41 protein-coding genes, 1 tRNA gene and 1 riboswitch (1 of these 43 running past the window's edge) are annotated in these 57,671 nt (G+C 70.9%); of the genes, 23 read left to right on the top strand and 19 right to left on the bottom strand.

Going from position 1 to position 57,671, the window contains the following annotated elements; all coding sequences use genetic code 11:
- Positions 1-1,251 carry the 3' portion of a S8 family serine peptidase gene (locus C1A38_RS00955; RefSeq protein WP_102656017.1) on the top strand. 426 nt of this gene lie to the left of the window's left edge, so 1,251 of the gene's 1,677 nt are visible here — the last part of the coding sequence; the start codon falls outside the window, past its left edge; it ends in the stop codon at positions 1,249-1,251.
- A 159-nt stretch (positions 1,252-1,410) separates the two neighbouring features.
- On the opposite strand, the gene C1A38_RS00950 is transcribed toward C1A38_RS00955, so the two are convergent.
- Positions 1,411-2,382, bottom strand: coding sequence for a hypothetical protein (locus C1A38_RS00950; RefSeq protein WP_102655932.1), 972 nt, complete (start codon positions 2,380-2,382; stop codon positions 1,411-1,413).
- A gap of 280 nt (positions 2,383-2,662) precedes the next feature.
- Positions 2,663-3,298, bottom strand: coding sequence for an IclR family transcriptional regulator (locus tag C1A38_RS00945; RefSeq protein WP_199180042.1), 636 nt, complete (start codon positions 3,296-3,298; stop codon positions 2,663-2,665).
- Positions 3,299-3,508: 210 nt separating this feature from the next.
- Here C1A38_RS00945 and cysS point away from each other — a divergent pair, with 210 nt between their 5' ends.
- The gene (gene cysS / locus C1A38_RS00940; protein WP_102655930.1) at positions 3,509-4,924 is read left to right on the top strand and encodes a cysteine--tRNA ligase; all 1,416 of its coding nucleotides are present in this window, start codon (positions 3,509-3,511) and stop codon (positions 4,922-4,924) included.
- Positions 4,924-6,045, top strand: a complete 1,122-nt coding sequence (gene rlmB / locus C1A38_RS00935; RefSeq protein WP_102655929.1) for a 23S rRNA (guanosine(2251)-2'-O)-methyltransferase RlmB — start codon at positions 4,924-4,926, stop codon at positions 6,043-6,045. Before cysS ends, rlmB begins: the two co-directional genes overlap by 1 nt.
- Before the next feature lie 72 nt (positions 6,046-6,117).
- Here the strand turns inward: rlmB and C1A38_RS00930 are convergent, their stop codons facing one another.
- Positions 6,118-7,209, bottom strand: a complete 1,092-nt coding sequence (locus C1A38_RS00930) for an ABC transporter ATP-binding protein (protein WP_158244823.1) — start codon at positions 7,207-7,209, stop codon at positions 6,118-6,120.
- A gap of 315 nt (positions 7,210-7,524) precedes the next feature.
- Between C1A38_RS00930 and C1A38_RS00925 the strand changes: the two genes are divergently transcribed.
- Both C1A38_RS00925 and C1A38_RS00920 read left to right on the top strand, forming a co-directional pair.
- A tRNA-Thr gene (locus C1A38_RS00925) sits at positions 7,525-7,601 on the top strand.
- Positions 7,602-7,778: 177 nt separating this feature from the next.
- On the top strand, positions 7,779-8,546 hold the full coding sequence (locus C1A38_RS00920) for an enoyl-CoA hydratase/isomerase family protein (protein ID WP_102655927.1): 768 nt from the start codon (positions 7,779-7,781) through the stop codon (positions 8,544-8,546).
- Between the two features lie 69 nt (positions 8,547-8,615).
- Here C1A38_RS00920 and C1A38_RS00915 read toward each other — a convergent pair whose 3' ends face one another.
- The 3 genes from C1A38_RS00915 to C1A38_RS00905 all read right to left on the bottom strand — a co-directional run bounded on the left by C1A38_RS00915 (position 8,616) and on the right by C1A38_RS00905 (position 11,533).
- Positions 8,616-9,059: an HNH endonuclease gene (locus C1A38_RS00915; protein ID WP_102655926.1), complete on the bottom strand. Its 444-nt coding sequence runs from the start codon at positions 9,057-9,059 to the stop codon at positions 8,616-8,618.
- A gap of 358 nt (positions 9,060-9,417) precedes the next feature.
- Positions 9,418-10,944: a hydroxysqualene dehydroxylase gene (locus C1A38_RS00910; RefSeq protein ID WP_102655925.1), complete on the bottom strand. Its 1,527-nt coding sequence runs from the start codon at positions 10,942-10,944 to the stop codon at positions 9,418-9,420.
- A gap of 109 nt (positions 10,945-11,053) precedes the next feature.
- Complete coding sequence (locus C1A38_RS00905) at positions 11,054-11,533, bottom strand: MSMEG_6728 family protein (protein ID WP_102655924.1); 480 nt, start codon at positions 11,531-11,533, stop codon at positions 11,054-11,056.
- A gap of 100 nt (positions 11,534-11,633) precedes the next feature.
- Here C1A38_RS00905 and C1A38_RS00900 point away from each other — a divergent pair, with 100 nt between their 5' ends.
- The 4 genes from C1A38_RS00900 (at position 11,634) to C1A38_RS30580 (ending at position 25,601) form a co-directional block, all read left to right on the top strand.
- Entirely contained in the window at positions 11,634-13,424 is a 1,791-nt protein-coding gene (locus tag C1A38_RS00900) for a potassium channel family protein (protein WP_102656016.1), read from the top strand.
- Positions 13,425-13,600: 176 nt separating this feature from the next.
- A complete protein-coding gene (locus C1A38_RS00895; RefSeq protein WP_146017403.1) occupies positions 13,601-14,071 on the top strand; it encodes a type 1 periplasmic-binding domain-containing protein in 471 nt (156 codons plus the stop codon).
- A 108-nt stretch (positions 14,072-14,179) separates the two neighbouring features.
- The gene (locus tag C1A38_RS00890; RefSeq protein WP_146017402.1) at positions 14,180-25,009 is read left to right on the top strand and encodes a LamG-like jellyroll fold domain-containing protein; all 10,830 of its coding nucleotides are present in this window, start codon (positions 14,180-14,182) and stop codon (positions 25,007-25,009) included.
- Between the two features lie 58 nt (positions 25,010-25,067).
- The gene (locus C1A38_RS30580; RefSeq protein ID WP_146017401.1) at positions 25,068-25,601 is read left to right on the top strand and encodes a hypothetical protein; all 534 of its coding nucleotides are present in this window, start codon (positions 25,068-25,070) and stop codon (positions 25,599-25,601) included.
- Between the two features lie 504 nt (positions 25,602-26,105).
- On the opposite strand, the gene C1A38_RS00885 is transcribed toward C1A38_RS30580, so the two are convergent.
- Both C1A38_RS00885 and C1A38_RS00880 read right to left on the bottom strand, forming a co-directional pair.
- A complete protein-coding gene (locus C1A38_RS00885; RefSeq protein WP_102655921.1) occupies positions 26,106-27,338 on the bottom strand; it encodes an APC family permease in 1,233 nt (410 codons plus the stop codon).
- Between the two features lie 9 nt (positions 27,339-27,347).
- Positions 27,348-28,115, bottom strand: coding sequence for a phosphatase PAP2 family protein (locus tag C1A38_RS00880; RefSeq protein WP_102655920.1), 768 nt, complete (start codon positions 28,113-28,115; stop codon positions 27,348-27,350).
- 60 nt (positions 28,116-28,175) lie between these two features.
- Here C1A38_RS00880 and C1A38_RS00875 point away from each other — a divergent pair, with 60 nt between their 5' ends.
- Positions 28,176-29,441: a DUF4032 domain-containing protein gene (locus C1A38_RS00875; RefSeq protein ID WP_102655919.1), complete on the top strand. Its 1,266-nt coding sequence runs from the start codon at positions 28,176-28,178 to the stop codon at positions 29,439-29,441.
- A 7-nt stretch (positions 29,442-29,448) separates the two neighbouring features.
- Here the strand turns inward: C1A38_RS00875 and nagA are convergent, their stop codons facing one another.
- The 3 genes from nagA to C1A38_RS00860 are packed head-to-tail and all read right to left on the bottom strand — an operon-like array spanning position 29,449 to position 32,476.
- On the bottom strand, positions 29,449-30,558 hold the full coding sequence (gene nagA, locus C1A38_RS00870; protein ID WP_102655918.1) for an N-acetylglucosamine-6-phosphate deacetylase: 1,110 nt from the start codon (positions 30,556-30,558) through the stop codon (positions 29,449-29,451).
- Entirely contained in the window at positions 30,555-31,496 is a 942-nt protein-coding gene (locus tag C1A38_RS00865) for an ROK family protein (protein ID WP_233196554.1), read from the bottom strand. The genes nagA and C1A38_RS00865 overlap by 4 nt, the downstream gene beginning before the upstream one ends.
- 50 nt (positions 31,497-31,546) lie before the next feature.
- Positions 31,547-32,476 carry an SIS domain-containing protein gene (locus tag C1A38_RS00860; RefSeq protein ID WP_102655916.1) on the bottom strand — a complete coding sequence of 310 codons (930 nt, stop codon included), beginning with the start codon at positions 32,474-32,476 and terminating at the stop codon, positions 31,547-31,549.
- Between the two features lie 188 nt (positions 32,477-32,664).
- On the opposite strand from C1A38_RS00860, the gene C1A38_RS00855 reads away from it, so the two are divergent.
- The 6 genes from C1A38_RS00855 (at position 32,665) to C1A38_RS00830 (ending at position 37,914) form a co-directional block, all read left to right on the top strand.
- Positions 32,665-33,450 (top strand): DeoR/GlpR family DNA-binding transcription regulator, encoded by a 786-nt coding sequence (locus C1A38_RS00855; protein WP_102655915.1) that lies wholly within the window; start codon positions 32,665-32,667, stop codon positions 33,448-33,450.
- A 170-nt stretch (positions 33,451-33,620) separates the two neighbouring features.
- A complete protein-coding gene (locus tag C1A38_RS00850; RefSeq protein ID WP_102655914.1) occupies positions 33,621-34,631 on the top strand; it encodes an ABC transporter ATP-binding protein in 1,011 nt (336 codons plus the stop codon).
- On the top strand, positions 34,628-35,641 hold the full coding sequence (locus tag C1A38_RS00845; RefSeq protein WP_102655913.1) for an ABC transporter permease subunit: 1,014 nt from the start codon (positions 34,628-34,630) through the stop codon (positions 35,639-35,641). The genes C1A38_RS00850 and C1A38_RS00845 overlap by 4 nt, the downstream gene beginning before the upstream one ends.
- Positions 35,642-35,842: 201 nt before the next feature.
- Entirely contained in the window at positions 35,843-36,244 is a 402-nt protein-coding gene (locus tag C1A38_RS00840) for a DUF3263 domain-containing protein (protein ID WP_102655912.1), read from the top strand.
- A gap of 81 nt (positions 36,245-36,325) precedes the next feature.
- Positions 36,326-37,300: a hypothetical protein gene (locus C1A38_RS00835; protein ID WP_233196550.1), complete on the top strand. Its 975-nt coding sequence runs from the start codon at positions 36,326-36,328 to the stop codon at positions 37,298-37,300.
- Positions 37,301-37,404: 104 nt separating this feature from the next.
- Positions 37,405-37,914 carry a GNAT family N-acetyltransferase gene (locus tag C1A38_RS00830; RefSeq protein ID WP_102655911.1) on the top strand — a complete coding sequence of 170 codons (510 nt, stop codon included), beginning with the start codon at positions 37,405-37,407 and terminating at the stop codon, positions 37,912-37,914.
- A gap of 3 nt (positions 37,915-37,917) precedes the next feature.
- Here C1A38_RS00830 and C1A38_RS00825 read toward each other — a convergent pair whose 3' ends face one another.
- Genes C1A38_RS00825 through C1A38_RS00795 form a run of 7 tightly spaced genes read right to left on the bottom strand, consistent with a single transcriptional unit; the run spans position 37,918 to position 46,185 of the window.
- On the bottom strand, positions 37,918-40,263 hold the full coding sequence (locus tag C1A38_RS00825) for an AAA family ATPase (RefSeq protein ID WP_102655910.1): 2,346 nt from the start codon (positions 40,261-40,263) through the stop codon (positions 37,918-37,920).
- Positions 40,264-40,300: 37 nt separating this feature from the next.
- On the bottom strand, positions 40,301-40,780 hold the full coding sequence (locus C1A38_RS00820) for a hypothetical protein (RefSeq protein ID WP_102655909.1): 480 nt from the start codon (positions 40,778-40,780) through the stop codon (positions 40,301-40,303).
- 41 nt (positions 40,781-40,821) lie between these two features.
- A complete protein-coding gene (locus tag C1A38_RS00815) occupies positions 40,822-41,586 on the bottom strand; it encodes a GTP-binding protein (protein WP_199180034.1) in 765 nt (254 codons plus the stop codon).
- Positions 41,564-42,040 carry a DUF742 domain-containing protein gene (locus tag C1A38_RS00810; RefSeq protein WP_102655908.1) on the bottom strand — a complete coding sequence of 159 codons (477 nt, stop codon included), beginning with the start codon at positions 42,038-42,040 and terminating at the stop codon, positions 41,564-41,566. The genes C1A38_RS00815 and C1A38_RS00810 overlap by 23 nt, the downstream gene beginning before the upstream one ends.
- Positions 42,037-42,507 carry a roadblock/LC7 domain-containing protein gene (locus C1A38_RS00805; protein WP_102655907.1) on the bottom strand — a complete coding sequence of 157 codons (471 nt, stop codon included), beginning with the start codon at positions 42,505-42,507 and terminating at the stop codon, positions 42,037-42,039. The genes C1A38_RS00810 and C1A38_RS00805 overlap by 4 nt, the downstream gene beginning before the upstream one ends.
- Positions 42,504-45,026, bottom strand: coding sequence for a sensor histidine kinase (locus C1A38_RS00800; protein ID WP_102655906.1), 2,523 nt, complete (start codon positions 45,024-45,026; stop codon positions 42,504-42,506). Before C1A38_RS00800 ends, C1A38_RS00805 begins: the two co-directional genes overlap by 4 nt.
- Positions 45,013-46,185, bottom strand: a complete 1,173-nt coding sequence (locus C1A38_RS00795) for a hypothetical protein (RefSeq protein ID WP_102655905.1) — start codon at positions 46,183-46,185, stop codon at positions 45,013-45,015. The genes C1A38_RS00800 and C1A38_RS00795 overlap by 14 nt, the downstream gene beginning before the upstream one ends.
- 370 nt (positions 46,186-46,555) lie before the next feature.
- On the opposite strand from C1A38_RS00795, the gene C1A38_RS00790 reads away from it, so the two are divergent.
- Both C1A38_RS00790 and C1A38_RS00785 read left to right on the top strand, forming a co-directional pair.
- Positions 46,556-49,420 carry an alpha/beta fold hydrolase gene (locus tag C1A38_RS00790; RefSeq protein WP_102655904.1) on the top strand — a complete coding sequence of 955 codons (2,865 nt, stop codon included), beginning with the start codon at positions 46,556-46,558 and terminating at the stop codon, positions 49,418-49,420.
- Positions 49,420-50,376 (top strand): ABC transporter permease, encoded by a 957-nt coding sequence (locus C1A38_RS00785; protein ID WP_233196549.1) that lies wholly within the window; start codon positions 49,420-49,422, stop codon positions 50,374-50,376. Before C1A38_RS00790 ends, C1A38_RS00785 begins: the two co-directional genes overlap by 1 nt.
- Positions 50,377-50,446: 70 nt before the next feature.
- Here C1A38_RS00785 and C1A38_RS00780 read toward each other — a convergent pair whose 3' ends face one another.
- Positions 50,447-51,154 carry a DUF4232 domain-containing protein gene (locus tag C1A38_RS00780; RefSeq protein WP_102655903.1) on the bottom strand — a complete coding sequence of 236 codons (708 nt, stop codon included), beginning with the start codon at positions 51,152-51,154 and terminating at the stop codon, positions 50,447-50,449.
- Positions 51,155-51,418: 264 nt separating this feature from the next.
- Between C1A38_RS00780 and C1A38_RS00775 the strand changes: the two genes are divergently transcribed.
- The 5 genes from C1A38_RS00775 (at position 51,419) to paaN (ending at position 57,594) form a co-directional block, all read left to right on the top strand.
- Positions 51,419-51,868: a DoxX family protein gene (locus C1A38_RS00775; protein WP_102655902.1), complete on the top strand. Its 450-nt coding sequence runs from the start codon at positions 51,419-51,421 to the stop codon at positions 51,866-51,868.
- A 182-nt stretch (positions 51,869-52,050) separates the two neighbouring features.
- A riboswitch (SAM riboswitch) is annotated at positions 52,051-52,186 on the top strand.
- Between the two features lie 9 nt (positions 52,187-52,195).
- Entirely contained in the window at positions 52,196-53,482 is a 1,287-nt protein-coding gene (gene thrC, locus C1A38_RS00770; RefSeq protein ID WP_102655901.1) for a threonine synthase, read from the top strand.
- 300 nt (positions 53,483-53,782) lie between these two features.
- Entirely contained in the window at positions 53,783-54,799 is a 1,017-nt protein-coding gene (locus C1A38_RS00765; protein ID WP_102655900.1) for a GNAT family N-acetyltransferase, read from the top strand.
- Between the two features lie 48 nt (positions 54,800-54,847).
- Positions 54,848-55,864 (top strand): GNAT family N-acetyltransferase, encoded by a 1,017-nt coding sequence (locus C1A38_RS00760; RefSeq protein ID WP_102656012.1) that lies wholly within the window; start codon positions 54,848-54,850, stop codon positions 55,862-55,864.
- 53 nt (positions 55,865-55,917) lie between these two features.
- On the top strand, positions 55,918-57,594 hold the full coding sequence (paaN, locus tag C1A38_RS00755; RefSeq protein ID WP_199180033.1) for a phenylacetic acid degradation protein PaaN: 1,677 nt from the start codon (positions 55,918-55,920) through the stop codon (positions 57,592-57,594).
- Positions 57,595-57,671 lie beyond the last annotated feature (77 nt).

Genomic DNA, 57,671 nt, shown 5'->3' with positions numbered 1-57,671 from the left:
ATCCGGGCCGACAAGGCGCGCAAGATCGAACCGGGCGACCGCCGGGTCACCGTCGGCGTCCTGGACACCGGCGTCGACGCCAGCCACCCGGACATCGCGCCGAACTTCAACTGGGCGCTGTCGCGCAACTTCGCGCCCGACATCCCCGAGATCGACGGGCCGTGCGAGGTGCCGAGCTGCCTCGACCCGGCCGGCACCGACGACGGCGGACACGGTACGCACGTCGCCGGCACCATCGGTGCTGCCGCCAACGGCTTCGGCCTTTCCGGCGTCGCCCCGAAGGTCTCGCTGGTCAACCTCAAGGGCGGCCAGGACTCCGGCTACTTCTTCCTGAACCCGGTGGTCAACGCACTGCTGCACGCCGGCAGGTCGGGCCTGGACGTGGTCAACATGTCCTTCTACGTGGACCCGTGGCTCTACAACTGCACGGCCAACCCGGCTGACTCGCCGGAGGCGCAGGCCGCGCAGCGGGCCACCATCCGGGCCATGAAGCGGGCGCTGACCTACGCCCACGACCGGGGCGTCACCCTGGTCGGTGCGCTCGGCAACAACCACGAAGACCTGGGCGACCCGCGTACGGACTTCTCCAGCCCGAACTACGGGGACGTCGCGCCGTACCCCCGCGAGATCGACAACAACAGCTGCTGGGACCTGCCCACCGAGGGGCCGCACGTCATCAGCGTCTCGTCGGTCGGGCCGTCGGGTAAGAAGGCGGACTACTCCAACTACGGCACCGAGCAGACCGCCATCGCCGCGCCGGGCGGTTGGTTCCGGGACGGCTTCGGCACCGACACGTTCCGTACCGACGCCAACATGATCCTGTCCACGTACCCGCTGAAGGTCCTCCAGGAGGAGGGCTCGGTGGACGAGGACGGCAACATCGTGCCGGGCGCGGAGACCTTCGTATTCAAGGAGTGCAAGGCCAACCGGCAGTGCGCCTACTACACGTACCTCCAGGGCACCTCGATGGCCGCTCCGCACGCCTCGGGCGTCGCCGCGCTCATCGTGAGCCGGTACGGCAAGCCGCAGGGCCGGGGTGGCTTCGGCCTGGACCCGGACGTGGTCGAGCGGCACCTGCTCCGCACGGCCGCCGAGCGGGCCTGCCCGGAGCCCAGGTTGCAGACCTACACCAACGAGGGCCGCTCACCCGAGTTCGACGCCTACTGCGCCGGCTCGCGCGACTTCAACGGTTTCTACGGCCACGGCATCATCGACGCCTACGCCGCAGTGACCACCCCGCTGCGCCGCTAGCCTCGCGGGCCCGCGCGTCCGCCGCGCGGGTTCGTGCGGCCTGTCTGCGCGGCCCCGTCCGCAGTTACGCCGAAGTGGCGGTTACCCGAGTACTGGGTGACCGCCACTTCGGCGTAACGGAGTGGATCAGCCCCTCCGCGCGGCGCGGGCGGCGGGTGGTCAGCGGTGCCAGCCGGCGGCGGCGAGGGCGGTACGGACCTCCCGCACGAGTCCCGGGAAGTCGCGGTGCAGGCGTCGACTGGTCACGTGCAGCACTCGCCAGCCGGCCGCCATCAACTGGTTGAGCCGCTGCCGGTCGAGGTGAAGCTGGTCGGGATCGCTGTGCCAGAGCCCGTCGTACTCGACGGCCACCCGGTATTCGGGCCACGACAGGTCAGGGTGCAGGATCTGACCGTTGGCCAGCCGCACCGGATGTTGGGTGACCGGTCGGGGCAGCCCGGCCAGTATCAGCCGGACCCGTAGCTGCGACTCGGGCGGCGACTGCGCACCCCCATCGGCCAGGCCGAACACCCACTCGGCCCGCCGCCCCCCGGGCCGGCCCACGTTTGCCCTGGCCATGGCGTCCAGCCGGGTGTGGTCGACCAACTTCTGCCGGAGCATGGCGTCGATGATGCCGACCGCCTGTACCGGCTCCAGCCACACCGCGCACTCCCAGGCCGAGCAGATGACATCCGATCGGGGCAAGGGCTGCGAGCCCACCGGCCCCGCGATGGCGGCTGGCCGGCAGGTGTGCTCGGCGGACTCGGGCCACTGCTGGGCTTCCGAGGTGGGTTGCGGCGGCTGGCGTGGACCGAGGGTGTGCACTCGGATGCCGCGCTGGGAGCCGAGCCGGAACTGCATCGGTGCCAGGACGTGAACCTCGTCGGTGAAGGTTGCAGCGTGCTCGATGCCGTGCAGGTAGGCCGCTGACGGTCCGGCCATCAGCACGCCGGATGGTAATCGCAGCGAGGCCGCTCGGCAGAGCAACTCGTGATCGCGGTCGAGGCGGGCGTCGGCGTACACGTCGTGCATCAGGCGGACCCAGGACGCACCGCGAAGCTGGTGCCGGGTGATCAGGCGGTCGCGGATCGCCTCGGAACCGCGGAACACCTGCCACGCAAGAGCGGCCGGTCGGTACGGGGAAGGAGGCATGCCTCCACCGTGCGGCCTACCGCGAGCCCTGCGGGACCCCTGTGGACAACGGTCGCTCTCATGATCGACCACCCCTGTGGACAACACCCACGCCACAGCCCGGCCGTGGTATGGGTTCGCGCCACCCCGTCATGGACGTCCGCGCACCACGCTGAGGTAGGGAGGCTTCGCCGTTACGCCGGAATTGCGGTTTCCGGCGCTCCCGGTTACCGCCATTCCGCCGTAACGGTGCCTGCCTGCCAGCCGGGCCGGGGCAGGTGGCGGCGGGGATGAGGTGGTGTCAGCGGAGGGCGGCGGCGATCGCGGTGGCGGCGGCGAGGACCTGGGCGCCGACCGCGTCGGCGTCGAGTGGGGCGAGTGCGACCACGCCGACGCTCGCCTCCAGGCCGGGCACCCCGAGGACCGGGGCTGCCACCCCGTACGCACCGGGTTGCAACTCGCCGACGGTGCTCACCGGGCCGGCGGCGCCGGAGCGCCCGGCGAGGATGGCCTGCCCGGCCGCGCCTCGTTCCAGCGGGTGCCGGGCCCCGGTGCGGTACGCCACGTGGAACGAGGTCCAGCTTGGCTCGACCACCGCCAGCGCGACCCCCTCGCCGCCCTCGACCACGGTCAGGTGCGCGGTCGCGCCGGCCTGCTCGGCGAGGCGTCGCAGGGCCGGCAGCGCGCCCTCGGCGAGCAGTGGTTGCGCGCGCCGGGCCAGGTGCAGCACCCCGGCGCCCAGGCGCAGCCGACCGTCAGCGTCCCGGCGAAGCATGCCGTGCCCGGCCAATGGTGTGACCAGGCGGTAGACCGCTGCCCGGCCGATGCCCAGCCGGTTCGCCGCCTCGGTGACGGTGAGCCCGCCGGGCGCGTCGGCGACGAGGTGCAGCAGCCGTAGCCCCCGGTCCAGCGTCTGCGAGGTCTCCCCGCCCGGCACGCCCACCCCGCTCCCGCCCGGACCGCCGGTAGCGCCCGTGCCGCCGGTAGCGCCTGCGCCGCGGGTAGCGCCCGGACCGCCTGCCGTGCCGCGGTCGGGCGTGGCAGGGGTGGGCGGGTCGGTGCCGGGGGCCGCGGGGGAAGTCACGATCAGCAGCGTACGACCCGGCTCCGGCGGACCGGGAAAACGACGGACGGCTACCCTTGTACGGTGACGCTTCGCCTGTATGACACCGCCACCCGATCGGTGCGGGACTTCGTCCCGCGGGAAGCCGGCAAGGTGGGGGTCTACCTGTGTGGGCTCACCCTTCAGGCACCGCCGCACATCGGCCATCTTCGTTCCGGTGTGAACTATGACGTGCTGCGTCGGTGGCTGCTGGCCGCCGGTTTCGAGGTCACGTTCATCCGGAACGTCACCGACATCGACGACAAGATCCTGGTCAAGGCGCAGGAGCAGGAGCGGCCGTTCTGGTCGATCGCGTACGCCAACGAATTGAAGCTCGCCGAGGCGTACCGGGCGCTGAACGTGTTGCCACCGACCTATGAGCCGCGGGCCACCGGGCACATTCCGGAGATGCACCAGCTGATCGCGCAGTTGATCGAGCGGGGGCACGCCTACCCGGCCACCGACGACTCCGGCGACGTGTACTTCGACGTGCGTTCGTGGCCGGCGTACGGTGCGCTGTCCAACCAGTCGCCGGACGAGATGCAGTCCGCCGCCGACGCCCCCGAGCGTGGCAAGCGCGACCCGCGTGACTTCGCGCTCTGGAAGGGCGTCAAGCCGGGCGAGCCGGCCGATGCCTACTGGCCGTCGCCGTGGGGGCGGGGCCGGCCCGGTTGGCACATCGAGTGCTCGGCGATGTGCTGGCGGTACCTGGGTGCCGAGTTCGATATCCACGGTGGTGGGCTCGACCTGATTTTTCCGCACCATGAGAACGAACTGGCCCAGTCGCAGGCCGCCGACCTGCCCTTCGCCCGCTACTGGGTGCATCACGGTCTGCTCGGCATCGGCGGCACCAAGATGGGCAAGTCCCTGGGCAACGCCCTCGACCTGGCGTACGTCGCCGGGCTCGGGGTACGCCCGGTCGAACTGCGTTACTACTACGTCGCCGCGCACTACCGCTCCCGGATCGACTACTCCGAGGAGGCACTGCGCGAGGCGGCCGTGGCGTACCGGCGGATCGAGGGTTTCGTGCAGCGCTCCGTCGAGCGGGTGGGCGTCGGGCAGCTCGGCGAGGTGCCGGCCGCGTTCGCCGCGGCGATGGACGACGATCTGAACACCTCGGCCGCGTTGGCGGTGCTGCACGACGTACTGCGGGACGGCAACAACGCGTTGGCCGGCGGTGACGATGTGACCGTACGCACGGCGCTCGCCAGTGTCCGCGCGATGCTGGATATCCTCGGCGTCGACCCCCTCGACCCGGCCTGGACCGGCGGTGCCCGGGCGAGTGACCTCCGCGGTGTGGTCGACTCCCTGGTCGCCCTCGCTCTGGAACAGCGTGCGCAGGCCCGTGTCCGCAAGGACTGGGCCGCCGCCGACGCGCTGCGGGACCAGCTCAAGCGGGCCGGAGTGGTGGTCGAGGACACCCCACAGGGCCCGCGTTGGACAATTGGAGAGCATGACTGATGGCCGGCAATTCGCAGCGCCGTGGCCGGCGGGTGGCGTCGAAGGCGAGCGCACCCAAGGGCTCCGGCGGCAAGAACAAGGATTCCCTCGCCGGTCGGGGCCGTACCCTGCCCGCCGACGAGCGGCCGTGGCACAAGGGGTACTCCGGCACGGAGAAGGTGCCCCAGCGCACCGCCTGGAAGCAGGAGAAGGAACGCCGCGCGGCGGCCGAGGAGGGGCGCGCCCCGAAGATCGGCAAGCCGGGCACCAAGGACACCACCTGGGGTCGGGGCGGTGGCCGGGGTACGCCCACCCCGAAGCCCGCTCGCGGCAAGCAGCCCGCCGGACGTGGTGGTCCCCGGGTCGCGCCCGGGCGTAAGTCGAACCCGGCCAAGGACACGCCGGAGCTGCTGGTCGGCCGTAACCCGGTGCTGGAGGCGTTGCGCGCTCAGGTGCCGGCCACGGCGCTATACACCGCCCAGGGCATCGACATGGATGACCGGGTCAACGAGATCATCCGTACCGCCGCCGACCGGGGCATCGCCATCCTCGAGATCAGCCGCGCCGAACTGGACCGGATGACCGGGGGCGTGCTGCACCAGGGCGTCGGCCTTCAGGTGCCGCCGTTCGCGTACGAGCCGTTCGAGGATCTGGTCGCCGCCGCGTTGGAACAGTCGGCACCGCTGCTGGTGGCGTTGGACGGGGTCACCGACCCGCGCAACCTCGGCGCGGTGATCCGGTCGGCTGCCGCGTTCGGCGCGCAGGGTGTCTTCGTACCGGAGCGGCGGGCGGCCGGGATCACCGCGACCGCCTGGCGGACCAGTGCCGGTGCGGCCGCGCGGGTGCCGGTGGCCCAGGTCACCAACCTGACCCGGTCGTTGAAGGCGTGTCGGGACGCCGGCTTCATGGTGGTCGGCCTGGACGCCGACGGCGAGACCGACCTGTACGACCTGGAGGCCGCGGTCGGCCCACTGGTCGTGGTGGTCGGCTCGGAGGGACGCGGGCTGTCCCGGCTGGTCGGGCAGACCTGTGACCTGACCGTCAGCATCCCGATGGTCTCCGAGGTGGAGTCGCTGAACGCGAGCGTGGCCGCCGCGGTCACCCTCGCCGAGGTGGCGCGTCGCCGGGCCGTCGAGAGCTGACACCGGGCTGCCGCAGGGAGACGAACGACGAAAGGGGCGGCCCGACGGGCCGCCCCTTTGTCAGTTGCTACTTCAGATGCGCTTGCCGGTGGTGGCGTGGAAGGCGTGGTTCTGGCCGGCACGCGGCTTGACGAAGATCGTCTCGCCCATGTTCGGCATGGTCCGCCGGTCGGTCCGCACCACGAACCGCTCGGAGGCGCCGTCCAGCGCGGCGTGACCGTAGACGTTGGCGTCCGAGCCGAGGTCCTCGACCAGCTCGACCACGACCGGCATGCCGCCCTCGGTCGGGCTGACGATGTCGCAGTCCTCCGGCCGGAAACCGACGGTGACCTTGCCGGCGCCGCCCTCGGCGTTGGCGGCCTCGACCTGCTCGCGGGTCAGCGGGATGAACATCTCGGCGAAGGCGGCACCCTGCTCGGTAAGCGGGACCGTCTTGATGTTCATCGCCGGCGAGCCGATGAAGCCGGCGACGAAGACGTTGGCCGGGGTGTCGTAGAGCGCACGCGGCGTGTCGACCTGCTGGAGCACACCGTCGAGCATGACCGCCACCCGGTGACCCATGGTCATGGCCTCGACCTGGTCGTGGGTCACGTAGACGGTGGTGATGCCGAGCTTGGCCTGCAGCGACGCGATCTGCGTACGGGTCTGCACCCGCAGCTTGGCGTCGAGGTTCGACAGCGGCTCGTCCATGAGGAAGACCTGGGGCTCCCGGACGATGGCCCGGCCCATCGCGACCCGCTGACGCTGACCGCCGGAGAGCGCCTTGGGCTTGCGGTTGAGGTACTCCTCCAGCTGGAGCAGCGCCGCCGCCTCCTTGACCCGCCGGTCGATCTCCGGCTTCGAGGTCTTGCGCAGCTTGAGGGCGAACGCCATGTTCTCGTACACCGTCATGTGCGGGTAGAGCGCGTAGTTCTGGAAGACCATCGCGATGTCGCGGGCCTTCGGCGGCAGGTGGGTGACGTCCCGGTCGTCGATGTAGATCGCGCCGTCGTCGACGTCCTCCAGGCCGGCCAGCATCCGCAGGCTGGTGGACTTGCCGCAGCCCGAGGGGCCGACCAGAACGAGGAACTCCCCGTCGCCGATCTGGAGGTCGAGCTGGTTGACCGCGGGGCGTTCGGTGCCCGGGTAGACCCGGGACGCCTTCGCGTAGGTGACCGTAGCCATGAGGGGGTGCATCCTTTCACCGGCAGGAACGTGCCGGACGATCCGAGTGAAGGAGCGACCGGTGCTTGGCGCACCGGCGCCACGGCCGTCAGGGGACGAGCCCATGTCGGCCGTGTCACTGCACGGTAAACGGCTTTTGCCACGCTGCCAAGATGCGGAACAGTGGATGGGACGGACGGCATACGCATACCGGTCACTCGGGCACGGTCGGACACGAATCGACGTTCGCAGGTCGGGATGTCGACGTTTCCCGTGCTGGGGACCCCTGCCGGGCGGGAAAAGCGGACGCCGGTCGCTATGCTGGCCTCGGACACTGCCCCTGTAGCTCAGCTGGCCAGAGCACCCGCCTTGTAAGCGGGATGTCGCCGGTTCGATCCCGGCCGGGGGCTCCATCCGCACCACGTACGCGGCCCACCGAGCTGACACCTCGGTGGCCCGGCCGCGAACGCTCCCCGCCCGGCCGCGACGCTCCCTGCCCGGCGGGGCGGTCGGGCGGCACCGCTATCGTCGCCGTACCCGGGCAGACGCCCTTTTGGCAGGACCGAGCCCGGCCAGAGGGGCGGTGGACAGTGGCGGACGCAGAGCTGACCGTGGCGGTGTCGGGTCAGGTGGCCACGGTGGTCATCCGTAATCCGGGCAGGCGCAACGCCATGACCCTGGCCATGTGGCGGCAACTGCCCGTACTGCTGGATCACCTGGAGGCGGAACCGGCGGTACGCGCGCTGGTGCTCACCGGGGCGGACGGCACGTTCTGCGCCGGTGCCGACCTCGGTGACCTGGATGAGCAGTTGTCCACCGGCGACGCCGGCATAGCCGTGGCCGCCGAGGAACGCCTGGCCGCCTTCGCCAAGCCCACCGTGGCGGCCGTCCAGGGTGCCTGCGTCGGTGGTGGCTGTCAGCTCGCGGTCGCCTGTGACCTGCGCATCGCCGCCGACGACGCCAGATTCGGGGTGCCCCCGGCCCGACTCGGCCTGGTCTACCCGCCACCCACCACCCGCCGGCTGGCCCGGTTGGTGGGTCCGGCGGCGGCCAAGCACCTGCTGTTCACAAGCGAACTGATCGACGCCGAGCGGGCGCAGCGGATCGGCCTGGTCGACGAGGTGCTGCCCGGCGACCGCCTGGCCGCCCGCATCGACCAGCTCACCGCCACGATCGTGGAACGCTCGCAGCTCAGCGTGGTGGCCGCGAAGGAGATCATCGACGGGCGGGCCGACGACGCCCGGGTGGACTGGTGGTACGGGCAGGTGCGGGCCAGCGGTGAGGCCCGCGAGGGCATCACCGCCTTCCACGAACGCCGCCCGCCCCGGTTCACCTGGAGCCCCCCGCCCGCAGGCTGACCGGACCGGGGGCCGGCGGGTGCCGCGCCGGATTCCGACGCCGCCCCCCGTTCCCGCCGGCCCGGCCCGTCACCGCCCGGCCAGCGCCGCCCAGCTCGGCGCGACCGGTACGCGCCGCAGCGGCATGCCCGCCTCGGCCGGCGTACGGTCGCCCTTGCGCTGGTTGCAGGCGTAGCAGGCGGCTGTCGTGTTCTTCCAGGTGTTCCGGCCACCGCGCGAGCGGGGCAGGATGTGGTCCATGGTGCTCGCCGGGCCGTCGCAGTACGCGCAGCACCGCCCGTCGCGGGCCAGCACTCCGGCGCGGGACCAGGCCGGGCCGGACGTGAAGCGCCAGCGGGTCACCACGTACCGGACGAGCCGGACCACCCGGGGCACCGGGAAGACCCCGATGACCTGGTCGGGTACGGCCTCGTGGATCTCGGCGACCCGACGGCAGAGCATCCGGATCGCGTGTTGGACGGTGACCCGGTGCAGCGGGCCGAGGTCGGCGTTGACAACGAGGACGGCGTACACCGGTGTCTCCCTCCAGGACGGTGACGGGCGTAGCGGGCCGGACAGCGACGAGCCGCCCGGTCCCAGGGCGGGTGGGCGGCTCGACGGGTACGGGTACGCGCGTCAGCCGGGCCGGCCACCTCGGGGGTGTTCCGTCAGACAACCGCCGCCGAGCAGCCACGACGGCACAGCCGAGTAGTGCTGCTTCGACATGGCTTGCTCCCGGAACGGCGGTTGACCTTGCGCGATCACGGTAGGTGTCGCCCGAGTGCGGCGGCAACGCATTTCGATGCGCCCAGCCGGGGTCGTGGTCAGTGCGCCCAGCCCGGGTTGCGGTCAGCGCACTGCCGGGTGTGGTCAGCGTCGGCTGTCTCGTGGGTCAGCGTCGGGCGAGCAGGCCACGGGGGCGGACCGACCAGAGCGGTTCGGTGGCCGCACCCGCCGAGCGCAGGATGTGGTTGGCCGCGAGGATGCCGGTCGCCGAGGCCCGTTCCATCAGGGCGCTGGGGAAGTCGGTGTGGATGCCGTCGCCGGCCAGGTAGAGCCCGTCGGCGTCGGTGCGTACCCCGGGCCTGCGGGCATGGCTGCCCGGCGCGAAGGCGGGCGCCTTCGCCTCCACCCGGGCGTGCAGCTCGCGCACCCGCAGCCGGCCCACCTCCGGCCACAGCGTGGTCAGCTCGGCCCACATCCGCGCCGCCAGCTCCGTCGCGGGCACGTCCGGTTCGCAGGCGTACGCGTGCAGTTCGAGCACGCAACCGCCGGTCTGCTCGGCCCACCGTCGACTGCCGTGCTCCAGCCGGTGGTACAACGTCACCGAGTCCAGGGTGGACTGCCGGGTCACTCCGCTGAAGACCGCTCGCTGCGCGGCGACGTCCCCGTCGCACCAGTACCGTGCCACCGCGTACGGCGGACCGGGCCTGCCGTACGCGGGCATCGCCGCCACCAGTTCCGGCGCGGCGTCGGCCAGGCCGGGGGAGGCCGTGACCAGCGCGGCGAGCGCGGGCGGGTCGAGGGCGAGCACGACGTGCCCGGCCCGGCACGCCCCGTCGGCGGTCGTCACCCGCCAGCCGGCCTCCTCCCGGCGCAGCCCGGTCGCCGCGACGCCGGTCACCACCCGGCCGCCGTGCCGCTGCACGTGTCGGGTCAGCGGCCCCCAGATGGTGGTGGCGTAGTCGTCCTCCGGGCAGTCGAAGGCCAGCCCTTCCGGGTTGCCGAGCAGGTAGAAGTGGAACTGGGCGATCATTTCGGCGGCCGACATCTGCGCCTCGTGGTTGAAGAACGAGTGCGAGAAGACCTCGAACAGCATCGCGCGGGCCCGGTCCGGCAGCCGCAGCGAGGTGAGCAGGTCGTCGGCGGTGCGCTCGTCGAACTCGGCGTAGGTGCGGACCGGGTCGTAGGTCAGCAGCGGCAGGGCGGCGTCCCGGTCCATCCCGCGCAGGTCCCGCAGCCGCACGCTGGGACTGCGGGCCAACAGGGTGAGCAGGTTCGCCGGTGGGGCGGGTGGCAGCCGGCCGAACTCCTCGGTCGGCCATTCGGCGCTGAGCACCGGATAGCTCGGCACGGGCCGCAGGAACCGCAGCTTCGGGTCGATCCGGCGCAGGATGTTGCGCCAGTTGTAGTACTGCCGGAAGAACGCGTGGAAGCCGTGTTCGTTGACCTGCCGGCTGCCGTCGTCGAGCGGCTGCGGCCAGGCGCCCAGTCGGCCGCCCAGGGTGGGCGCGGCCTCCAGCACGGTCACCTCGACGCCCCGCTCGGCGAGCACCACCGCGGCGGACATGCCGGCGATCCCGCCACCGACGACCAGCGCACTCACCGGCTGCGGTACGCGGGACAGGCCACCGCCGCCCGACGCCACCTCGTGCCGGCGTACGCCGAGGAGCCGACCCACCATCTGCGACAGCGCCACCCGCCACCCCCTGACCCCCTCAGTCTGCCCGAGATGCCGGGAACAGTCGCGTGTTAACAAGGGGCCCTTTCACCTCGCCAGGCGTTAACAGGGTGCCCTTCCTTGCACCTCAAAGGCAGCGGCGGGGGCGGTCGGAGGGTGGCCAGACGTATTCGAGGTCGGGGGGAACGTCGTCGCCGAAGATCGGGCGGTAGTGGGCGGGGTCCTTGCGGATCAGCGACGAGCGGTGGCTCAGGTGCAGATCGGTGCGGCCCAGCCAGGGTGGCAGTTCCCCGGCCACCGCCAACTCCTGCTGGGATCGGATCTGCTCGATGCCGCAGGCGGTGGCCAGGTCGGCGGCGAGCGTGCCGGCGCAGGTGTCGGCCCGGCCGGCGGCACACCAGACCTCGCAGACGTCCAGCCCGTAGCGGGTCAGGGCCTCCTCGTACCCGGCCCACATCTTCACCGCCGGGTGGTTGCGCCAGCCGTAGTCGGGCCGGGTCAGCCCGCGCAGCACCTGGATCGCCTCGACCCGCTGCTTGCCCAGCCGGCGTTGGTCCAGGGCCCGGGCGCTGGCCAGGAAGTCCGGATACGGCAGGAACGTCTGCATTCGGATGGCCTACCCGCCACGGGCCGAGCCATGCCGACGCCGGCAATCATGATCATTGCGGGGCTGCGCGGGTTACGACCGGCTGACTACCATGCCGGACATGGCGGAGCCGCTGCTCGATCGGGCCCTGCGGGCCAGCCGCCGGTTGCGGGTCAACGGGGAGCCCCGGGCCCACTATGTGATCTGCGGTCAGGATCCCCTCGCCTACTGGGTGGTGCGCGCGTTGCGGGGCAGCGAACCGCAGGCCGGTCGGCTGCGCATCACCCTGATCGTGCCGGGGCGGCAGCGTTCCCCCGCACCGGACGGCCGGGACCTGCCCGGCGTCGAGGTGATCCGGGCCGACCGGCTCGACGAGCACACCTTCCGCCGGGCCAACCTGGCCGGGGCGGCCGGGCTGGCCCTGCTGCACCAGGACGACGTGGGCAACATGCACGCCGCGCTCTGCGCCCAGGAGGTCGAGCCCGGGTTGCGTCTGGTGGTGCGGATGTTCAACACCGGCCTGGCCAACGGGGTACGGCAGATCTTCCCCGACTCGGCGGTGCTGTCGGACGCCTCGATCGCCGCCCCGGCCTTCGTGGCCGCCGCGCTCGGCGAGGTCGCGCCGACCCACTTCCGGCACGGCGGTCGCACCCTCTACCTGGCCCGCCGGGAGGACGTACGCCCCAACGAGGTCGTCTGCGGGGTGGCCGACACCCGTGATCCGCAGCAGGACCTGGTGTTGCCGACCGACGACCGGGCCGCCGACGTGGTGCTCGCCGAGGCCGCCGGCCGGCCCGTCGGCACCGAGTTGGCCGCCCGCCGGCTGGCGCGGGCGCGGCGACGACGCCGACCGGTGGCCATGGTGCTCCGGGCGATCCGCAGCTTCGCCACCCGCAAGATCGGCATCACGGTCATCCTGCTGCTCGCGGTGGTGGGGCTGCTCGGCGGGTTGTACGCCAACGCGGCACACGTCAGCCTGGCCGACGCGTTCTACCTGACCCTGGTCACCACCCTCACCGGGCAGGACCCGGACACCGCCAAAGGCGCTGCCGAGCAGGTCGTGCAGGTGATCCTCAACCTCGCCGGACTGGCCCTGATCCCGTTGATCACGGCGGTGGTCGTCGACGGCGTGGTCAACGCCCGGCTGGCCCTGCACACCGGGCGGATCCTGCCCGAGCGGTCCGGGCACGTCGTGGTGGTGGGCCTGGGCAACATCGGCACCCGGGTGATGGCCCAGCTCAACGACTTCGGCGTCGAGGTGGTGGCGATCGACAAGAACCGGGACGCGCGCGGCGCCGGGCTGGCCCGCCGGCTCGGCGTACCGCTGGTGGTGGGGGACGCCGCCGAGGAGGAGACACTGCGGGCCGCCTCGGTGGCCACCTGCCAGGCGCTGGTGGTGGTCTCCACCGACGACGGGGCCAACCTGCGGGCCGCCCTCAACGGCCGGGCCATCAACGACGAGCTTCGCGTGGTGCTGCGGCTGTTCGACGGCCACTTCGCCGAGCGGGTCCAGCGCGCCTTCGGCATCGGCACCTCCCGCAGCGTCTCCTACCTGGCCGCCCCGTCGTTCGCCGCCGCCCTGCTCGACCGGGCGGTGATCGCCACCATCCCGGTCGGCCGGCACGCCCTGCTGGTCACCGAGGTCGCGGTGGCGGCCGGTTCGGCCCTCGACGGCCGCCCACTCGCCGCGGTCGGCAGGACCGGCAGCGTACGGCTGCTCGCGCACGCCCGCCCCGGCCAGCGCTACGACTGGTCACCCGATCACCGCATGGTGATCGTGGCCGGGGACCGGCTGACCGTGGTGGCCCGGCGCGCCGGCCTGAACGCACTGCTCCGCGAGGCCGCCCCGCCCGAGGAGGAGATCACGCCCCCGGTCGGGACACCGCCGCTGCCGCGAGAGACCGAGGAGTGAGGTCCCACCTGTCCCGGCGGGCGCGTGAGCCGGTGCGCTCGCCGCTGCCGGGCGCGGAGTAAGGTGCGGCCGTGCTTGGTGGTGGGGTCGGACGGCGAGCCCGGGTGCGGCAGGTGCCCCGCCGGGGCGGGCCGCCATGGGGGGGCGTGCCGCGTCCGGTGTTGCGGTGGGCCCTGGTGGCGGCCGGTCTCGTGGTGGTGCTGACGGCCGGTTGGCTGCTCTGGCCGGACGACGAACCGCCGCCGCGTCAGCGGGAGTACCGAGCTGAGACCGCCTGCCTGCTCACCGGCGCTCAGGGAGTTGCCTCCCCGGAGGCCGGTCCGGTGTGGAGCGGGATGCAGGAGGCGTCCCTCGCCACGCAGGTGAAGGTGCAGTATCTGGAAGTGGATGGTCCGCAGACCGGGGCGCAGGCGGAGACCTTTCTGGCCGGTCTGGTGCAGAACCGCTGCGATGTGATCTTCGCGGTCGGCGCGGCCCCGGTCGCCGGAGTGCCGAAGATCGCTGCCCGCTATCCCCAGGCGCGTTTTGTTGCGTTCGGTGCCATCGAGCCGGGTCGGAATGTGTCGGTTGTGGACGATAGCGACCCGGAAGTGGTGCGGCAGCAAGCACATGACCTGGTTGTGGCGCTGACCCGAACGCCCTCCTGAGCTCTCAGGTTTTTTTCAGGATCTGTTCGTTCGGACAGCTTGTCGCGTGATCAGCTAGCCACAAAAATCCCCCGAGGATCATCAATATTCACGGGGGAGTGAGCGGCCATGGGCCGATCCTTGGGCAAGGCCGGTCGCCGCTCGGCGCTGGTCGTCGCTGTGGTCTTCGGGCTGACCGTCGCGGTGCCGCCTGATGTGGTGCGGCCCGGTGGGGAGTTTCCGCTCACCTGGCTGAGTTGGTTCAGGCAGTATCCGGCATGGTCCGCCTCCGCGGCCTTCCTCGGGCTGCCGGTGCAGCAGGCGGGTCGGCCGGTGCAGGTGGATCCCCAGGCGCCGGCTGCGGCGACCGATGCGCGACGTGGCGCCGGGCGAGCACCGAAGCCGGCCGCCGGCACGCTCGACTCGTACCAGCCGCATCAGATCGAGTCCACCCCGGACGAGACCGGAGTCGCCGAGCCCGGGTTCGACGCCCGCACCAGCAAGCGGGACGCGCGTCGGTCCAGCGCCCGCTCCGACGTCTACGTCAACGCGGACGGGTCGCTCACCAAGCGCACCCACAACCGTCCGGTCAACTATCAGGCCGCCGACGGCACCTGGCAGAAGATCGACTCCGACCTGACCCGCCGCTCCGACGGACGCCTGCACGTCAAGGCGAACCGGCTGAAGCTCTCCGTGGCCGGGGAGCCATCCGTTGATGCCAACCGCAGCGCCGCCTCCGGCACCGGGAGCGGTGCTACCGCTCAGGAAGCGGAACTGGCCCGGCTCACCCTGCCGACCGGTGAGTCCGTCGCCTACCGGCTGGAGGGCAGCGCCATCGGTGCTCCCGAGGTGACCGGAGCCACCGCCTTCTACCGCGACGTCCTGCCGCACACCGACCTGGAGCTGACGACCTTCGACGCCGGGATCAAGGAAACCCTGATCCTGCGGTCGCCGGAGGCGGCCTCGACCTGGGTGTTCCCCCTGGAATTGGACGGGCTGACGCCACGCCCGACGTCTGAGGGATCGGTGGAGCTGCTCAACGGCGAAGGCAAGGCCGTCGCCTGGTTCCCGCACGGATCCATGCAGGACTCCAAGGTCGACCCGCAGTCCGGGGCACCGGCGGAGTCCTCGGCCGTCAGCTTCGAACTGGTGACCGTCGACGGCCAGCTGGCTCTGAAGGTCGTCGCCGACCCGGCCTGGCTCAACGACCCGGCGCGGGAGTACCCGGTCCGGGTGGACCCGACCACCACCACCGGTACGACCGGCGATGTCTACGTCGACAACGACTCCAGCACGACCAACCACAACGGTGACAACCTGCCGGTCGGCACCTACAACGGCGGCACTGTCAAGGCTCGCTCATTCATCCACTTCGACGAGTTCGACGACGACGGCTTGATGGGCAAGCGGATCACCGCCGCGAAGCTGAAGCTCTTCCACACCTGGTCGTACGACTGCACGTCACACAAGCCGTTCAACGTCCACCGGGTCAACGAGGCGTGGACGGTGGCGAACCTGACCACGGGAAGCTACCCCGGTCCGGCGATCTCATCGTCGATCGGTTCGCTGACGATCGCCGACAACTACCCGGCCTGCACGAACACCAACGCGGTCCGCAGCACCGGCAAGTGGGTCACCGTGCCGCTCGCCGTCGACACCTTCAACGACTGGTCGACGGGCGGGATGAACGAGGGCCTGGCGTTGACCGCGTCGGTGAGCGACTCGACCGCCTGGAAGCGCTTCACCGCCGCCAACTACTCGGCCGGAGCGTACAAGCCGTACCTGGAGTTGACGTACTCCAACAACGTCGCGCCCCAGATCAACCTGCGCTACCCGGGCAACAACGCGGTGGTCAACACGCTCACGCCGCAACTGCTGTCGCGGGCGGTCGACTCGGACAACTGGCCCAACAAGGGCTTCACCTACAACTACGTGATCACTGACGCCGCGACCAACGCCGCCGTGGTGAACTCCGGCTGGGTGAGCTCTCCCACCTGGACCGTTCCGGCTGGCAAGCTGGCCTGGAACAAGACCTACCTGTACACCGTCCGGGTGTACGACAAGGTCAGCTACAGCGCGGTCTATCCCGCGTACGCGTTCACCACCTCCGTACCGCAGCCGTTGCTCACCACGAACCTCGCGCAGAACGCCGGTAAGGGCTTCGACCCGAGCGTCGGCAACTACACGACCTCGGCAACCGACGCGAGCGTCAGCACCGTCGGGCCCTCGCTGTCGGTGACCCGCAGCTACAACAGCCTGGACACCCGCCGCGACAACGCCTTTGGCGCCGGCTGGTCGAGCCTGGTCGACGTGCGGGCGACCCAGGTCAAGGACGTCGCCGGCAGCGTGCAGTCGGTGCTTGTCACCTATCCCACCGGCCAGGACGTCGCCTTCGGTCGCAACGCCAACGGCACCTTCAGTCCGCCGTCCGGCCGGTTCGCCACCTTCATCGAGACCAAGGATTCCGGCGGCACGGTCACCGGCTACACGCTTACCGACAAGGACGCCACGGTCTACACCTTCGGTCGGGCGACCGGCACCGGGGTATTCAAGGTCACCCGGATCGCCGACGCCAACGGCCGGGCGATGACCTTCTCGTACGACACGTCCGCGAAGCTGACGACAGCGACGTCGGCCTCCGGCCGCTCGTTGCACTTCACCTGGTCCACCCCGGCCGGGTCGACCAAGCCGCACGTCGCCACGGTCTACACCGATCCGGCCGTGCCCGGCGCCCCGAACACGGTCGCCACCTGGACGTACAGCTACGGCGCCAACGATCAGCTGACCAAGGTGTGCCCGCCGACCGATCACACCAAGTGCACCACTTATCAGCAGGACACCACCTCGCAGTACGCCAACGCGGTGCTCAACGCCGGCCCGTACTCGTACTGGCGACTGGACGAGGGTGCCGGGGCGACCACCGCGGTCAGCGAGGTGCTGAGCAACGCGGGGGTCGACAACGCCCGGTACAACAACGTGACCCTCGGGCAGCCGGCCGCGCTGCCCGGCTCGACCGCGACCACGGCGACCTTCAACGGCACCAGCTCACACGTCCAGTTGCCGGGGAAGCTGGTCGCCGACGGCCAGTACCAGTCGATCAGCATGTGGTTCAAGACGAGCACCCCGAACGGTGTGCTCTTCAGCTACCAGGCCGACGCGATCAGCAAGGGCACCACCGCCGGCAACTACACCCCGTCGCTCTACATCGGCAGTGACGGCAAGCTGCGCGGCGGATTCTGGACCGGCAGCGTCGCGACGATCACCACGGACGTCGCGGTCACCGACGGCGCCTGGCATCACGTGGTGCTGGCCGGTGCCGGTAACGTGCAGCGGCTCTATCTCGACGGCGTGCTCAAGGGCACCCTGAACGGGACGATCGCCCAGATCGCCGGCGGGTCGGCGAACGTGCTTGTCGGCGCGGGCTTCGTCGGCGGCTCGTGGCCGACGCACGTCAACTCCGGTGCCAACCCGGCCAAGGCGACCTACTTCAACGGCTCCATCGCCGAGGTCGCGTTCTTCAACCAGGCCCTGACCGCCACCACCGCCGCCGAGCTCAACAGCGTCGGTCGGACCAGTCATCCGGTCCTCAAGAAGGTGGTCCGCCCGTCGGGCGGGGTCACGGCCGAGATCGGCTACGACAAGGTCAGCGGCCGGGTCGCCACGGTCACCGACGAGAACGGCGGGGTGTGGCAGCTGGGCAGCCCGACCGTCTCCGGCAGCAGCGACGTCTACGCGGCCTCGGTGCTCGGCGCCAAGCCGGCGGACTACTGGCGCCTCGGCGAGATCGAGGTGACCGACGCCGTCAACGAGGTGCAGGGCGGTACGGCCACCTACAACCAGGTCACCCTCGGGGTGGCCGGTCCGTTCAGCGACAGCAAGGCCGGATCGTTCAACGGCACCTCCTCGCATCTGGTCCTGCCGCCCGAGGACATGCCCACCACCGGGCCCAACTCGGTCGAGATGTGGTTCAAGATGCCGTCCGGCAACAACAAGGGCGGCGTCCTCTACAGCTACCAGGCCAGCCCGATCAACGACCCCGCAGTGACCGGCAACTGGACCCCCGCGCTCTATGTCGGTACCGACGGGAAGCTGCGAGGTAGTTTCTGGACCGGCAGTTCCACCCGGGTGATCACCAGCCCGATAGCCGTCAACGACAACAAGTGGCACCACGTGGTGCTCTCCGCCGCCAGTAACACCCAGTCGCTCTACCTGGACGGCATCTCCGTCGGCAAGCTCGACCACGCGCTCGTCACCACCGACGCCGTCAACGCGTACGTCGGGGCGGGCAAGTGGGCCGGCAACTGGCCCATGCACGGCACCGGAGACGTCGGCTACTTCCCCGGCTCGATCGCCGAGGTGGCGTTCTACCGTTCGCAGCTCTCCGCCGAGCAGGTGGCCACGCACTTCCTGGCGTCGAAGCAGACCGCCCCGGTCGCGGTGACCATGATCTCCGGCGTCGCCACCGCCTTCCCGATGCCGGTCTCCACCATCACCGTGACCGGGCCGACCGGTGAGACCACGTCCTACACGTACGACCTGGTCAACGGAAACCGGCTGGTGGCGCAGACCGACGGGTTGGGCAACACCACGAAGTTCGGCTACGACGTCGGCGGGTACGGAAACCTCACCTACGACCCGCGCGGTGTCTGGACCCAGGAACTCCAGGATGCCCGGGGCAACACCAAACAGGTCATCACCTGCCAGGACCAGTCCGCCGGCAGATGCTCGTCGGTCTACTACACCTATTTCCCGGACGCGACGACCACCACCCTCACACCGGACGCCCGCAACGACCTGATGTTGACCCTGCGCGACGGTCGGTCGGCGTCGGAGACCGACAACACCTACCTGACCAGCTACGGCTACGACACCAAGGGCAACCAGACCACCATCACCGATCCGCTCGGCCGGGTCACCCGCATGACGTACACCGACGGCACCACGGTCGCGGCCAAGGACGGCGGGTTCGCGCCGCCCGGCCTGCCGGACACGGTGACCACGCCGGGTGGGCAGATCCAGCGGATCATCTACTACGCCAGCGGTGACATCGCCGAGGTCGTCGAGCCGGGCGGCAAGATCACCCGCTACGCGTACGACGGGCTCGGTCGGCTGCTCACCGAGACCGAGGTGACCGACACTCACCCCACCGGGCTCGTCACCAGCCGTACCTACGACCTGCTCGGGCGGGAGATCACCGAAACCGAGCCGGCCGTGACCAACCGGGTCACCGGCGCGGTGCACACCGCCCACACCAGCACCACCTACGACGTGGACGGCAACATCACCGAGGTCACGGTCAGCGACCTGACCGGCGGCGACGCGCCGCGTACGACCCGGCACACCTTCAACGCGTACGGGCAGGAGGTGTCGGTCACCAACGCGGCGAACCAGACCACCCAGTTCGCGTACGACCTGTACGGCCGGATCGTCACCGAGACCGAACCCGACGGCGGGGTCACCACCAGCACCTACGACGTCGAGGGCAACCTGCTCACCTCGACGGTGGTCGGCTTCACCGGCGACCCGAACAATCCGTCCGCGCCCCGCGATCTGGTCACCACCCAGCGGTCGTACGACCCGGCGGGCCGACTGGCCCGCGAGGTCGACTCGATGAACTGGGAGACCCGCTACACCTACACCGACAACGGTCTTGAAGCGCGGGTGGTACGCGCCGACAACGCGGGCAACGAGTTCCTGATCGAGGAGAACTTCTACGACGCGGCCGGCAACGTGGTGCGGGAGGTGACGAACAACGGTCACACCACCACCACGACCACCTACGACGCGGCCGGCCGGACGATCTCCACGACGGTGGACCCGGACGGGCTGAAGCGAACCACCACCCTGACCTACGACGCCGACGACAACGTGGTCTCCACCGTCTCCTCGGGCGCGGACGGCACGCCCACCAGCATCTCCGAGGCGATGTACGACAACGCCGGACGGGCGATCGCCGAAACCGAGTACACCTCCACGGCGCTGACGCCGGTGGCCCGGTGGAAGCTCGCCGAGACCGGGGGTACGAAGGCGGCCGACTCCGTCGGCAACAGCCCCGCTACCGCGCTCGGTGGCGTCACCTGGTCCACCGAGCGTGGTGGCTCCGCCGTGCTCGACGGCACCACCGGGTACCTCAAGTCGGGCCCGGTCGTGGACACCACCCGGGCGTACTCGGTCTCCGCCTGGGTGAAGCTCGCCACGAAGAACGCCGCCCTGGGGGACGAACAACTCGTCTTCTCCGCGCCGGGTGCGATCGGCAACTCCGCACTCAAGGTCTTCTACTCGCCGGTCAGTGACCGGTGGTATGCCGCCATGTCGGTTCGCAAGGCCGACGGCACCATCACCTGGTTCGGCGGCGGCGGTCCACACGGATCCGCGGTGACGGGTACCTGGACGCACCTGACCCTCGCGGTGGATTCCGTCGGCAAGACGATGCGGCTCTACGCCGACGGTGTGCTGCAAACCACGGTGAACGTCACCGAGAGCCTCAACAACGTGTCGACCGGCTTCACCATCGGTGGCGCCGACGGCTTCGGTTGGTTCCCCGGCTCGATCAGCGATGTGCAGGCGTACCAGAAGGCGCTCTCCGCCGCCGAGATCGGGCAGGTCAGGACCGGTGCCGTGCCCGCGGCGGACGCGCAGGTCATCCGGACCTCGCAGACCCTGGACTTCGACGGCCTGCCCACCTCCGTCACCGACCCGAACGGCAACACCACCTACTACGGGTACGACGAGGAAGGCCGGGCGGTGAAGACCACCTCCCCGGCGGCCCTGGTCGAGCAGGCCGGGCAGGTCTCGGCGATGGCCAACGCGGTCAGCTGGGTCGGCTACAACACTTTCGACGAGCCGACCGACACCCGCGACGCCAACGGCAACTGGTCGGTGGTGGAGTACGACGCGGTCGGCCGGGTCGTGGCCGAGCAGGCCCCGGCGTACACGCCGCCGGGCTCGTCGACCCCGATCGTCCCGCGCAGCACCCAGGCGTACGACACGGCCGGGCAGCTCGTCTCCGTGACGGACCCGGCGGGCCGGGTGACCCGCTACGAGTACGACCAACTTGGCCGGGTCTCCAAGACGATCGCGCCGAACGACGGTGCGAGCACCTACACCTACGACGACCTGGGCAACATGCTGTCGTCCACCGACCCGACCGGAGCGGTCACCACCGCGACGTACGACTACCTGGGTCGGACGGTCACCACGACGGAGGTCGTGCGGCAGCAGGGCACGAACCACACCACCCTGTACGCCTACAACGCGCAGGGCTGGCCCTCGGTGGTCACCAGCGCGACCGGCGTGACCAGCAGCACCGAGTACAACGTGCTCGGTGAGCCGACCTCGGTGCTCGACGGCGCCAACAACCGGACCCGCTACGAATACGACGCGGAGGGCCGGACGACCAGGAGCATCCGGCCGGACGGCTCGTACTCCACAGTCGAGTACGACCTGGCCGGGCGGGCGATCCGCACGACCGAGCGCGCCCCGGGCGGTGCCCTGCTCTCCGAGCAGGTGGCCCGCTACGACCGGGCCGGCAACATGGTGTCCAGCACGGATGCGCGCGGTACCACCACCACCTTCGAGTACGACGCGACGGGCGTGCTGACGAAGCAGATCCAGCCGATCTCCGCATCGGATTCGATCGTCACCACGTTCGGCTACGACCTGGAAGGCAACCGCACCCGGTTCACCGACGGGCGGGGCAACGCCTTCTACACGACGTACAACTCGTGGGGGCTGCCCGAGTCGCAGATCGAACCGGCCACCAGCGCCCACCCGAACCCGGCCGACCGCACCTTCACCATCGAGTACGACGACAGCGGTCTGCCGGTGCGGCAGATCCTGCCCGGCGGGGTCACGGTGACCAACTCGTACGACGAGTCGGGCCAGCTGATCCGGCAGGCAGGTGCCGGTGCCGAGGTGCAGACCGAGGAGCGGGAGTTCGGCTACGACCTGGCCGGTCGGATGACCTCGCTGTCCGGTCCCGGTGGCACCAACACGATCAGCTACGACGACCGTGATCTACCGGTGTCGGTGACCGGCCCCTCCGGGAACTCGGCGTTCGGTTACGACGCCGACGGGCGCCTCGCCTCCCGGCAGGACGCGGCCGGCACCACCTCCTACGGGTACGACGTGGCGGGACGGCTGTCGACGCTGGCCAACCCGACGGCCGGCGTGCAGATGGCCTACACCTACAACACGCTGTCCCAGGTCACGAAGATCACGTACGGCTCGAACGGCAACACCCGCAACTTCACCTTCGACCCGCTGCGCCGGCTCAACGGCGACGAACTCAAGTCGCCGTCCGGGGCCTCGCTGGCGAAGATCTCGTACGACTGGGATCTCAACGGCAACATCATCGCCAAGACCACGACCGGCTTCGCCGGTTCGGCGGCGAACACCTACACCTACGACCTCGCTGACCGGCTGACCTCGTGGAACAACGGCAGCACGATCACCGCGTACGCGTACGACAAGTCCGGTAACCGGGTGCAGAACGGCAGCAAGCTGTTCAACTACGACCAGCGCAACCGGCTGATCAACGCCGACGGCGTCGGGTACACCTACACCGCACGCGGCACCCTGGCCCAGGCCGGCGCCAACATCACCCGCACCGATGCGTTCGGGCAGGTGATCGAGCAGCAGTCCACCAACGGCACGCAGACCTACACGTACGACGGTCTCGGTCGGGCGATGCGGCCCGGGCACTCGTACACCGGGCTCGGCAACGACCTGGCCGCCGACGCCTCCGCGAGTTACGTGCGTGGGCCGTCCGGTGAGGTGGTCGGTGCCGCCTCCGGCGGTGACAAGCGGTTGGTCTGGACCGACCTGCACAGCGACGTGGTCGGCCAGTTCAGCCCGACCGGTACGGCGCTGACCGGCTCGGTCACCTACGACCCGCTCGGCAAGGTGCTGAACACGGTCGGCCTGCTGGGGCAGCTCGGCTACCAGTCGGAGTGGACGGACGCGCTGACCAACCGGGTGAACATGCACGCCCGCTGGTACAACACCGACACCGGGCAGTTCGACACCCGGGACACGGCCAACAACAGTCCCGTCCCGGATTCGATCAACGCCAACCGCTACCAGTACGGTGACGCGAACCCGCTGATCGTCACCGACCCCACCGGGCACTGGGGCTGGGGCAGCGTCAAGAAGTCCTTCTCTCGGGCGGTCAGTTCGGTCTCCTCGACGGTCCGCTCGGCGTACTCGTACACCTCGTCGTACGCCTCCAGCGCCTACTCGTACGCCTCGTCCTACGCCTCGTCGGCGTACCGGTCGGCCAAGTCGACGGTGACCAAGACGGTGACGAAGGCCAAGACCACCGTCAAGAAGAAGGTCCAACAGGCGAAACGCAAATACACCCAGGTCAAACAGCAGGTCAAGAAGAAGTACAACCAGGTCAAACGCACCGTCAAGAAGAAGTACGAGGCGGCCAAGAAACACGTCACCAAGAAGGTCGCCCAGGTCAAGAAGAAGGCCAAGCAAGCGGTCGCCAAGGCGAAACAGGCCGGCAAGAAGGTCGCGGCCAAGGCGCAGCGGACCGTCAAGAAGGCCATCAGTCAGGTACGTGATGCCACGAACGCGGCCAAGAAATGGGTCAAGGACCACAAGGACGTCCTGTTGGAGGTCGCCGCGATCAGTGGCGCGATCCTCGCCGGCATCGCCTGCACCGCGGTGACCGCCGGAGCCGGCGCGGTGGCCTGCATGGTCGGTGCCGGGGCGTTGATCAACCTGGCCAAGGACGCGGCGCAGGGCGACATCCACAGCATCGGTGACGCGTTGGGTTCGTTGGGCACGGGCGCGGTCACCGGCCTGGTCGGTGGTGCTGGTGGTGCGATCGCGGCCAGGGTCGGTGCGGCGGTGGCGAAGAAGGCCGGTACGGGCCTGTTGGGCCGGTTGGCGACCGAGTCGGCCGAGGCCGGTGCCGAGGACGCGATGTCGCAGCTGGCGATGACGGGCAGCTACAACCCGCGTACGGCGGCGGAGAACATGGTGCCGGGCCTGGGCGCGTTGAACCGCAAGAGCGGTGGTGGCGCGCGCAGTGGTGGTGCAGTCGCCGGCGGCTCCGGCGGTGGCGGGTTCGGTATTTCGGTCGGTGGGGCTGGTGCGTCGTGTTCGACGGCGGGGCGTCGGCACAGTTTCGATCCGAAGACGCCGGTGTTGATGGCTGATGGCAGTAGTCGGCCGATCGAGGATGTCAACGTCGGTGACCGGGTCATGGCCACCGATCCGGTGGCGGGTGGGTCGGTGCCCAAGCAGGTCACCCAGTTGCACCGCAACCTCGACGAGGACCTGACCGACCTGACCGTGAAGGACCAGGACGGCAAGGTGACGAAGGTCGAGACGACCTGGCATCACCCGTTCTGGAACGCCTCGGAGCGCAAGTGGACCGACGCGAAGGACCTGAAGCCGGGTACGAAGCTGCTGGTCAAGGGCCAGGGCGCGGTCACGGTCGTGGCGGTGCTCAACCGGCTCGGCCTCGAAGAGATGCGCGACCTCACCGTCGCCGACATCCATACGTACTACATCGTCATCGACGACGAACCAGTCCTCGTCCACAACTGCGGGGGCTTTCCGCATGACGGCGGGATCCACGGCCAGTTGACGCCGTCGGGGGCCGGTCACCAGGTGAATCACATGCCGCAGAAGGCGGCGACAAAGGGATATATTACCGAGTACAGTGGCCCGGCCATCAGAATGCGCACTGAGCATCATCGGGAGGTGAACTCCACTGGAAGCAGCAGGGCTGCCCAGAGGTGGCTTGCGCAGCAGCGTGCACTTGTTACATCGGGTCGCATTGACCGCGCTATGCAGAACGACATCAATGACGTCGTTTCGCGATTCCCCGGCGAGTATAACAATGCTATTGGAGAAATGATTGGGGGACTCCCCGGAAATGCTCAATATCAGAGTGCTCGTGGAGTCCAAGGCTCCGTGCATGTGCAGCTAACTCTCTGGTGACGGCGGTCGTGCCACTTAGTGGTTCGGCGTGTCGGCTTGAAGCTTCAGGATGGCGTGAATGGATATTGCCCTAGATCCCCCCAGGGGAGCCGCTGGAGTAGCCTTAGGTATGCCCATCAGGGAGGCAGAGAGGATACTGTCCGGTCTGTACGGGTGCGAAGCGCCTGGTTATTCGAGAGGAAGTCGTGGTGTCGCGCACTTTTCGAACGGTATGACAATCCAGGCCCACGCCGATGGGGTCGGGATGGTGGAGGCGGTCGAGATATATCGACCCAATGATCCGACGGTAAGGGTATTGTACGGGGACATATCGGTCTTTGGTGATCGGTGTGATGTCGTAGAGGAACGACTGAGGAGCCGAGTTCGAATAGAAATAATCAACGACGGAGCAACCGTCGTTGCGCCGGATCTCTTCCTGGCGCTTGGCAGAGATGAGTCGGTTAGCGGAGAGGGCGCCGCTGGAGAATTCTTCGAATCCGTGGTGGTCGCTGCCCCTGGTTATTACGATGACCTCGATGATCCGTCGGTAACCGGCCCTGCACCCAATTCTCCCGAAGGGGAGCAGGCGGGTGGGCAGGAAAGTCTGTTCTGACGCTTTCTGGGGCGACGTGCCCGCGGATTTCTTTAGTTGGCTCTGGCTGGGCGGCTGATTGCGTACCTGGCTCCATCTAAACGCGTGTCCAGTCCTATCTCGACGGGCCGGTGTCGGTGGAGGTGCTGTCTCTTGCTCGATTGCGAGTTTCGGGCGATGCCTCCCACTTGCCTTCCTCTCTTCGGCTCCAAGTTTGGTACTGAGCTGATCCCTCTGAGCCAACACATCCGCGCGGTGCTGGTGCAGATTGATTGCGTCGGCCACATTTTTGCTTGTCGCACACCTGGAGAGTCGGCTCACTCAGTTCCACCGCAACCTCGACGAGGACCTGCAGCCTCGTGGTACCACTGGGTCCATAATCGGCTTGACGACGCTTGCGTTCAGCGAGTTCCTGCATCGCCCCGCGGCCGCAGTCGAGCGGCTTGGCAGGCACCGGGCAAAGTGCGGTCTGGCTCACGTATGTCGGCACCGGTCATCCGCGTGAGACGGAGTGACCGGGCTGGTTCAGCGGCGTGCTGCGCGTAGGGCGTACCAGGCTGAGCCGAGGGCGAGCACGCCGAAGCCGGCGAGCACGCTGCCCAGCGGCAGGTTGACCGCGAGCAGGATGCAGCCGACCAGCCCGGCCCCGGCGAGGGTCTGCACCGGCAGGCGTCGGTCGGAGTCCCGGCCGAGGGCCAGCGCCGCCGCGTTGGTGATCGCGTAGTAGACCAGCACGGTGACGCTGGAGAAGCCGATCGCGCCGCGTACGTCGGCCAGCATGACCACCAGGATCACCACGGCTGCCACGGCCAGCTCGGCGCGGTGCGGCACCCGGTGTACGGGGTGCACGGCGGCCAGGGTGGCGGGCAGGGCACGGCGGCGGGCCATCGCCAGGGTGGTGCGGCCGACCCCGGCCACCAGGGAGAGCAGCACGCCGGTCACCGCGACGGTGGCTCCGGCACGGACCACCCAGGCCAGGCCGGGCAGCCCGGCGGCGGTCACCACGTCGGCAAGTGGTGCGGCCGAGGCGGCGAGCCGTTCCGGGCCGAGCACCCCGAGGGCGATCACGGCCAGTACCAGGTAGATGACCAGCACCAGGCCGAGGGCGAGCGGCACCGCGCGGGGGATGGTGCGTTCGGGATCGCGTACCTCCTCGCCGAGGGTGGCGATGCGGGCGTACCCGGCGAAGGCGAAGAAGAGCAGGCCGGCGGCGGTGAGGATGCCCCGGGCGGAGCCGCCGGGCGCGTCGATCCGGGCGATCGAGACGTCGGTCGCGCCGGCCACCGCGACCAGGGCCAGCACCGCCAGCACGACCAGCACCAGGATGCGGGTGGCGGTGGCGGTCTTGGCGATGCCGCGCAGGTTCACGGCGGTCACCGCGACGACGGCGGCGACGGCGACGAGCCGAGCCTGCCCCGGCCAGAGGTACGCCCCGATGGTCAGCGCCATCGCTGCGCAACTGGCCGTCTTGCCGACCACGAACCCCCAGCCGGCGACGAAACCGGCGAACGGGCCGAGCCGCTCCCGGCCGTACACGTAGGTGCCGCCCGATTCGGGGTAGCGGGCCGCCAGTCGCGCCGAACTTGTCGCGTTGCAGTAGGCGATGAAGCCGGCCAGCGCCAACGCCACCAGCAGGCCGATGCCGCCGGCCGCCGCCGCGGCCGGGGCGAAGACCACGAAGACGCCCGCACCCAGCATCGACCCCAGACCGATGACCACGGCATCGGGTACGCCCAACCGGCGTGCCAGCTGATCCACGGCGGCAGCCTAGACAGGCTTGGTGAACGGCCGGTCCCAACTTCGTAACCGGGCGGGCAGCGGCAGTTCGTCCCAGGGCACCCGGTGCAGGATCCGGTCGAGCAGCAGTCCCAGCAGCAGCCCGGCCACCGAGTCGCTGAGCCAGTGCCAGCCCAGGTAGGTGGTGGTGCACAGCACGACGGCCGGCGGGACGATCCGGATCGCCAGCACCACCCGGCGCGGCAGCCTCCGGCCGAGGGTCGCCAGCAGGGGTGCGAGCAGCAGCGCGATGACGCCGTACCAGACGATGGCGTTGGCCACGTGCCCGGACGGGTACGACTGGGCGAAGCGGACCGGCAGGTCCTCCTGGAACAGCGGAAGGGTCTGCTCGGGCGGCAGGAACGGTTCCTTGATGCTGGCGCTCGGTGCCGGCCGGGCCGTCCACACCTTCAGCGGGCCGATGGTGAACAGCGTGAGTACGAAGGCGGCGACCGGGACGAACAGCGGGCGCACCGAGCGCAGCCGGATCGCCAACAGCACCGACAGGCCGGCGGCGATCAGGGTCAACGGGGTGCCCTGACCGAGGTAGTTGAGGATGATCGCGACCCACCGGGCGGCGGTGGGCCGGTGCGCGTCGGCCCAGTCGGCGACCGACCGGTCGATGCCGAAGAACCAGCCGGCGGCGAGTGCCACGGTCAGTCCGACGAGGGCGGCCAGCAGCAGTGCGTCGAACCACCAGCCGGCCGGTCGGACCGGTGCCAGGCGTACGCGTCCGCGTACCGTCGTGGTTTCTCGCACCCGATCACGCTACCGGCCGCGCGCGGGCGGCCGGGTTCGGGCGGTGATCGTGGTGACTGTGTGCCCAGCCACGCGGGGAGGCGTTCCGGCGGGGAAAGCGTCAGACTTGACTGCGTGCGGATCACTTCGGCCCTCGTGGACCCGGCGCTGCTCGACCTGCCCTGGTCGACACCGCTGGAGCAGTGGCCGGCCGAGCATCTGGTCGCCCTGCCGCAGGGCATCTCCCGGCACGTGGTGCGCTTCGTGCGCCTCGGTGGGTACGTCTACGCGGTCAAGGAGACCGGGGAGCGGGTCGCCGAGCGGGAGTACGACCTGCTGCGCGCCCTGGAGCGGATCGACTTCCCGTCGGTGCAGGCGGTGGCGATCGTCGCCGACCGGGAGTCCGACTCGGGTGAGCCGCTCGACCCGGTGCTGATCACCCGGCACCTCCAGTTCTCCCTGCCGTACCGGGCGTTGTTCTCGCACACGCTGCGACCGGAGACCATGGGCCGGCTGCTGGACGCGCTGGCCGCGCTGCTGGTCCGGATGCACCTCACCGGCTTCTTCTGGGGCGACTGCTCGCTGTCGAACACGCTGTTCCGGCGTGACGCGGGTGCCTTCGCCGCCTACCTGGTCGATGCGGAGACCGGGGCGCTGCGCAACGGTCTCTCCAACGGTCAACGTGGTGAAGACCTGGAGATCGCCCGGGTCAACATCTTCGGCGAGGCACTCGACCTGCAGGCCGCCGGTCTGCTGCACGACTCGATCGACCCGGAGGTGGTCTGCGAGGAGGTCGTGCAGCGCTACGAGCGGCTGTGGCACGAGATCACCTACGAGCAGCAGGTCGAACGGGACGCCCGACACGACATCGAGGGCCGCATCCGCCGGCTCAACGAGATGGGCTTCGACGTGGCCGAGGTGGCCATGTCGACAATCGGCAACGGGCGTTACCTGATCCGACCGAAGGTGGTCGACGCCGGCTACCACCACCGGCGACTGCTCCGGCTGACCGGTCTGGACGCCGAGGAGAACCAGGCCCGCAAGCTGCTCAACGACCTCGACGCGTACCGGGCGGAGAGCGACCTGACCGACGAGCAGCAGGCCGCCCACCGCTGGCTGACCGAGGTGTTCGAGCCGGTGGTCCGGGCCGTCCCCGCGCACCTGCGCCGCAAGTTGGAGCCGCAGGAGTTGTTCGCCCAGATCATCGAGCACAAGTGGCTGCTCTCCGAGCGGGCCGCCCGGGACGTCGGGATGCGTCACGCCGTGCAGTCGTTCCTCACCGAGGAGCTGGTGCACCGCCCCGACGAGCAGGCGGTGCTCGGCGTGGAGATCCCCTCACCCCGCTGATGCGGGGTCACTCCACCCAGGTGCCGCCGCGCATCACCCGGACGACGTTCAGGTCGTTGTCGAGCACCACCAGGTCGGCGCGCAGACCAGGCTGGAGGGCGCCGACCTGGTCGCCGAGGCCGATGGCGAGCGCCGGGGTGGTGGAGACCATGCGTACCGCGTCGGGCACCGGGATGCCGGCGGCCACCGCGTGCCGCAGGGCCGCGTCCATGGTGAGGGTGCTGCCGGCGATCGCACCGTCGCCGGCCAGTCGGGCCACCCCGTCGGCGACGGTCACGGCCTGGCCGCCGAGTTCGTACTCGCCGTCGGGCATGCCGGCAGCGGCCATCGCGTCGGTGATCAGCGCGCAGCGTTCCGGCCCGGCGGTGGAGGTGGCGAAGGTGAGCGTCCCGTCGTGCAGGTGCACCCCGTCGGCGACCAGTTCGCAGATCACGTTCGGGGTGCTCAGCAGCGCCACGACCGGCCCCGGCTCGCGGTGGTGCACCGGACGCATGCCGTTGAACACGTGCGTGCCGACGCTCGCGCCCGCCGCGATGGCGGCGCGGGTCTGCTCGTACGTGGCGTCGGTGTGACCGACCGCGGCCACCACGCCGTGGCCGGTGAGCAGTTCGATGGCGGCCAGTGCCCCGGCCCGCTCCGGCGCGAGGGTGACCATCCGCACCGCCCCGTCACCCAGCTTGATCAACTCGGTCAGCTCGTCGGTGGACGGGTCGCGGAGGAACTGCGGGTTCTGCGCGCCGCAGCGGGCGGCGGACAGGTACGGCCCTTCGAAGTGGAGGCCGGCCAGCACCCCCTCGCGGACCAGCGGCGCGAAGGCAGACGTGGCCGAGCGCATCAGCTCGAAGGGAGCGCTGACCAGGCTGGCCAGCAGGCTGGTCGTACCGTGGCCCAGGTGGAACGCGGCGGCGGCCCGGGCGGAGTCGGCGTCGCCGGTGGTGAAGGTGTGTCCACCGCCGCCGTGGGTGTGGATGTCCACGAAGCCCGGCACGACCCAGTGCCCGTCGCGCACCGACGGGTACTCGGCGACCGCGGTGATCCGGTCGCCTCTGACCTCGACGCAGCCCTGCCGGACGACCCCGGTCGGGGTCACCACCTTGCCGTTCACCCGTACGGTCATGAGTCCTCCAACTGGTCGAGGGCGAGCAGGGCGGCGCCGAGGCAACCGGCCTCGTCACCGAGGGCGGCCGGGACGAGTCGTGGCTCCCGGTGAAAGGTCAGGCGCTCGCGCAGGGCGGTGCGCAGCGGGTCGAACAACCCGGGACCGGCCTGGGCGAGGCCGCCGCCCAGCACGATCGTCTGCACGTCGTACAACGCCTGTCCGGTCGCGAGGCCGTCGGCCAGCGCCTCGACGGCCTCCCGCCAGACCCGGGTGGCCAGTTCCTCACCGGCTGCCGCCCGGTCGGCGACCTCGGCGGCGGTGACCACTGTCGGTCCCGGCGTCGACCCGGCAGCGGACCCGCCGTCCGACGTGGTGTCGGCGCTGTCGGTCGTGCCGGCGGCGAGTGCGGTGTAGCGGCGGGCCACGGCCGAGGCGGAGGCGATCGCCTCCAGGCAGCCGGAGCGTCCGCAGCCACAGCGCGGACCGCCCGGGCGGACCAGGATGTGGCCGAGTTCTCCGGCGGCACCGTGTGCGCCGGTGGCCGCCGCTCCGGCGACCACGTGCGCGGCGGCGATGCCGGTACCGATCGCCACGAACAGCACGTGCCCGGCGTCGCGGCCGGCACCGAGGCGCGCCTCGGCGAGGCCGCCGGCGCGTACGTCGTGGCCGAGCGCCGTGGGCAGGCCGAGCCGGTCGGTGGCCAGGTCCCGCAGCGGTACGTTCCGGAAGCCGATGTTCGCCGACCAGACGGCGACGCCACGGGTCTGGTCCACGATGCCCGGCACCACGATGCCGAGCGCGGTCGGGGTGAGCCCTGCCGTCCGCGCCGTGCCGACCAGCCCGTCAGCCACTGCGAGGATCGTGTCGACCACGGCCTCGGCCCCACGGTCGGCACCGGTGCGGTGCCGTTCGGCGTGCACCACGGCACCGTCCGGACGGATCAGCGCGCACTTCATCCCGGTGCCGCCCACGTCCAGCGCGACGACGACCCTGCCGTCGCGCTCGCTCACGCGAGCACCACGGACCGGCTCAGGTGCCGGGGCGCGTCGGGGTCGAGCCCGCGACTTGTCGCCAGTGCGACGGCGAAGCGCTGCGCCAGGATCAGGTCCGCCATCGGGTCGACCGGGGTGCGTCCGGCGGCCCAACGACCCAGCACGGTACGGACCCCGTGGGTGCGGCTGTGCACGAAGGCCGCGCCGGTGGCGGCGACATCCTCGGGCAGCCCGTCGGGCAACTCGCCGAAGGCCCAGACCAGCCGCCCGGGGGCGGCCACCGAGATGGGGCCGTGCCGGTAGTCCATCGCCGGGTACGCCTCGGCCCAGAAGGTGGCCGCCTCCCGGCACTTGAGTGCCGCCTCCAGAGCCAGGCCGATCGTCCAACCGCGGCCCAGGAAGGTGACCTGCTCGATCAGAGTCGGGTCGATCGGCAGCGGGGCGCGGACGGCGACCTCCGCGTCGGCGACCAGCGCGCCGATGTTGTCGCCGAGTTGCGCGCGCAGCAGCGCCAGCGCGGTGGTGGCGAAGCGGGTCTGCACCACCGACCGTTCGTCGGCGAACGGCAGGGGCACCGCGGCGTCGGCGAGGCTCACCGCCGGGGAGGTGGGGTCACCGACCAGCACCGTGGTCGGGACTCGTCCGTGCAGCGCGGCGAGCAGGTCGAGCACCTCGGTGGTGGTGCCGGAGCGGGTGATCACCAGCAACCGGTCGTAGCGGCGGCCGATCGGGAACTCGCTGGCCTGGAAGGCGTCCGTCTCGCCGTGGCCGGTGGCCTCGCGGCGGGCCGCGTACGCCATCGCCATGAACCACGACGTGCCGCAGCCGACGACGGCGACCCGTTCACCGTCGCGTGGTAGCCGGTCGAGGACCGTCGGAGCGAGGTCTGCTGCCTGGTGCCAACAGTCCGGCTGACTAGCGATCTCCGCGTGGACGTGCGCCATGAGAACTCCTCGCAGCGGCTGCGCAATACGGCTCGTTTGACCCGTCTTTCGCGCGTTATTCTGCGCGAAACTCGATGGAAATAGCAACCGCCTGGTTGATCGAGCAGCATCAGGTTTTGCTGTTTCCTAGTTTTGAGCACTAGTGTGCACGCAACCAATCACATTCGTGCAGACACGGAGGTCCCGGGGTGGACCGTTACGCGAGATGGAACGCCCTGCTCGAGATGCTGACCGAGTCCGGTCGGGTCACCGTCGAGGAGGCCGCCGGCCGGCTGGACGTTTCCCAGGCCACCATCCGCCGGGACTTCGACCAGCTCGCCCAGCAGCAGATGATCACCCGTACCCGGGGTGGCGCGGTCGCGAACGGGGTCTCCTACGACCTGCCCCTGCGCTACAAGACGGCCAAGAACTCCGCGGAGAAGCAGCGCATCGGCGCCGCCGCCGCAGCGCTTGTCACGCCGGGCACGGTGGTCGGCCTCAACGGCGGCACCACAAGCACCGAGGTGGCCCGGGCGCTGGCCGTCCGGCCGGATCTCAACACCAACGCCGAGGGCGCCCAGCTGACCGTGGTCACCAACGCCCTCAACATCGCCAACGAGCTGCTGGTCCGCTCCCGGATGAAGGTCGTGGTCGCCGGCGGGGTGGTGCGACCCAAGTCGTTCGAGCTGGTGGGGCCCCTGGGTGGGGCGCTGCTGCGCGAGGTGACCCTGGACGTCGCGCTGCTCGGCGTGGACGCCATCGACCCGCAGCTCGGTGCCGCCGCCCACCACGAGGGCGAGGCCGCGATGAACAACCTCATGGTGGCTCGGGCCAAGCGAGTGGTGATAATCGCTGATTCGTCCAAGCTGGGCGGTCACGCCTTCGCCCGGATCTGCCCGGTCGACCGGGTCGAGACGCTTGTCACCGACTCGGGCGCCACGCCCGACGTGGTCGATGCCTTCCGCGCCGCCGGCGTGCACGTCATCTGCGCCTGAGGTGTAAGGAAGGGCCCCCTCTTAACGTCTCCGGTAGAGCAGGGGGCCCCTTTTAACAGGGTCTCGGCGTGGCGCTGCATACCGGGTATTGCCTTCGGGTGCATACCAAGTATGGTGTCGTGGTCGCCCCCGCAACGGAGGCGCCCCACACCCAACGGGGGAGGTGCAGCTTGCCAGCTGTCCTGGAAATCGAAGGTCTACGAAAGACGTACCGCAGTCGACGACGCGGCACCCGCAATGCCCTGGACGGCTTCGACATGCGGGTCGAGGCGGGGGAGGTGCACGGCTTCCTCGGCCCCAACGGGTCGGGCAAGACCACCACTCTGCGTACGCTGCTCGGGCTCATCCGCTCCGACGGCGGCCGAATGTCCATTCTCGGCCAGGAAGTGCCGGCGGCGTTGCCCCAGATTGCCCGTCAGGTCGGCGCGATCGTGGAGAGCCCGCAGTTCTTCCCGCACTTCAGCGCCCGCGACACGCTCTCCCTGCTGGCCGGCGCCGGTGAGGTGCCTCAGCAGCGGGTCGACGAGGTGCTGGAACTGGTCGGCCTGCGCGACCGGGCCGGCGAGCGGGTCAAGACGTACTCGCTGGGCATGAAGCAGCGGCTCGCTGTCGCCTCGGCTCTGCTCAAGAACCCCAAGCTGCTGATCCTGGACGAGCCGGCCAACGGCCTCGACCCGGGCGGCATCCGGGAGATGCGTACGTTGGTGCGCAACCTCGCCGAGTCGGGGATGACTGTGGTGCTCTCCAGCCACATCCTCGGCGAGATCCAGCTGATCTGTGACTCGGTCACCATCATCTCGCTGGGGCGTCGGGTCGCCTACGGCCCGGTCGACGAGGTGCTGGCGCAGCACTCCGGCGGCGGGGTACGGGTCCGGCTGGAAGCCGTCATGGACCTGCCGCTCGCCGCGAACGCGCTGCACGGCAACGGTTACCGGGTGACCGCGAACCAGGACCACCTGATGGTCGCCGGGGTGGACAAGCCGGCCACGATCACCCGGCTCCTGGCCGAACAGGGCCTCTACGTCAGCGAACTCGCCCCGGTCACGGTCGACCTGGAGAGCGTCTTCCTCGAGTTGACCAACACCGCGCCGGTTCCCGGCCAGCACCGGCAGGTCGACCAGTCCGTACGAGTCGATGGGGCGGCACCGTCCGCGCCCACCGGGGGAGGTTGGGGCGCGTGAGTCTCTTCCGTACCGAACTGCGCCGGCTGGCCAAGCGGCGCTTCACCCGCTGGATGACCGCCGGTGGCCTGCTGATCCTGGCCCTCGTCGTGGTGGGCCTGTTCGCCACCAACGAGAAGATCGGCCCCGAACAGTGGGCCGAGGCCACGCGGGCCGCCGACCGAAGCCATGCCGAGCAGGTGCGGTGGGCCGAGCAGGAGCGTGCCAGCTGCGAGCGCGCGAAGGCGGCAGGCGAGGACGTCGAGTACTACCCGGCCGACTGTGCGGAGATCGCCCCACCGGCACGGGAGGACATCCAGGCGGAGTGGTACCTCCCGTCGACCTTCATCTTCAAGGCCAACGCCCCGGACATGCTCGTCACACTCGCGGGCATCCTGGCCATGGTCGGCTTCGTGGTGGGTGCCTCCTTCATCGGTGCCGAGTGGAACACCGGCGGGATGATGAACCTGCTGTTGTGGCGACCGAAGCGGCTGAACGTCCTGCTGACGAAGCTGGGAGCGTTGCTCACCGGGATGCTCGCCCTGGCGCTGTCCGCCTCCGTGGCGTGGTTCGGCATTCTCTGGCTGATCGGCAGCTGGCGCGGGACCACCGAGGGGATGACCTCCGGTGTCTGGCAGTCGTTCCTGCTCACCGGGCTGCGCGGGGTCGTGTTGGTGCTGGTCGCGGCGACCGTGGGCTTCGCCCTGGCTTCGCTCGGCCGGCACACCGCGATGGCACTGGGCGGGGCGATTGCGGTCATGGTGGTCGGCCAGGCCGGGCTCGCCATCCTGCTGGACCTGGCCCAGGTCCGGTTCGGCGAGGCATGGCTGCTGCCCACGTACGTGTACGCCTGGATGACCAAGACGCTGACGCTTGAGGACTGGCGGTCCTGCAACGCCTCCTACACCGGTGAGTGCAACCCGGCCACCCTGGACATCACCTGGCAGCACTCGTCGATCCTGTTCACGGTCGCGGTGGTGATCTTCCTCGGCGGGGCGCTCTGGACGCTCCGTCGGCGGGACATCGCCTGACGGGCATCACCTGAAGGGGCCCGTGGGCGCGATCTCTCCCCGGATCGCGCCCACGGGCGGTGTCGCCTCCGGCACCGCCGGCGCGGCGGCGCAGGGCTGGCCGAGGGGCACGGCGCTCCTGGTGCGTCGGGTGTGACCTGTGGTTAGGCTGGGAAACCCCGGTTGGCGTCGCCCGTGCCGGCCGCCCCCGTGAGGAGCCCCATGCCGCCCGCCGACGCCACCCCGACAGCGCAGAGCCCTGAGGCCCGGATGCCGACCAGCGCCGGCCCGGAGCCCGTGGCGGTGCCGCCGCCGCGATCAGCGCCCGAGGACGAGTCCACGCCGACCGCTCCCGACGCCGTGGCCGCTCCCGACGCCGTGGCCGCGCCGGCCGGTGCCCTCGGCGAGCGGGAGCAGGAGATCCTCGCCTTCGAACGGCAGTGGTGGCGGCATGCCGGCGCCAAGGAGCAGGCCATCCGGGATCGCTTCGGGCTCTCCGCCACCCGCTACTACCAGTTGCTCAACGCGCTGCTGGACAATCCGGCGGCGCTGGCCGCCGACCCGGTGCTGGTAGGCCGGCTACGGCGACTCCGCGCTTCCCGAGCCCGTAACCGCCGCCGCTGAACTCACCGCCCGCAGAGCCGGAGCGACATCGGGGGCATGTCGGGACGCCGGGCGGGTAGCCGGGGCGCGGAGGTGGCGGCGATGACCCGAGGTGACCCCGCCGGATCGAGGCGGACCGGGGTGCAGGTGACGCACCCGGGCAGCGGCACCGGGCCGCCCGAGGCGACGGCCGACGAGCGTCGGCGGGGCATGGCCGTCGGATCCGCGCCAACCATGCGGGTACGCTCCGCGTCCGCTCCGCCACCCGGCAGCACGGTCAACGAGGACGTGGTGTTCCAGTTCGGCCCCCTGGTCGGGGTGTTGGACGGGGCGACCGTGCCGGAGGGCTTCGACACCGGGTGTGTACACGGGCCGCAGTGGTACGTCCGGCATCTGGCCGCCCGGCTCGGGCTGGCCGAGGCGGCTCGGCCGGCGGCGACGCTGGTGAGCAACCTGGCGGCGGCGATCCTGGCGGTTCGCGCCGACCACGGCGACCAGTGCGATCTTGACCATCCGGGGACCCCGGCCAGCACCGTCTGCCTGCTGCGCGACGGCGGTGATCAGGTGGACTACCTGGTGCTCTGCGACAGCCCACTGGTGCTCGACACCGGCGACCGGGTCGACGTGATCGTCGACGACCGGCTGGCCTCTGCGGCGGCCGGCCTGCGGGGCACCGCAGCCGCGCTGCCCGACTCGATCGACCGGGCCACCCGGTTGCGGCACGCCGTGTCGGTGCAACGGGAGCGGATGAACCGTACGCACGGTTACTGGGTCGCGGCCGCCGACCCGGACGCGGCGTACCACGCGGTGGTCGGCAGCCTGCCGTTGCGCGGCCCGTCGGCGCTGCGCCGCGCGGTGCTGCTCAGCGACGGAGCGTCCGTCGCCGTGGAGGAGTTCGGGCTGTTCGACTGGGGTGGCCTGCTCGACGTGGTGGCAGCCGAAGGGCCGGGTGGGCTGATCGCCCGGGTGCGGGCTGCCGAGCGGGACCATTCCGACCGGTTGCGCCGGCACAAACGGGCCGACGACGCCTCCGCCGTCTACTGCGAATTCGATCGGCCGGACGACACCGGAATGTGAGGCGGTAACCGATTTCGGCCGACCGGCCGATCCGATTGCACCAGAGGTGCACCTCCTCGCCAACCCGGTGGACTTCCGCTGCCGGGCGCGGAAGACTCCGGCACGTGACGGGTGCGGTCCGGTTGGAGCCGGTGGACGAGCAGAACCTCGAACCGTTGCTCTCCGTAGCGGTCGCCGAGGCGGAACCGGCCGACGTGATGCCGCCGGTGGCGGCACCGGCCGGCTGGTCGCACGCGCGGCGGGAGGCGTTCCGGGAGTTCCACCGGGCCAGCTTCGGCGGGCTCGACGCAGCCACCCGCACCGCCATGTACGCGATCATGGCCGGCGGCGAGGTGGTCGGGATGATCCGGATGGCCCGACGCGACGAGCCCGACGTCGCCGAGGTGGGCATGTGGCTCGGCCGCTCCGCCCGGGGCCAGGGCATCGGCGCGGCGGCGTTGCGCGAGTTGTTGAACCTGGCCGCCGCGGCCGGCATGCGGGTCGTGGTCGCCGACACCACACCGGAGAATCGCGGGGCCATGTCGGTGCTGGAGAAGTGCGGCGCGAAGCTGCGCGAGGACGGCGACCGGGTGCACGCCGAGATCCACCTCGACGCGACGCCACCGGCACTCTAGGGCTCAGCCACGCTGCTCGGCGTACGCGGCCAGCCACGCCACCTGGGCCGGGTCCAGGGACGGACGTACCCGCGCCCGGGCGGTCTCCACGTGTGCGGCGGTGACCGTGGCGGCGGTCAGCGACTCGCGCATCGCGGCCAGTGCCGCCTCCCGGACCAGCGCCGCGCAGTCGGCGGCCGAGAAGCCGTCCAACTCGGTGCCGAGCGCACCGAGGTCGACGTCTTCGGCGAGCGGCACGTTACGCGCGGCGGCGCGCAGGATCGCCGCGCGTGCCTCGGCGTCCGGTGGCGGCACGTAGACCAGCCGTTCCAGCCGCCCCGGGCGCAGCAGCGCCGGGTCGATCAGGTCGGGCCGGTTGGTCGCGCCGACCACGACGACGTTGCGCAGCGCCTCCACCCCGTCCAACTCGGTGAGCAGGGCGGCGACCACCCGGTCGGTGGTGCCGCCGTCGGTGGCCTGGCCGCGTACCGGGGCGAGGGCGTCCAGCTCGTCGAGGAAGACAAGCGTCGGTGCGGCCTCCCGGGCCCGGCGGAACAGTTCGCGTACCGCCCGTTCGCTCTCGCCGACCCACTTCGACAGCAGCTCCGCGCCCTTGACCGAGAGCACGTTCGCCCGGCCTGACCCGGCCAGCGCGGTCACCAGGTAGGTCTTGCCGCAGCCGGGCGGCCCGTAGAGCAGCACCCCGCGCGGCGGCTGCACGCCGAGCCGGGCGAAGGTGTCCGGGTAGGTCAGCGGCCAGAGCACCGACTCGGTCAACTGCTGCTTGACCTCGACCAGGTCACCGACGTCGTCGAGGGTGACCCGGGCCAGTTCCAGGGTGGAGGCGGCCATGCTTGTCGGCCGGACCACCTCCAGGGCGGCGGTGAAGTCGGCCATCCGGACCGTCGGGTTCTCGTCGGACTTCTGGCGCAGCGCCGCGCGGATGCCGGCCTCGCGGACCAGCGCGGCCAGGTCGGCGGCGACGAAACCGGGCGTACGCCCCGCCACCTCGTCCAGCCGTACGTCGTCGGCGAGCGGGACCGGGCGGGTCAGCACTGTCAACTGTTCCCGGCGCAGGGCGGCATCGGGCAGGGGTACGTCGATCCGCAACGAGAGCAGGTCCGGGGCGCGCATCGCCGGGTCGAGTGCCTCCGGTCGGCTGGTGGTGCAGACCACCGCCGCACCGGCGTGCACGACCTGGGCGAGGCACTGACGGAACACGGTCGCCACCGGCCCCGGGGTGTCCGCTGGGGCGAGCGCCTCCACGTCGGTGACCAGCAGCACGGCCGGCCCGTCGGCGATTACCTCGGCGGTGGTCTCGCGCAGCCGGGCGGCGGCCGAGGAGTTGCTCAGGGCGGCGATCTCGGGTGCCCAGAGGGCATGCACCCGGGCACCGACCTGGGCGGCGACCGCCCGGACCAACGCCGACTTGCCGGAACCGGCCGGACCGCTGACCAGCACCCCGAGCGCCACCGTGGTGCCCAGCCGCCCCAGCACCTCGCGGTGGTGAAAGCCCAGGTCGAGCAGTTGGGTCAGCTCCTCGGCCTGGGAACGCAGGCCGGGCAGCTCGTCCACCGACGCCACGTGCTCGGTCGCTTCGGCGGTCGACCCGCTGCCCGACCAGCCCGCCGATGCCGCGCCGGCATCCATGTCACCGGCCCGGCCGGCATCGAGCCCGCCGAACCGACCGGCGGTGTCGAAGCGGGAGGTGTCGGTGGGCGACGCCGTGCCCGTGCCACCGGCACCGGCCAGGGACGCGGCGCGACCGGCCAGCGAGCCGGCGACGCCGTGGGTGCGGGCCCCGTGCTCCCAGCCGACTGTGGTGTCCATGGTGACCAGGGCACCGACCTCGGGTTCGGCGGCGACGACCCGCAGCAGCGTGCTGGTCCAGGCATAACCGACCCGGGTCGACAGGCTGCGCCGGGCCACCTCGACCAGGCTGCGCGTCGCGGCGTCGGGCAGCACGTCCTGAGGCAGCAGCGACACGTCGTCCCCGGTGGTGACCACCTTGCCCAGCAGCGCCAACCGGAGCATCTCCGGGGAGACCACCGCGACGACCTCCGCCGGCCCGGCGAGCAGCACCCGGGCCGCCGCGACGGTGGGAGCGGCGCTCACCCGTACCTGGCCGCCGTCGCGTACGCCGAGGTTGCCCAACATCAGGTCGTCGGCGTGCAGCAGGGCGCTGCTCGCGGTCGGCTCGGCCGGGGCGACGATCCCGGCGGTCACCCGCCGGCCGGTCAACCGGACCGGATCGCCCGGCCGCAGGCCCAGCGCGGTGAGCACCTCGGGGTGCAGCCGGACGATGCCGCGCCGGGCGTCCAGTGCGGCCGCCCGCAGGCTCGCGGTCAAGGTCAACTCGGGTTCGCCCATCGCCCGACCCTAAACGGCCCGATCATCCCGGGTGCGGTCAGCCCGGCGGACCCTCGCTGGTCAGCAGGGACGGGTCGCGGCGGATCAGCTCGGCCAGCCGAGCCGCCGGGTCACCGGTCAGCGTCTCCTGACGGGCGGGCCAGCCGGCGACGGTGTTCGCCGACAACGGCCAGGACGGCGGTGCCGCCACCGGTTGCCCGGTCACCGTCACCTCCTGGCCGGTCCAGGCCACCCGCAGGTCGTACGCCTGCCCGTCGTGGTCGATCCGGGCGGTGACCGCCGTGCCGGGATGGACCGCGACGGCGGCCCGCAGCGCCTCGGCGACATCATCGAGCACGTGCCCGCCCGCCTCCCGGTGCGGGGCCCAGCCGGTGCCGTCGTTGCGACCGTCGGCACTGGACGGGGGTGCCCCGTCCGCCGACCCGGATTCGCCGTCGGCCGGTTCGGTGGACCGGCGGCGCAGTGCCTCCTCGCGCCGCCGCATCCGGGCCAGGGTCTCGTCAAGCCCGCCTCGCATCCGCCTCACCCCTTCCCACGAGGGGCTCCGAGCCGTTCGGCTCAGGCCCGCTTGTCCCGGGTGGCCCGGGCCAGCGCCCGGTCCAGGACGACCAGCAGGGCGTCCCGTACCGAGAGTCGATCCCGGGCGTCGAACTGCACCAGAGGTACATGGTCGCCGATCGCCAGGGCCCAACGAATGGCGCCGAGGTCGTGCGCCAGCCGCCCGTCGAAGGCGTTCACCCCGACCACGAAGGGCAGCCCGGCGCGTTCGAAGAAGTCGATCGCCGGGTAGCAGTCGTCCAGCCGGGCACTGTCGACCACCACCAACGCGCCGAGCGCGCCGCGCGCCAGGTCGTCCCACATGAAGCCGAAGCGGGCCTGACCGGGCGTGCCGAACAGGTACAGCTTGAGACTGCGGTCGATGGTGACGCAGCCGAAGTCCATCGCCACGGTGGTGGTGGTCTTGTCGAAGCGCTGTCCCGGATCGTCGACCCCGATCCCGGCGATGGTCATCTCCGCCTCGGTGGTCAACGGATCGATCTCCGAGATCGACGCCACGGTTGTCGTCTTGCCGACCCCGAACCCACCCGCGATCAGGATCTTGACCGGGATCGGTGGCGCGGGGCGCGGTGGGGTGCCGGTCGCGGCCGGCGCGGCGACCGGCGGATGGTACGGCTGGGCTGCCGGCTGGGGCGGCGGCAGACTGGCTCGCCCCACCACCGGCGGCGGAGTCGGTGTCGGGCCGCCGTAACGGGCGGTGGCGCTGTTGGCGGAGAGCGCGCCCTGCGGGGCGACCGGCCAGTCAGGAGATTGCACGGAGTCCATCAATCACTCGCAGGATGACGTCGGGGTCGAGGGCGTCGTCGGTGTCGGTGACGTGCACGTCGAGATGGCCGGCGGCGCGCAGATCCCCCACCAGCACCCGGGTCACGCCGAAGTGCAGCCGGGTCTTCGCGGAGATCTCGGCGACCGAGATCGGCTCACGGCAGAGCGCCACGATCGCCTGAAGTTCAGGAGTGAGCCGGGCGGCTGCCAGGTGCCACGCCTCGGCGTCCGCCCGGGCTGTCACCTGGGTCTCCAGGCCGATCGTCGGGTCCGCTCCGGCCACCCGGCCGGCGGTGAGCACGAACGGGCGCAGGCCGATCGGCTCGGCCGTCTCCGGCTCCGCCCCGAACGCCGCCGGTGCCCCCTCGGCGTCACCAACCGGGGAGGACGCGCGCAGGTAGGGCCGGATCCGGGGCTCCGGCCCTGTCTGCTCACCGGCGGCGTCGTGAGTCACTGCTGGACGGAATTCTTGAGTTCGGCGATCAGGCGCGGGGTGAGTGCACTACCGGCTCGACCGGCGAAGAGCGTCATCTCGTAGGCCACGGTGCCGAGGTTGGCGGACCGGTCGGCCACCACGCCGAGCACCGAGCCGCTGCTGATCGCGCTGATCAGCAGATACCCCTCGGCCATGTCCACCACGACCCGGTTCAGCCCGCCGAGGGCGTACCAACTGGCGGCACCGCCGGCCAGACTGGTCATGCCGGAGACCACGGCGGCGAGCCGTTCCGCGTTGGAGCGGTCCTTGATCGCGGACATGGCCATCAGCAGCCCGTCCGACGAGACGGCGATCGCCTCCAGCACGCCTGCCGTGCTGGACGTGAAGGTGTCCAGCAGCCAGTTGAAGGTGCGGGCCTCGGGGCTGAGGTCACCGACCGGGTGGCCCGAGTGGTCGAGGTTCTCGTGTACGTGCGGACTGGTCAATGTGGCGTTCCTTCGTCGTTGGTGCGGTCTGGACGGACATCGCGCAGAGCCCGGGCGACGCCGTGCTCGAACGCGTTGATGAGATCGCGCACCTCGGCCGGGTCGCCGGGGTGGTCGGTGAGCTGCTGCCGGTTGGGCGTCGTGACCAGATTCGCGCCGGGAACCCGCCGGGTCAGGTGGGCCGGAGCGCCGGACGGTGCGGGAGCCACCGGCTCGGGCTGCGCGTGCTCCCGCTGCTGTTCGGCTCGGCGTACCCCGGACTCGAACTGTTCGACAAGGGTGCGTGCGGCGACCGGGTCGGCGGTGGTGGCGTCCGCCGGGCCGACCTGGGGGGTGATTCTCGGCAGGCTGGCTCCGGGAACCCGCTGCCGGATCCCGGGCGGCGGGGCGGTGGCACCGGGCGGTGCCGGCGGAACCGGTGTCTGCTGCGTCGCAGCCGGGTCGGCTTCGGCGCGGGCAGCGGTGGCGAAGGCGTCCCACGACTCGGCCAACTCGATGCTCGCGGTGGCCCGGGTCAGCAGCCGCTGGTCGAACCCGCCCGGCCCGCCGGTACCGGCCACCGCCAGCCCGTCCCCGGGCCGGGCAGGGCTGGCGGGTACCGGTTGCGATGGCGTCGGCAGGGCGGGCCGGGCGGTGATCGGGGCGGTCCGGAGATCCGGCTCGGGCGTGCCGAGCACCAGGTCCGGCCGAGCGATCGACAGGGTGGCGGAAACCCCGCCGCCCGGAGTGGCGGAGAGTACGACCAGCCAGCCGTGTCGACGGGCCAGCCGACCCACCACGAAGAGCCCGAGCACCTCGGTCGGGACCAGGTCCAGCCGCTCGCGCCGGGTGAGCCGGGCGTTCTCGTCGGCCAGCCGCGCCTCGGTCATGCCGATGCCGTGGTCGACCACGGTCAGCCGGGCACCGTCCTCGGTCAGCTCGCCGTTGACCACCACCCGGGTGTGCGGCGGGGAGAAGACGGTGGCGTTCTCCATCAACTCGGCAAGCGCCAGCACCAGGTCACCGACGATCGCCGGTGCTGCCGAGACCTCGCCGGGAACCTGCACGTCCACCCGGGTGTAGTCCTCGATCTCGCCGAGGGCCAGGCGGACCACGTCGGCGAGCGGGACCGGCGCGGCGTGTACCACGTCGCCGGCCGCGCCCGAGAGCACCACCAGGTTGCCCGCGTTGCGCCGCAGCCGGCTGGAGATGTGGTCGAGCCGGTACAGGTTCTCCAGCCGCCCCGGCTCGGTCTCCTGCTGCTCCAACCGGTCGATCAGGGCGATCTGGCGGCCGACGAGGTTCTGGGTACGCCGACCGACGTGACCGAACATCTGGGCAACGTTGCGTCGGCTCGCCACCTGTCGTTCCACCAACTGGGCGGCCGTGGTCTGGACCCGTTCGAAGGCCCGGGCCAGATCGCCGATCTCGTCGCGGCCCCGGATCTCGACCCGGTCGAGACGGATCGACTGAGCCTGGTCCGCCTCGTCGTCGGCGACCCGCAGCAGCTCGGATTCGGCGACCCGGGCGACCCGGTCGGCGGAGCGGGTGAGTCGGGTCAGCGGCCGTGCGACCGCCCGGCCGATCACCAGGGCGAGCAGTACGACGACGACCAGGATCACCAGGACCAGGGCGGTCACCCAGTACGCGGCGAACAGCGCGGCCTGCCGCTCGGCGCGCACCTCGGCGGTGACGTCGGTGACCAGCTTCTTCTCCACGAACTGACCCAGGGTGATCAGCGAGGAGGTGGTCGGGTAGAGCGCCTCGATGGGAATCCGGGACGCCGCGGTGACCGGGTCCAGGGCGCTCTGTTCGAGGAAGTCCTCACCGGCACGGGCGTCCACCGCGGCCTGCTCGATGTCCATCAGCACCAGCTGTTCGGGGGTGAGCAGGCCGAGCATCTGGTTGCTGTCCGCCCGGAGGGTGGCCATGTTTGCCACGTAGGCGGTGGCGAGCCCCGGATTGGGGTCGGCGGCGATCAGCACGATCAGGGCGGCGCCCGCGCTGATCCCCTCGCTCTTGCGCAGGATGCGGTCCAGGGCCAGCACCTGCCGGCCGACCGAGGTGCGGGTGTCCACGTCGTACGGCAGCCGCAGCGAGTCGATCAGGGCGAGGTGCACCGGCGCGTACGTGCCCAGGATCTGCTCGACTGTGGCGCGGTCGGCGAGCAGGGCCGTGCGTACGGGTGCCAGTTGCCGGACCCCGTCGAGCGCGGCGCTCACCGCGGGGGTCAGGCCGTCGCCCAGTTCCGCCCGCAGGTCGGCGACCAGGTCGTCCACCTCCGCGATCTCCTGGATCAGGTCGCTGCGGTCGGCCTGCCGCAGCAGCAGACCGACGGCGAGCATCCGCTCCCGTTGCAGGTGTTGCAGGAGGGTGCCGACCCGGTTGGCGACCTGCACGGTGCCGGCGATGTCGTCGGCACGCTGTGCCACCCCGACCCGCTCCCAGACCACCGGCATGGTCAGCCCGAGCATGCAGAGCACCGGGATGAGCACCAACAGGGCGAGTTTGCCCCGGATCCGAAGCCTATCGAGCAGCATCGAAGGGCCTCCAGCGATCCGGGTCGTGTCCCTGTCCCACCGGCACCGGGGGTCGTTGCGCCGCCATCTGCTCCCAGTGACTGCCGGACGGCCGGTCCGAACCGGCACGCTCCGGCTCGTTGCCGGGCGCGTCGACAATGCCTGGGTTGTCCCTCGGGTGAGACATCCAGATGGTCACCGCGAGCGCGATCAGCAGCAGCCCGGCGAGCCCACCCGCGCCGAGGACCAGCAGGTTGTCCCGGTTGAGTTCGTCGAGCCGCTCGGCAAGCAGTCGGTCGATCTCGTCGAGCAGGACCGGCTGGAGCTGCTTGGCGGCTTCCTGCGCCTCCAGCCGGGCACCGGTGAGCCGGACCACGTCGAGCTTGCCGGTCTGGTCGGGTTGGGAGGTCAGCGCCATCGCCTCGACCCCCCGCTGGTAGGCGTCGAACGAACTGAGCACGTTCGCGCCCAGGTCGGCGCTCTCCGAGCTGTCCATCACCGCCCGAAGGTTGTTGACCAGGTCGTTGGCGGGCTGGAGGGCGGCGACCCGGTGGGCGGCCAGTTCACCGAAGGAGCGCAGCTGTTCGGTGGCGGCTCGCCGTTCGATGAGCATGGCCAGGTCGGTGAGCCGCCCGGCGGCGACCAGGGCCTCCGGCATCTCCTCCCCGACGCCGTCCTGGAGGAAGTGCGAGTCGGCGCCGGCGTCCCGGATCAGACCGCTGCTCTCCCGCACCTTCGTGTGCAGGGCCAGCAGCAGGTCGGTGACCTCGCGGTAGGCGGCGAAGGCGGCCTCCGGGTCGGTCAGCGAGCGTTCCGGCAGCGCCTCCAGCTTCGCCCGGACGCCGGCCCACCGTTCCCCGGTGCGCAACTCGCCGCCGATCCGGGCGTCGACCGCCGCGACCTGCTCGATCGCCTGTTCCAGGACCTGTCGGGGCAGCGGCCGGCGGGCGACGGCGGCGCTCTGCGCGTTCACCAGCGCCTCGGTGACCGGCGCGAGGGCCCGCAGGTACTCCACGCCCAGCCGTTCCCGCTCGACGACCTCGCGGTCGGCGTCGACGAGCCGGTGGGCCTGCACGGTGAGCAGCGCCACCGGGAGCAGCAGCGCGATGCTGAGCAGCAGCGGCAACAGCCGACCCCGGGTCCGGGGTCGGCGACGGACCCGCGGAGCGGGAACGGTCATGATGATCTCCTTGAGCGGTCGGCGCAGGTGCGGCAGCGGCGTCGACGAGCCGGTCCCGTGCGCCGGACCGGAAACTAATCGAACACGGTTGGCCCGGTACCGGCCTCACGGGTCGGCTTTGCGTCACTTCGCGCGAGGTGACGCAGGCTCATCGAATCGATCACCGTGGGTGCTGTTTTTGGGAGGGATAAGACGTACTTCCATATGGATTCCGATGGAAGGTAGGAATTTCCACAATGGGAAGTCGTCCCAAAGGTTGGCCCGATGGACGTTGTGCGGTTGACCCCTCCCGGGTGACGTTCGGCCGAACAGAACGGACGTACGGCGGAACTCAGCTAGTACACAGGTTTCGCGCCGTACCGTGTGGCGAATGAAATCGCCGATCTCGGCCGCGCGGCTGCGCCGTGCCCTGCCCACCGGTCGCCGGGCCGTCGCGGTGTCGGTGGCCGTCGTCCTGCTGGCCGCCGTCGTGGTCTGGGCCGCGTGGCCGGATCGCCCGGGTTTCCGCACCGAGTCCGCGATGCTCACCGTCGCATCCGGACCGACCGGCAACGAGCCGGTCGACCTGGACACCACGTTGTACCTGCCGAACGACGCCGCCGCGGACCGGAAGGTGCCGGCGGTTCTGCTCGCCCATGGCTTCGGCGGCACCAAGAACTCGGTCCGCACCGACGCCGAGGAGTTGGCCGACCGGGGCTACGCGGTGCTGACCTGGACCGCGCGCGGGTTCGGCCGCAGCGGGGGCCAGATCCATCTGGACAACCCCGACTACGAGGTACGCGACGCTCAGCGCCTGCTGGACTGGCTGGCCGCGCGACCGGAGATCCGTACCGACGGCGACGGTGACCCGCGGGTGGGTGTCGTCGGCGGTTCCTACGGCGGCGGCCTGGCGCTGCTGCTGGCCGCCCAGGACCAGCGGGTCGACGCGATCGTCCCGATGATCACCTGGAACGACCTTTCCCGCGCCTTCCTGCCGGAGAGCACCGGCGGGGAACCGACCCGGGGGGTGTTCAAGTCCGGCTGGGCCGGCATCTTCTTCGGCGGCGGGGGGAATGTGGGCTCCGGTCCGGCGGGAATCTCCGGCAACACCGCGGAGCCCCCCGAGGGGGCACCGTCGCCCGGTCCGCCCAGCCCGGCACCCGGGCAGGGGCCGGGCACCGCGCCGGGCGCACCGACCACCGGCACCATCCCCGACCCGGCCTGTGGCCGCTTCGCCCCCGACGTGTGTGCCGCGTACCTGAGCATCGCCGTCACCGGGCAGGCCGACCAGTCCGCCGTGGACCTGCTGCGGCGGTCCAGTCCGGCCGGGGTGCTGGACCGGATCAAGGCACCCACCCTGCTGGTGCAGGGGGCGGCGGACACCCTCTTCCCGCTCGGCGAGGCGGACGCCAACGCCCGGGGCATCGCCGCCAACGGCACCCCGGTCCGGGTCGCCTGGTTCACCGGCGGCCACGACGGCGGGGCGGGTCCGCGTACCGACTCCGACCGGGTGAAGTTCCTGACCGCCCAGTGGCTCGACCATTACGTCGCGGGAACGGCCGCCACGCCGGCGGACAGCTTCACCTTCTCCCGGATCGCCGGCTTCGACGCGCTGGACCGGGGACTGGTGGCGACCGGCTACCGCACCGCCGACTATCCGGGCCTGAACGGGCAGTCCCGGCAGGAGGTGGCCCTGGCCGGGCCGCCCCAACCGGTCGCCAACCCGCCCGCCGGAAACCCGGCGGCGATCTCCTCGGTGCCCTTCGCCGGCTCGTTGAGTTCGTTGCTCAGCGGGGTGGCCGCCGACATACCGGGCCAGCACGCCCGGTTCGACTCCGAGCCGTTGACCGAGGCCGTCGACGTGGTCGGGTCGCCCACCGTGCAGATCCGCGCCGCGTCACCCACCGGCGAGGCGGTCCTCTTCGCCAAGCTCTACGACGTCAACCCGGAAGGGGCGGCCACCCTGCCCAGCGGGCTGATCGCCCCGATCCGGTTGACCGGCCTGCCGACCCAGGTCGCCGAGGCCGCCCAGGTGACGGTCACGCTGCCGGCGATCGTCCACCGGGTCGAGGCCGGGCATCGCCTCCGCCTGGTCCTGGCCACCTCGGACCAGGCGTACACCACCCCGGTCGAGCCGACGGTCTACCAGGTCGCGGCCACCGGCCCGGTGAGCCTGCCCACCGTCGACGCCGAACCGATCCCCACCGAGGCGGTGCTCTGGCGCTGGATCCTGGTCGGGCTGCTCGCCGCGATCGTGCTCGGGCTCGTCGTGCTCGTGCTCCTGCTGCGCCTGCGACACCGCCGCCAGGACACCTCCGTGCACCCGGAGTACGCGGACACGCCGCTGGCCGTGCGCCATCTGCGCAAGGAGTACGCCGACGGCTTCGTCGCCGTCTCCGAGGTGGACTTCGAGGTGCACCCCGGTCAGGTGGTCGGTCTGCTCGGGCCCAACGGTGCCGGCAAGACCACCACCCTGCGGGTGCTGATGGGGCTGACCCAGCCGACCGCTGGAGAGATCTACGTCTTCGGTCACCGGCTGGTCCCCGGCTCGCCGGTGCTGTCACGGATCGGCGCGCTGGTGGAGGGGCCGGGCTTCCTGCCGCACCTGTCCGGGCTGGAGAACCTGAAGGCGTACTGGCGGGCGACCGGGCGGCCGGAGGCCGACGCGCACTTCGACCAGGCGCTGGAGATCGCCGGGCTCGGTTCGTCGGTGCACCGCAAGGTACGCAAGTACAGCCACGGCATGCGCCAGCGGCTGGCCATCGCCCAGGCCATGCTGGGCCTGCCCGAGTTGCTGGTGCTCGACGAGCCCACCGACGGGTTGGACCCGCCCCAGATCGCCGAGATGCGTCGGGTGCTCCAGCGCTACGCCACCGACGGTCGGGCAGTGCTGGTCTCCAGCCACCTGCTCGCCGAGGTGGAGCAGACCTGCACCCACGCTGTGGTGGTCAACAAGGGCCGGATCGTCGCCTCCGGACCGGTCGAGGAGATCGTCGGTGACTCGCCGAGCGTGCTGTTCGAGGTGAGTGACCCGGCGGCGGCCCGGGAGGTGCTTGCCGATCTCGGCGGGGTACGGGTGCTCGACGACACCGACGGGCAGCTGGTGGTCGACACGAACGGCACCACCCGCAGCGAGGTGGTGGCCGAGTTGGTCCGGGCCGGGATCGGAGTGGACCGGGTGGTGCCTCGGCGCCGCCTGGAGGACGCCTTCCTCGCCCTGGTGGGGGAGAACTCTCGGGGAAGCGGGGACCGGTGATGGCGGGATCGACTGTGGAACCCACGCGCGGCGGGGACGAACCGACGCCGTCCGGGACGGCGCGCGGTGGCACGTCGTCCGGTGGTGCGGTGACCCGGGTGGCCCCCTCGGGTGCCGGTGCCGGTTACCGACCCTCGCGGACGCTGCCGTTCGCGGCGGAGTTCCGGCGGCAGGCGTCGCGGCGGCGTACGCAGTTGGCGCTCGGCTTCATGGTGCTGCTGCCGCTGATCATCCTGATCGCCTTCCAGTTCGACACCGGCGACGACGACAACGGCCGGGGTGAGTTCGGCAGCCTGGTCTCCTTCGCCACCTCCGGCGGGCTGAACTTCACCCTGTTCACCATCTTCGTGTCAGCGTCGTTCCTGCTGGTCGTGGTGGTGGCGCTGTTCTGCGGCGACACGGTGGCCAGCGAGGCGAGCTGGGGCAGCCTGCGTTACCTGCTGGCGATTCCGGTGCCACGGGCCCGGCTGCTGACGATCAAGCTGTTGGTCGCCCTGACCTACTCGGGGTTGGCGCTGGTGCTGCTCGCCGGCACGGCTCTGCTCATCGGCACCCTCCGGTACGGCTGGTCGCCGCTGCGCAGCACGGTCGCCGCCCAGTTGGAGCCGGGCGAGGGCCTGCTGCGGTTGCTCGCCGTCCTCGGCTACCTCGCGGTGGTCCTGCTTGTCGTCGCCGGCCTGGCGTTCCTGCTCTCGGTGATCACGGACGCCGCGCTCGGTGCGGTGGGCGGTGCGGTGCTGCTGTGGATCCTGTCCAGCATCCTGGACCAGATCACCGCGCTCGGCGCGATCCGGTCCTTCCTGCCCACCCACTACAGCACCGCCTGGCTGGGGCTGCTCTCCACCCCGATACAGACCGACGACATCGTCCGTGGCGCCGTCTCCGCGATCTGCTACGCCACCGCCTTCTGGGGACTGGCCTTCTGGCGCTTCACCCGCAAGGACGTCGTCTCGTAGCCCGGCTGCCGCGAGATCCTGGTCGGTGCCGCCGGTAACGGGTGTCGTCGCACCAGGACCTCGCGGCGGGTCAGTGCTGCGGTGGGACCGTGCTCGGGGCGAGGGGTGTGGCGGGCGGCAGCGCCGAGGTGGGGGGCTGCTTCTTCCAGGCGCTCACGCCGACCCGGTTGGTGTTGCCGAGGTCGATCGGCCCCTCGACGGCGACCTCCTGCGTCGGCTCTCCCTCCGCCGGGGCGACCTCCAGCCGCTGCGCATTGGTGGCGACCACGCTCGGGTCGTCGACCAGGTTGCGCCAGAGCACTGCCGCGCCCGCGGCTTCTCCGGGCGCCAGCGTCAGGGGCCGGGGCGGGTCGTCGAAGCCCGAAGTGATCTCTGCGGCTCCGGCGATGACCCGGACTCTGATCAGGTTGTCGTCGCTGTCCAGCAGCCGTAGCTGCGGGTAGCCGTGCAGGCGGTACGGGTGGCTGCCGCAGTTGACCAGTTCCAGGCTCATCGCCCGCAGGCCCATGGCCGCGCTCACCCCGAGGGAGCTGATCCGTACGCCCTCGGCCGGACAGGGGCCTGGTGCGGCGGTGTCGGCGGTCGGCGGCGTACCCGTCGACGGGGTGGCGACCGGTGGTGGGGTGTCGGTCGCGCCGGCGGCGCTGTCCCCGGCGTCGGGGGTCGGGGCGCACCCGACGAGCAGGGCCAGCGTCGCGAGCGCCCCGACCGGGCGGCGATACGGCCGGGTCCGGCGCCGGGCGGTCGTTGCTGGAGATGTCATACGTGTCCCGCGCATCGGGACATCGTCACATCGCCCGATACCACGCGTGGTCCTGACGTCCCGGATTCGTGATCGAGGAGCACACCCGCCTCAGTAAGGGGATTCCCGTGGCGCGAGCCTTCCGCGAACCGGTTGGACGCTGAGTGACGGGACAGCGCCCGGAAGTTTCAGCCGCTAGCATGGTCTGGGAGCGTTCCCACAGTCAGAGATTGCATCGACAACTATCTATACATCTCGCATTCTGGATCCCCTCATCGGATCTACTACGGAGGTATCCGAATGCGTATCGACCGGTTCGGCGGGCCGGCACTGTCCCTGTTCCGCATGGTTGTCGGCCTGCTGTTTCTCTGTCACGGCCTGGCCTCGTTGTTCGGCATCTTCGGTGGTAACCGGGGCAGCGGTGAACCTGTGCCGCTCGGCCAGTGGCCGGGCTGGTGGGCCGCACTGATCCAGGCGCTCTGTGGTGCGCTGGTGCTTGTCGGCCTTTTCACCCGTCCCGCCGCGCTGCTGGCTTCGGGCTCGATGGCGTACGCGTACTTCATGGTCCACCAGCCCGAGGCGCTGCTGCCGATGCGCAACCAGGGCGAGTTGTCCGTGTTGTTCTGCTGGTCGTTCCTGCTTGTCGCGATCCTCGGCCCGGGAAGCTGGGCGCTGGACAACCTGTTCGGGCAGCGCGGCGGGCGGCAACTCGCTCTCGACGCCGACGCGCGCAGCTCCGTGCCGGCCTGACCCTCCCTCGCGAGAGTCGCGATCATGCTCGGACCTGGATCGGGTGGTGCTTCGGCGGCACTGATGCCACTCGATCCAGGAATGAGCGTGACCTGCGGACCAATCGGCGATTTCGCTCACAAGCTGGGACAGCCAGGCGACGGCGGCGGCGCTACTGCCTAGAATCGGCAGCACAACTGCATACCTCATCCAGAGGGGCTGAGGGATACGGCCCGACGACGCCCCGGCAACCACCTCGCGCGCTCATCGTTGAGCGTCCGGCGGGGCAGGTGCCAATTCCGTCCCCGCCGCAGAGTGCGATGCGGGGGAAGATGAGAGGACTTCGGCATGACGTCGACGCTCGCCCCCTCCGGCATCAACACCGCCACCAGCCCGGCCCGCGCTCTGGTCTGTCGCGCCTGTTCGGCCCGCTACCCCCTCGCCGCCCAGCACGCCTGTTACGAGTGTTTCGGCCCGCTGGAGGTCGACTACGACCCGGCCGCCCTCGCTGCCGTCACCCGGGAGCAGATCGAGGCCGGCCCGCGCAACATCTGGCGGTACGCCGCCCTGCTGCCCGCCGGTCAGGACCCGGCCACCCGGGTCACCCTGGAACCGGGGTTCACCCCACTTGTCGCCGCCGACCGGCTCGCCGCCGAGTTGGGCATCACCGCCCCGCTGTGGGTCAAGGACGACAGCGCCAACCCCACCCACTCGTTCAAGGACCGCGTGGTGTCGGTGGCGCTGACCGCCGCCCGGGCGCTCGGCTTCTCCCGGTTCGCCTGCGCCTCCACCGGCAACCTGGCCAACTCGGTCGCCGCGCACGCCGCCCGGGTCGGCACCCCCTCGGTGGTCTTCATCCCCAGCGACCTGGAACAGGGCAAGGTGGTGACCACCGCCGTCTACGGCGGCGACCTGGTCGCCATCGACGGCTCGTACGACGACGTGAACCGGCTCTGCGGTGAGCTGGTGGAGACTGACGAGTTCGAGGACACCGCCTTCGTCAACGTCAATGTCCGGCCGTACTACGCGGAGGGTTCCAAGACGCTCGGCTACGAGGTGGCCGAACAACTCGGTTGGCGGATTCCCGCCCAGGTGGTCATCCCGATGGCCTCCGGCGAACTGCTCACCAAGATTGACAAGGCATTCACCGAGCTGGTCGAGATCGGGCTGGTCGAGGCGCCTGCGGGCGGTTGGAAGGTGTTCGGCGCGCAGTCGGCCGGCTGCAACCCGATCGCCACCGCCCTGCACGCCGACAGCGACGTCATCACCCCGGTCAAGCCGACCGGCATCGCCAAGTCCCTGAACATCGGCGACCCGGCCGCCGGTCTGTACGCGCTGGAGGCGGTACGCCGCACCGGCGGCTGGATGGAGTACGCCGACGACGACGAGATCCGCGCCGGAGTGCGGCTGTTGGCGCGTACCACAGGGGTCTTCGCCGAGACGGCCGGTGGCGTGACAGTGGCGGTGCTGCGCAAGCTTGTCGAGTCCGGCAGGTTGGATCCGACCGCCGAGACGGTGGTGTTCAACACCGGCGAAGGGCTCAAGACCCTCGACGCGGTGGCCGGCGAGGTGGGGCCGACCCATCGGATCAAGCCGTCGTTGCGGGCCGCCCGCGATGCCGGCCTGCTCGGCTGAGTCGACCGGGCACATGATCAGCGGAAATGCCGTGACCAGCGGTAAATGATCAAGCGGAATCGCCGGTGATCGAAGTGTATTCACGTTTCTTCAGGAATGCGGAAAACACGCCGACGGGGACTTGACGGCAAGAACCGCACAGCGGAAGATGCTCCGTGCGGGAGGGCGTATCGCCGTAGACTTTCAGTCTGTACGACCCAACGCCGGAGGCGTTGTGCGATCGACCCTCCCGACCAACGTCCGAACGGGCCAGCGAAAATTCGCTGGCCCGTTCGTCTTTTCCTCGCGCAGGCTGCCGACATGACCCTCACCATCGCGCCCTTCGGTGCCGGCGACGACACCGCCATCGAGCAGGCGTACGAGATCGACACCGCCGCCTGGGCGGTGGACGTGCCCGACCTGCCCAGCTGTCGGCAACGGTTCTTCGGCATGATCCGGCACCCGATGCCCGGCGACGTGGCGGTGCACCTGCTGGCCCACGTCGACGGTGCGCCCGCCGGCTATCTGCTGCTCGACCTGCCGCAGCTGGACAACACCGAGAACGCCTCCGCCGACCTGGTCGTGCATCCGGCGTACCGTCGCCGGGGGGTGGGGCGCGCGCTGCTCGACCGGGGCCTCGACGTGCTGCGCGAGCGGGGACGTGTACGGGTGAGCACGATGAGCCCCGCGCACCTGCCCGGACAGCCGGACCGCCCCTCGCCGGCAACCGCCTTCGCGACCACCGTCGGCGCGACGGACGCCCTGGTCGACGTGCGGCGACGACTCGACACCCGCCACCTCGACCAGGCGCTACTCGACGCGCTGCTGGCCGAGGCCCGGGCCCGGACGGCCGGGTACGAACTGCTGTTCTGGCAGGGCGGTACGCCGGAGGAACACCTCGCCGACGTGGCGTACCTGGACGGTCGGCTGCTTGCCGACGCGCCGATGGGTGATCTCGCCTGGGAGCCGGAGCAGATCGACGCCGAGCGGGTGCGCGGCACCGACCGGGCGTTGGCGGCCCGCGGCCGGCGGCGCTACCACGCGGGCGTACGCCATCAGGCGACCGGGCGGCTTGTCGCGTGGACGCTGCTGGACGTCGGCGCGTCCACCGGCTGGCACGCCTTCCAGCAGATCACCATCGTGGATCCCGAGCACCGTGGGCACCGGCTCGGCCTGCTCGCCAAGATCGAAAATCTGCGGCACCTGCTCGCCCACGAGCCGGATGTCCAGGCCATCGACACCTTCAACGCGGACAGCAACGAGCACATGATCGCGATCAACGAGCAGCTCGGCTTCCGGGTGCGGGACCGGTGGAGCAACTGGCAGCTGTCGGTGTGATGCAAAAACTGGTGGCAGGGTCGGGCGGTGGCGGGCAGGCTCGCGGCCATGGACATCGCCGTAGCCCCGTTCGACCGCTGCGACGAGGCGGCGCTGGACGACGCGTACCGGATCCGCGCGGCGGTCCAAGCCCTCGACACGCCTGACGTGCCGGTCGGTGACCGAGTCGAGTTCGGCCTGGTGGCAGCCCATCCGCCGTACGGCAGTCTGATTTATCGCGCGCTGGCCCGGCAGGGCGGCGAGGCCGTCGGATATCTGTGGCTACGCCTGCCGCAGTTGGACAACACCAGCAACGTCCTCGTCGAGCTTTTCGTCGACCCGGCTCACCGGCGGCGCGGGGTGGGCCGGGCCCTGCTCGCCCACGCCCGGGAGGTGGCCCTGGGGCACGGGCGCAAACACCTGATCGCAGAGGTCGACGGGGTGCGGCCGGGAGAGGACCGGCAGCCGCCCGGTGCGGGTTTCGCGGCGGCGGTCGGCGCGCAGGCCGCCCTGCCGATGGTGCGTCGCCGGCTGGACACCACCCGGCTGGACGAGGCGGCGCTCACCGCGCTGCACGAGCAGGCCCGGTCGCGGGCGGTCGGCTACCGCACGGTGGCGTGGTGCGGCGCGGCCCCCGAGGAGTACGTGGCCGACGTGGCCCGGCTGGAGGCCCGGCTGCTCGTCGACGCGCCGACCGGCGATCTCGCCATGGAGGGGGAGCGGGTGGACGCCGCGCGGATCCGCGAGATCGAGCGGTTCCAGGCGCTGCGCGGTCGGCGGCGCTATCACCTCGGGGCGGTGCACGAGCAGACCGGGCGGCTGGTCGCCTGGACGATGATCCAGACCGGCCCGTTCACGAACTGGTACGCCTCGCAGGAGATCACAATCGTCGACCCGGCGCACCGGGGGCATCGCCTCGGCCTGCTGGTGAAGATCGAGAACCTGCGTCAGATGCTGGCGCAGGAGCCGGAGCTGCGGGTGATCGACACCTGGAACGCAGCGGTCAACGACCACATGGTCAACATCAACGAACAGCTCGGCTACCGGGTGGCCGAAAGCGCCGCGGACTGGCAGTTGACCCTCTGAGTTTGTGACACGCCTCTACTGATCGCGGGGCTTCCTGTTGCATGATGGCGGGCATGACGGACACCCCGCACCCCCACTACGACAGGCACGCCGAAACCCTCAACCGCGCGCTGACCGCGATCACGGAGCGCGGGTACTGGTCCGCCTACCCGGAATCACCGAGCCCCAGGGTGTACGGCGAGACCGCGGCGGCCGACGGCAAGGCCGCCTTCGAGGCGTACCTGGGCGGGAACTTCCCGCTCGACCAGCCCACCGACGGCCAGTGGATCGCCACCGAGACCAGCCCGTTCGGCGTCGAGCTGAACGTGACCTACCCGCACGCCACCGCCGACCAGCTGGTCGCCGCCGCGTCCGCCGCGCTGCCCGCCTGGCGCGACGCCGGTCCGCAGACCCGGGCGGGCGTCTGCCTGGAGATCCTGGCCCGGCTGCACAAGCACGTCTTCGAGCTGGCCAACGCGGTGCAGTTCACCAGCGGTCAGGCGTTCGTGATGGCCTTCCAGGCCGGTGGCGCCCACGCCCTCGACCGGGCCCTGGAGGCGATCGCCTACTCCTACGCCGAGATGGCCCGGCACCCGGGCACCGCCGGCTGGGAGAAGGCCGCCGGCAAGGGCGACCCGCTGCGGATGACCAAGACCTTCCACGTGGTGCCCCGCGGCGTCGGCCTGGTCATCGGCTGCAACACCTTCCCGACCTGGAACTCGTACCCGGGCCTGTTCGCCTCCCTGGTCACCGGCAACCCGGTGGTCGTCAAGCCGCACCCGCGGGCCGTGCTGCCGCTGGCCATCACCGTGCGGTACGCCCGCGAGGTGCTCGCCGAGGCCGGCTTCGACCCGAACCTGGTGCTGCTCGCCCCGGAGGCCGCCGACGAGAAGCTGGCCACCACGCTGGCCCTGCACCCGGCCGTCAAGATCGTCGACTTCACCGGTTCCACCGAGTACGGCGACTGGCTCGAAGCCAACGCCCGGCAGGCCGCCGTCTACACGGAGAAGGCCGGCCTCAACACGGTCGTCATCGACTCCACCGACGACTTCGTCGGCATGTGCCGCAATCTCGGCTTCACCCTCGTGCTCTACAGCGGCCAGATGTGCACCACCTCGCAGAACATCCTTATCCCCCGGGACGGGATCGACACCGACCAGGGGCACAAGAGCTTCGACGAGGTGGCCGCCGGCATCGCCGCCGCCGTCGGCAAGCTGACCGCCGACCCCGCCCGGGGTGTCGAGCTGACCGGCGCGATCGTCAACGACGGCGTACTGGAGCGGCTGGACGAGGTCACCAAGGTCGGCGAGCCGGTGCTGGAGTCCCGTACCGTCGAGCACCCGGCCTACCCCGGCGCCGTCGTGCGTACGCCGACGATCGTCAAGCTGGACGCGGGCGACACCGCGACCTACTCGCGGGAGTGGTTCGGGCCGATCTCCTTCGCCATCGCAACCGACTCCACCGCACACAGCCTGGAGATCCTGCGCTCGACGGTGGGGGAGAAGGGCGCCCTCACCGCGGCGGTCTACTCCACCGACGAGTCGGTGCTCGCCGCCACCGAGAACGCCGCGATCGAGGTCGGGGTGCACCTGTCGGCCAACCTCACCGGCGGGGTCTTCGTGAACCAGTCGGCGGCGTTCTCCGACTTCCACGGCAGCGGGGCGAACGCGGCGGCCAATGCGGCGTTGACCGACGGGGCCTACGTGGCGAACCGGTTCCGGATCGTGCAGAGTCGCCGGCATTCGTCGTAGTGGTGCGGTGGGGGGTTCCGGGGCAGCCCGACCCGCTCCGGGCGGTCAGGCTTGATCCCTGCGCGGGTCGGGCTGCC

The sequence above is a fragment of the Verrucosispora sp. ts21 genome (assembly GCF_002879555.1).
Lineage (GTDB): Bacteria > Actinomycetota > Actinomycetes > Mycobacteriales > Micromonosporaceae > Micromonospora > Micromonospora gifhornensis.
The sequence above is the reverse complement of the archived record's forward strand: the minus strand, read 5'-3'. Positions and strand labels throughout refer to the sequence as shown.

Coding starts and splice junctions, on each gene's coding strand:
- C1A38_RS30580 (WP_146017401.1), top strand. CDS start 25,068: ATGGATATTGCCCTAGATCCCCCCAGGGGAGCCGCTGGAGTAGCCTTA.
- C1A38_RS00775 (WP_102655902.1), top strand. CDS start 51,419: ATGCGTATCGACCGGTTCGGCGGGCCGGCACTGTCCCTGTTCCGCATG.
- C1A38_RS00835 (WP_233196550.1), top strand. CDS start 36,326: ATGACCCGAGGTGACCCCGCCGGATCGAGGCGGACCGGGGTGCAGGTG.
- C1A38_RS00815 (WP_199180034.1), bottom strand. CDS start 41,586: ATGGACTCCGTGCAATCTCCTGACTGGCCGGTCGCCCCGCAGGGCGCG.
- C1A38_RS00825 (WP_102655910.1), bottom strand. CDS start 40,263: ATGGGCGAACCCGAGTTGACCTTGACCGCGAGCCTGCGGGCGGCCGCA.
- C1A38_RS00840 (WP_102655912.1), top strand. CDS start 35,843: ATGCCGCCCGCCGACGCCACCCCGACAGCGCAGAGCCCTGAGGCCCGG.
- C1A38_RS00860 (WP_102655916.1), bottom strand. CDS start 32,476: ATGGCGCACGTCCACGCGGAGATCGCTAGTCAGCCGGACTGTTGGCAC.
- rlmB (WP_102655929.1), top strand. CDS start 4,924: ATGGCCGGCAATTCGCAGCGCCGTGGCCGGCGGGTGGCGTCGAAGGCG.
- C1A38_RS00795 (WP_102655905.1), bottom strand. CDS start 46,185: ATGACCGTTCCCGCTCCGCGGGTCCGTCGCCGACCCCGGACCCGGGGT.
- C1A38_RS00800 (WP_102655906.1), bottom strand. CDS start 45,026: ATGCTGCTCGATAGGCTTCGGATCCGGGGCAAACTCGCCCTGTTGGTG.
- paaN (WP_199180033.1), top strand. CDS start 55,918: ATGACGGACACCCCGCACCCCCACTACGACAGGCACGCCGAAACCCTC.
- C1A38_RS00765 (WP_102655900.1), top strand. CDS start 53,783: ATGACCCTCACCATCGCGCCCTTCGGTGCCGGCGACGACACCGCCATC.
- C1A38_RS00785 (WP_233196549.1), top strand. CDS start 49,420: ATGGCGGGATCGACTGTGGAACCCACGCGCGGCGGGGACGAACCGACG.
- C1A38_RS00950 (WP_102655932.1), bottom strand. CDS start 2,382: ATGCCTCCTTCCCCGTACCGACCGGCCGCTCTTGCGTGGCAGGTGTTC.
- C1A38_RS00760 (WP_102656012.1), top strand. CDS start 54,848: ATGGACATCGCCGTAGCCCCGTTCGACCGCTGCGACGAGGCGGCGCTG.
- C1A38_RS00820 (WP_102655909.1), bottom strand. CDS start 40,780: ATGCGAGGCGGGCTTGACGAGACCCTGGCCCGGATGCGGCGGCGCGAG.
- C1A38_RS00900 (WP_102656016.1), top strand. CDS start 11,634: ATGGCGGAGCCGCTGCTCGATCGGGCCCTGCGGGCCAGCCGCCGGTTG.
- C1A38_RS00790 (WP_102655904.1), top strand. CDS start 46,556: ATGAAATCGCCGATCTCGGCCGCGCGGCTGCGCCGTGCCCTGCCCACC.
- nagA (WP_102655918.1), bottom strand. CDS start 30,558: ATGACCGTACGGGTGAACGGCAAGGTGGTGACCCCGACCGGGGTCGTC.
- C1A38_RS00780 (WP_102655903.1), bottom strand. CDS start 51,154: ATGCGCGGGACACGTATGACATCTCCAGCAACGACCGCCCGGCGCCGG.
- C1A38_RS00905 (WP_102655924.1), bottom strand. CDS start 11,533: ATGCAGACGTTCCTGCCGTATCCGGACTTCCTGGCCAGCGCCCGGGCC.
- thrC (WP_102655901.1), top strand. CDS start 52,196: ATGACGTCGACGCTCGCCCCCTCCGGCATCAACACCGCCACCAGCCCG.
- C1A38_RS00930 (WP_158244823.1), bottom strand. CDS start 7,209: ATGGCTACGGTCACCTACGCGAAGGCGTCCCGGGTCTACCCGGGCACC.
- C1A38_RS00890 (WP_146017402.1), top strand. CDS start 14,180: ATGGGCCGATCCTTGGGCAAGGCCGGTCGCCGCTCGGCGCTGGTCGTC.
- C1A38_RS00865 (WP_233196554.1), bottom strand. CDS start 31,496: ATGAAGTGCGCGCTGATCCGTCCGGACGGTGCCGTGGTGCACGCCGAA.